Source organism: Arthrobacter ginkgonis (assembly GCF_039540195.1).
Taxonomy (GTDB): domain Bacteria; phylum Actinomycetota; class Actinomycetes; order Actinomycetales; family Micrococcaceae; genus Zafaria; species Zafaria ginkgonis.
Window position 1 is genome coordinate 1 of record NZ_BAABEO010000026.1, and the last position, 57374, is coordinate 57374.

Consider the following 57374-nt stretch of genomic DNA (forward strand, 5'->3'; position numbering starts at 1 on the left):
TCCATGATGACGCCGCCCTTGAGCATTTCGGCCATGCCGCGCTTCACGCGCGAGCTGCCGGTGGTCGGGTGGATAACGGGTGGTGCTTCGGCAGTCATTGTTCTCGCTTTTCCTGCTTGCTTTGGGTGGGGGTGAAGAGGGCGTCGGCGCGGTAGGGCGCCTTCAACTCGGGACCTCGGTTCCGGCACCTCGCAGGGAGGGCCGGACCGAGGCCCCTTGGAGGGGCGGCCGTGTTAGCGGCCCGCCAGGGAGCGGCCCCAGGCGGCGGACTCGCCGGGAGTGCTCACCTTTTGCGGAATGCCCCAGGGATTGGCGGTTCGAAGCGGTTCGGGCAGCAGGTCCTCGGGGACGTTCTGGAATGCCACGGGCCGCAGGAACCGTTCCACCGCTGCGGTGCCGACGGCCGTGTGGAGCGGGTTCGTCGTCGCCGGGAAGGGACCGCCGTGGTGCTGTGCCGGTGTCACCGAGACGCCGGTGGGCCAGTCGTTGAAGAGCACGCGCCCGGCCTTGTCCTGGAGCAGGGCGACGAGGTCCCTGAGGTTCTCCGATTCCTCCTTTTCCGCGTGGACGACGGCGGTCAGGGAGCCTTCGAGGTGCCGGGCCGCTTCCAGCAGTTGCGCCGGATCCGTGTATTCGACGATGACGGCAAAAGGTCCGAAGACCTCGGTGCTGATGTTCTTGACGTTCTCCAGGAAGGTTGGAAAGTCCACTTTCATGACACCCGGCTGCGGGCAGCCTTGGATCTGGACGGTTTGGACAAGAACACGGCCGGGCAGATCGGCCTCCAGGCTCCGGGTCCGTTCCCCAAAGGATGAGGTAATCGAATCCGTCAACAGCTGGCCGGTGCGGATGCTTCGGCACTTTTCCACGAGCGTCTCGTCGAGGCCGTGCCCGGCGGGCAGGAAGAGCAGGCCCGGTTTCGTGCAGAACTGGCCGTTCCCCAGGGTGAACGACCCGGCGAAGCCCTCGATCACGTCCTTGCCCCGGGACGCGACGGCCGACTCGGTCACGAAGACCGGGTTGATGCTGCCGAGTTCCCCATAGAAGGGGATGGGGCGCGGCCTGTCCGCTGCGATGCCGGCCAGCAGCAGTCCTGCGCTGACGGAACCGGTGAAGCTGGCGGCGTCGACCCGGTCGTCCTTCAGAGCTTCGACGCCGGCTTCCCGTCCCGTGATCAGGGCAAAGGTGCCCTCGGGCGCTCCGGTGTCCTGGAGCGCATCGGACACGATGGCGGCGGTCATTTCCGAAAGCCTGGTGTGTCCCTGATGGGCTTTGACGATGACCGGGCAGCCGGCCGCCAGCGCCGAGGCCGTGTCGCCGCCGGCCACGGAGAAGGCGAAGGGAAAGTTGCTGGCGGAGAAGTTCAGCACCACTCCCAGGGGGGTTTTCATGCGGCGCAGGTCAGGGCGCGGTCCGGTGCCGAAATCGGGGTCGGGCTGGTCGATGCGGGCATCAACGAAATCACCGCGGAGCACTTCCTCGGCGAAGAGCCGAAGCTGAACCGTGGTGCGCTTCAGCTCTCCGCGGAGCCGGCCTTCGGGGAGGTGGGATTCCTCCATGGCCATGGCCACCAACGCGTCCGCCTCGGAGTCGAGGCGGTCGGCAATAGCGGCCAGCTGCGCGTACCGTGTGCGCGGTTCTTGGCGGCGGAAGGCTGTTTTCGCGTCGGAGGCGGCTTGGAGGATGGCGTCTAGGTCTTGGCCGGTGTTCATGGGTTTCCTCTCGGTGTCACTGGGACCGGTCTGTCTTAGCTGCGCCATTCCGGACGGCGGGCGGGCTGGCGGTGGGGAAGGTCGATGATTTTTGCGGAGCCGTCGGGGGAGGCCATGATGATTTCGGAGGCGATCCCGGTAAAGAGCCCGTTTTCCACGACTCCTGCCAGCCAGTTGAGGTTCGTGTCGAGCAGGGCCTTGTCCGTGATCTTGTCCAGCCGGACGTCGAGGATGAAATTCCCGCTGTCGGTGACGACGGGTTCGCCGTCCTTCTGTCGCTGGATGATGTCCTTGTCCTCGTAGCCGAGGTCCTTCAGCAGGGCGGAAATGGAGCGGCGGGTGGCTTTCCATCCGTAGGGGATGACTTCGATCGGCAGGGGGAAGTTGCCCAAGTGGTCGACAAGTTTGGTGTTGTCAGCAATGCAGACCATCTTGTGGGACGCCTCGGCGACCAGTCGCTCCCACAGCAGGCAGGCTCCGCCGCCCTTGATCATGTCGCCGTCCTTGTCCACCTCGTCCGGGCCGTCGATGGTGACGTCCAACGGCTCGGTGAGGTCGTTCAGGTCGATGAGCTTGATGTTGAGGGAGAGCGCCAGGTCGCGGGTGGAGTTCGAAGTGGGGACCCCCACCACGTCGAGTCCTTCCGCGACCTTTTCGCCGAGGGCGCGGACGAACCAGCCGGAGGTGGTTCCTGATCCGAGGCCGAGCCGGGCGCCGTCCTTCGCGTACCTTTCGACGGCTGCCTTTCCTGCCGCGTACTTGGCTGCGTCCTGGGGGCTGAGGTTGTCGTACATGGTTCTCCTGTTAGCGGATTTCGGTTTTAGATGAGGGAAAAGAGGTCGTCGAACGTCCGCACGTAGTATTGCGCCGGGACGGCTTCCTCGCCCCAGGCGACATGGACGTAGGCGATGCCGGCGGCCGACGCGGCGGTGCTGTCGATGATGGTGTCTCCCACGTACAGGACGCCGGAGGGGTGGACGCCCAATGCGGCGGCGGCCTGCAGCAGGTGCTGGGGACTGGGTTTGGGTGCTTCCGCCAGGTCCGATCCAACGACCGCGGCGATGTACTTGTTGATGCCGAGGGCTTCGAGGACGTCGCGGGCGATGGCGGTGCGCTTGTTGGTGCAGATGCCCACCTTGAGCCCGGCGTCGAACAGCTTGGCGATGCTCGTGGCCGCGGTGTCCAGCAGCAGCGTCTTGGACGCCGGGTTGGCACGGTAATACGCCGAGTAGTCGTCCAAGACGTCTTGGACCTGGTGTTCCGTCAGGCGGTCGCGGTGTGCGCCGAGGCACTTCTCCACCAGTATGCGGGGGCCACCGCCGAGGTAGGAGGCGACCTGTTCCGGGGTGACCGGAGCCGCCCCGACCTTGGATATTGCCTGGTTCATGGCGTCGCTGATGTCCGCGGAGCCGTCGACGAGCGTTCCGTCCAAGTCGAAGATCACGGCGGTAATGTCAGTCATTGTTCCTCGCTAACTCCACGTCTTTGTACACCTCTGTCAGGTCGGCGAAGAGCCGGCGGTGGGCCTCGAAGACCCGCAGGTACATCTCGTGGTTCCGGGGGTTGGGGTGGTAGGCCGAGTCCACCTGGAGGTGGGTGAAGGCCTGGTCGAAGGATTCCCAGTTTCCGACCCCGACCCCCGCCGTGATCGCTGCGCCGTAGGCGCCTCCCTCGGTGCAGCCGGTGAGGGTGACGACTTCGCGTCCGAAGACGTCGGCCATGGTTTGGAGCCAGAAGGGTTCGCGGGTGGCGCCTCCGGAGGCGACGATTCGTTCGCAGGCGATGCCGAGGTCCTGAAGCGTCTCGAGGATTTCGCGCATGTTCAGCACGGCGCCCTCGATGACGCTGCGGACCAGGTGTCCGAGGCGGTGCATTCGGGTGAGTCCGACCCAGCCCCCGCTCGCGGCCGGGGCGTAGTGGGGCGAGCGCTCACCGGCGAGGTAAGGGACGAACAGCAGTCCGTCCGCGCCGGGTGGAGTGTTCCGGGCCAGATCGATCAGTTTGGAAAACGACACTCCGGCTTCCGGGCCCAGTTCCGACAAGGTGTCGGCGAGCCACTGCAGGGCTCCGGCTGCCGTCAGCGAGACGCCCATGACATGCCAGTACCCGGGGCGGTTGTAGCAGGAGACCTGGACCTTGCCCTCCTTGTTTTCGGGACAGAAGTCCGAAGCCGCCGCCACGATTCCGGCGGTGCCCAAGGTGACTCCGATGTCTCCGGGGCGCGTGATGCCCATGGACAGGGTCTGGATCACGGCATCGCCGCCGCCTCCATAGACCTGCACGTCAGGGGAAAGGTTCCAGCCCTCGGCGACCTGCGGCAGCAGCGGTCCGGTGGGGTCCGTGGATTCGGCGACCCGGGGAAGCATTTGGGTGCTGATGCCGACGGCCCGAAGCATCGGTTCCGACCAGCAGCGGGCGGAAACGTCATAGAACCCGGTGCCGGAGGCATCGGAGACGTCCGTGGCGAACACCCCGCTCATGCGCAGGCGCAGGTAGTCCTTCGGATTGAGGATCCTGGCCATCCGGGCGAAGTTCTCCGGCTCGTGGTCCCTGAGCCAGCGGACCTTGCCGGCCGTGAAGCCGGTGATCAGGCGGTTGCCGGTCGCCTCGATGACCCGTTCGGCGCCGCCGACGGCTTCGGTGATGGCCGCGCATTCGGCGTCGCACCGCTGATCGTTCCAGAGGATTGACCGCCGGATGACGTTGTTGTCGCTGTCCAGGGCGACCAGCCCGTGCATCTGCCCGCTCAGGCCGATGGCGGTGACTTCGGCACCGCGGGCCGGCAGTGCCCGCGTGATCTGACGGACGCACAGATCCGTCGCGGCCCACCAGTCCTCCGGTGCCTGCTCGCTGTGCCCGTGGTGCGGCGTGTACAGGGGGTAGTCGGCGGTGGCCGTGGCCACGACCGCGCCGTCGGCGGCCACGGCCACGGCCTTGCAGGAGGAGGTGCCGATGTCGATCCCGAGCGTCACCGTATTCCCGGTCATCGCTTATGCCCCGTGCTGTATGCGGACGTGCTTGAGCTGCAGGTATCCGTGCAGGCCTTCCTTGCCGTGCTCGTAGCCGTAGCCGCTTCCCTTGCGGCCCCCGTAGGGGGCATTCATGATGCCGGCATCGACGTTGTTCACGGCGACGTTGCCGAAGTCCAGCCTCCGTCCGAGGTCGAAGGACTGGGCCAGGTCCTGGGTGTAGACGTACGCGGCCAGGCCGGCCTCGGTGCCGTTGGCCAGATCGATGGCTTCATCGAGATCGGCGTACGGCATGATGCCCACGACCGGGCCGAAGGTTTCCTCGTGCATGATGAGCATGGCCGGCGTGCAGTCGGAAATGACGGTGGGCTCGTAGAAGTTGCCCGGTGCCAGGGAAGCGACGCGGCCCCCTCCCGTGGTGACGACGGCGCCGTTGCCCACCGCGTCCTTGACGTGGGCCTCAACCTTGTCGACGCCGTCAGGGGTGGTCATGGGCCCAACGTCGGTGGCGGGGTCCATGCCGTTGCCGGTCTTCATGGCCGCGACGGCGGCGGTGAGGCCGTCGACGAAGTCCGCGTAGACGTCTTGGTGGACGTAGATCCTGTTGATGGCGATGCAGATCTGTCCTGCGTTGCGGAACCCGCGCCGTGCGGCGCCCTTCACGGCCATGGGCACGTCGGCCTTGTCCGTGACGATCATGGGGCAGCTGCCGCCCAGTTCCATCGAGAGGGGCTTGGCGGTGGGGATGTTCTTGGCGATGGCGGTGCCGGTGGCCGTGGATCCGGTGAAGGCCAGCTTGTCGATGCCGGGATGGGCAACCAGCATCGGCCCGGGACCGCGGCTGCCCAACACCAGGTTGGCGACGCCCGCGGGCAGGTCGGCGGAGTCGATGCATTCGAAAAGGGCCGCGGCCGAAACCGGCGAGTATTCCGACGGCTTGACCACGATCGTGCAGCCGGCGGCTAGCGACGCGCACAGCTTCCAGCCGATCAGTTCCAGCGGGTAGTTCCACGGGGTGATGGCACCGACCACTCCGATCGGCTCGTGGACGACCATGCTGGTGAAGCCGTCGGTGTCGTTCGGAATGATTTCGCCGTTCACCCGGGTGGCTTCTTCGGCGTAGTAGTGGAAGGCCGTGGCGAGTTTTTGGACCTCGCCGGTGGACTCCCCGATGGTCTTGCCCATCTCCAGGGTAATGGCCCGCGCCAGCTCTTGTTCCCGGGCGGCGACGGCGTCGCCGATGCGGTGGAGGTATCCGGCGCGGACGGTGGGGTTCAGTCGCTTCCAGGAACCGAATGCCTCTCGGGCGGCCTGCACGGCCGCGTCAATGTCGGCCTCGCTGGAGTCGGCGACATTGGCGATGGGTTCCTGGGTGGCGGGATTGCGGGGCTGGAACTGCCCGGCCGCCGGCTGCCAGCGGCCGTTGATGAAGTTCTTGATGTCGGGAAGGACCGTCATGGGTTTGACCTTTCGGTTAGGCGGAGGGGGCGTTGAGTGCGGGCCGGTTGACAAGGCACCGCAGGTTCTCGCCGCGTCCTGCCCGGATCGCCTCCTCCGAGGCGAGGCGCTGCAGGTTCTGCAGCGACTGCTCCGAGTAGAAGGCGGCGTGCGGGGTGAGGATGGCGTTGGGGTGCGTCCGGAGGCCGTGGTCGCGCGGCAGCGGTTCGGGATCGAACACGTCCAGGCCCACACCGGCCAGCTGGCCGGAACCGAGCGCCTCAAGGACGGCGTCCTGGTCGATGAGGGCGCCTCGGGCCGTATTGACGATGAAGGATCCGGGGCGCATCCGGTCGAGGTTTGCGGCGTTGATGATCTTGTGGGTTTCCGGCGTGGCGGGCGCGTGCAGGGAAATCAGGTTGGACTGGGCAAAGAGCTCGTCCAGCGACACAAGCTCGATGCCGTATTCCCCTACGTGTTCCTGGTTCGCAAAGGGGTCAAAGGCCAGGACCTTGAAGCCGAAAGGCTGAAGGCGGCGGGCCACCGCGAGGCCGATGCGCCCGGTTCCGAGCAGTCCGACGGTCGTCTGGCTCGAGGCGAGGATGGGCGCCAGGACGGGAGGCGAGATCCACTCGCCGGTCGCGAGGACCCTATCGAAGTGGATGATCTTGCGCATCAGCATGAGGGCGAGCGTCACCGCGTGGTCGGCGACGGTGTCGCCGCCGTAGTCGGGGACATTGCAGACGGCGATGCCGCGCGCATCGGCGGCCTCCAGGTCGACGTTGTCGTAGCCGATGCCGTAGCGCACGATCACCGCCCCGGGGGCCATGACTTCCAGTACGGCATCGGTGACCGGCGCGAAGTTGACGAGGGCGATGTTGGCCCCGCGCAGGGCCTCGATCGTCTCCGCTTCCGTGGCGACGTTGAACGTCTCCAGGGCGGCGCCCAGCGTGCGTGCGGCGGCGCGCTCGTGCTCGAGGTCGGCAAAGATGTGGTCCGTGACCACCATGCGGATCATCAGGCCCCCACCTTCCCGACCAGTCCCCGCTGGTGAAGGTTGCGGATGAAGCCGCGCAGGCCGAACTCCCACCGCGGCGCCTTTTCGGACTCGTTGACCCGGTTCACGAGCATGCCGAGCCGGGGGCTGGAGATGCGGACGATGTCGCCGAGATGGTGGGTGAAGCCCAGGCCCTGGCCCTCCCGGTCCTGCGTGGGCGAGAAAAGGGTGCCGGTGTACAGGAGGATGCCGTCGGGGTACTGGTGCGCGTCTCCGACGGTGTACGCGGCCAGATCGGCCGGGTCCCGGGAAATCTGGTCCATTCGGCTGACGCCGTCCATGACGAAGCCGTCGTCCTCGCCGAGAACCTCGAGCCGGACCTCGGAATTGCGGATGTCGTCGAGGGTGAAGTTCTCATCCAGGAGCCTGACGAAGGGGCCCGCGGCCGCGGAGGCGTTGTTGTCCTTGGCCTTGGGCAGCAGCAGGGCCGACCTGCCTTCGACGTCGCGAAGGTTCACGTCGTTGCCCAGGGTTGCGCCGACGATCCGTCCCGCGGAGGTGACCACCAGGGCCACCTCGGGTTCGGGGTTGTTCCAGGACGACACCGCGGCGACTCCGATCTGCTGTCCGCAGCCGACGGCCGACAACACCGGCGCCTTGGTGAAGACTTCCGGGTCCGGACCGAGTCCGACCTCCAGGTACTGCGACCAGAGCCCGCGCTTTTGCAGGTCGGCCTTGAGCAGTGCGGCCTCGGTGCTTCCCGGAACGATCGATCCCAGATCCGACCCGAGAATGGCCTCAAGCTCACCGCGGAGCTGGTCCGCCTTGGTCGGATCGCCCGCGGCACGCTCTTCGATCAGCCGTTCCATCAGCGAAGCCGCAAAGGTGACTCCCGCCGCCTTGAGCACCGACAGGTCGACCGGAGCCAGCAGGTACGGTCCCGCCGAATCCTCCGACAGGGAGTTCTGCAGGACCTCGTCCAGGCTCCAGCTGCGGGAAGACGGAGCCGACCGCACGGAGGAGACGGGATCGCTGGATTCGAAAAGGTCGGCGATGGAGGGAAACGACTCCGTGATGTCCTCCAGCCGGCGGCCCCGGACCGCAACCACGCACGGGCCGCCGGCCTCCGGGTCGAAGACCCTTCCAACGAGGGTGGCGACATCGGCATCTGCGGGCAAAACGTCATTGTTGTTGTTAACCAGGTGCATGGCGTCCTTCAAAAAAGTTGGGGGGGTCTGTGCCGCATTGGGTCGGCAAGACGTAGCCGAAGCAGTCAATTGAAGCTATCCTGTATTCAAGGATGGTCATAACATAATATGTTTGCTTGGCGCTGGCAAGGCCGAGAAGAGAGAAACAGGGGAGGGCCGCACATGGAGCCTGACACAAAGGGACGACCCCGCAGGTTGCCCGAAATCGTCGCGGAGCAGATGCAGGAATTCATTCTGGCAGGCAACCTGCAGCCCGGGGACAAGATGCCCACCGAGCCGGAGTTGGCCGAGAAATACGATGTCAGCCGACAGGTGGTCCGCGAGGCGGCCCGGCTGCTGGACCAGCGCGGCCTGGTTGAGATCCGGGCAGGCCGGGGAATGACGGTCTCGAAACTGGGCACCGAAGGGGTGGCGGACATCTACCGGCTCCTGCTGCGCTTCCAGCCGGAGAACTTCTCGGAACTGATGGAGGTCCGCAAGATCCTGGAACCGGGCATTGCCCGGCTGGCGGCCCAGCGCCGCACGGAGGAGGACATCAAGGAAATGAAAGCGATCCTCGACGAAGCCGCCTCCAGCCTCGATGACTTCGACAAGTGCCTGGCCCTTGATCTCGCCTTTCACCATAAGGTCTCCGAATGCACCAAGAACGGGCTGCTCTCGCGGCTTGCCGAGCCCGTGAACAGCGCGCTGCGGGAGGTCTACAGGGAGCAGTCTGCCTACTTGGCATCGCAGCCGCGCACCCAGGACGAGCACCGAAACATTCTGGAAGCCATCGAGCGCTCGGATCCGGAGGCAGCGGTGGCGGCCACAGATTGGCACCTGCTGCGGATTGTTGACGAGGGCGGGGAACTGGTTCCCGGCGACCCCTCGCATTCCCACTCGGCCCCGCTACCGTAGACGAGCTTCCGTAAACGAAGGGGGTCTTCCGGCGCATCTGGCCGGAAGACCCCCTTCTGGTGCCGTGCTGGCGCCAGCGCTGCCCGCGCAACCGCTTCAGCGCAGGCTGTAGCCGCCGTCCACGAGCAGCTCGCTCCCGCAAAAATAGGCCGCTTCATCGCTGAGCAGGAACGCGGCGGCGGAGGCGATTTCGGCCGGATCGCCCATCCGGTTCTGGGGCGTGTTGCCCAACCATTGCTCGAACTGGTGCTTCTTCTGGGACAGCAGCGGCGTGGCCACATATCCCGGCGCAATGGCATTGACCCTGACTCCCCGGCCGGCCCATTCGGAGGCCAGCGACTTCGTCAGGGCGGTGACGCCGGCCTTGGAGGCATTGTAGGCGCACTGATTCTGCGGAACGTTGACCACGTGATTGCCGCTCATCGACGAGATGTTGACAATGCTTCCGTGCCCCTGCCGAAGCATTTGGGTGCCGAATGCCTGGCAGGTGATGAAGACTCCCCGCAGGTTGACGCCCAAGGTCCGGTCCCAGATTTCCAGCGCCATGTCCTCGGCCGCGACGTCGTTTTCGACGACTCCGGCCGCGGCCACCACCCCGTCGACCTGTCCCTCGGCCTCCACGATGGTGGTGACGGCCGCGTCGATCGAGCCCTTGTCGGTCACGTCCACCACCAGGGAATGGCCGATGGCGGCCGGCCGGAAGTCCAACGAGTAGACCCGGGCACCCTCCTCAAGCAGACGCTGGCTGATTGCCTCGCCTATGCCTCCGGCGGCACCGGTAACAGCCATGACTTTTCCGTTCAGTCCACGCAATGCAACTCCTCTGCTTGTTCCTGGATCCGGATCGCTGACCGCAGGATGGTTTTGTCCGACTGTGCCCCGCCGAAGGCGGCAGCCGTTTCGTCAAGGGGGAACCTGGCCCCGATCAGCCCGTCGAGCCTGAGCTGACCGCTTCCCGCAAGCGCTATGGCCGCGGGGTAGGCGTTGGCGTAGCGGAAGGTGGTCAGCAGCGAGATCTCGTTAACGAGCATCCATCCCAGCGGCAACTCGCTGAGGTCCTGCTGTCCCATCCCGACCAGGACGGCGGAAGTCCCGGGGGCGAGCATTCCGATTCCGGCGACAAGGGCCGCATGGGCCCCGCTGCATTCGATGAAGCGGTCGAAGGACCCCCGCACGTCACCGGCGAGAACCGCATGCACGCCGAAGCCTGCGTTGGCCACGTCCACGCGTTTGCTGTCGGTATCCGCGACCACGACCTCGGCGGCCCCCATCGAGGCGGCAACCTGGGCGCAGAGCAACCCTATGGCTCCTGCCCCCGCGATGAGGACCCGTTCCCCGCCTTGGAGGTCGGCCCGCCGGCACGCCTGCACCGCAACCGCCAGCGGCTCGATCAGCGCTGCGTGTTCGAACGCCAGGTGCTCGGGTACCTCGTGGGCGAGGTAGGCGGGCAGCGCCACGTAGGCCTGCAATGCGCCGTCGTGGGGAGGCGTGGCGTAAAACGCCATGAAAGGGCAGAGGTTGTACCGGCCGTTGAGGCAGTAGCTGCAGGTGCGGCAGGAGATCCCGGGTTCGAGGGCCACCCTCTGGCCGAGCCGGGCCGGATCGACGCCGGCTCCCAGTCCCACGATGGTTCCCGAGGCCTCGTGTCCCAGCACGATCGGTCCGTCCACGACGAAGTCCGCGATCCGTCCGTGCTCGAAGTAGTGGATGTCGGACCCGCACAGCGTCACGGTGTGGATGCCGACGAGGACTTCGCCCGGGCCGGCCTCGGGCAGCGGGCGTTCCGTGACTTCAATGGCGCCGACGGTCGTCATAACCGCCGCGCGGTTGGTTGTCGCGTTGCTCATGTCAGCGTGTATCCTCCGTCCACCACAAGGACCGAACCGGTCATGAAGCTGGCCGCGTCGCTGGCCAGGAACACTGCCGCGCTGCTGATTTCCGCCGGATCGGCGGCTCTCCTGAGCGGGACGCGGTCGATCCATTCCTCCTTGTACTCGGGAGTTTCAAACATGTCCGACACCATGTCCGTGGCGATGTAGCCCGGTGCCAGTGCATTGACGCGTACCCCGGCAGGGGCCAGTTCCACCGCCAACGAGCGGGTGAGGTGGTGCACGGCGGCCTTGGAGGCGTTATAGGCCGCCTGCCACTGGGGCTTGTTGACGATCAGGCCGGAAATCGACCCAACATTGACGATGGTTCCGGCACCGCGTTCGGCCATTTTCCTGCCGACAACCTGGCTGCAGTTGAAGACACCTCCGGCATTGGTGTCGAGGACATGGTGCCAGCCGGCCTGCGGGTCGGCGTCCAGCGTCGGGCCCCAGTACGTGATTCCCGCATTGTTGACCCAGATGTCGATCGGGCCCAGATCTTCCTCGATCGAAACGACCGCGGCCTGGATGGATTCCGGATCCGTGACGTCGCACCGGGCGGTGGCGTGCAGGTATCCCGCCTCGGCCAGGGTGGCGGCCTGAGTTTCCAGGCTGGCGACGCTTCGCGCCGCCAGCCCTACGCAGGCCCCTGCCTCGGCCAGTGCGGTGGCGATGGAACGTCCCAGCCCGCGGTTGGCTCCGGTGACGACGGCGACTTTCCCGTCGAGCCTGAATTTGTCCAGGATCGTCGTGGTGCTTCCCCTGTTGGGCGGGGTTGCCCGGCTCTCCCGCATCACACGAGCTCCGGCTGCTTCGCCATGTTTTTCGGCCTGCGTCCGAGGTTGAGGACCTTCCGGGCACGTGAGTTGGAGGTGCCGAGCTTGGCCGCCAGGATGGCTCCGATCAGGACCACGCCGTTGAAGACCGGCTGGACCCATGGCTGGGCCCCCAGCATGAACAGGCCCGTGGTGCCGGCGGCCACAAGGAACACGGCTGTCATCGTGCCCCACACGTTGAAGAACCCCTTGCGGATCGACGTTTCCCCGAGGAAGCACGCGGCAATGGCAGGAAGCAGGAATTCGGATCCGCTTGTGGGCGCCGCCGAACCAACCTGGGCGACCTGGATGCAACCTCCGATTCCGGCGAGCACGGACGCGCCAACGAACGCGCCGACCACCATCGGGTCCACCTTGATGCCGGTCAGGCGCGCGGCGTCTTCGCTGCCTCCGATGGCGTAGAGCTTGCGTCCGATGGGGCGGAAGTACAGCACGTACCAGAGCACGAGTCCTGCGACGACAACGTAGAAGAAGGGCAGCGGGATGCCGAAGGGCCGGGACTGGCCCAGCGCGGTGAAACTCTCGGGGATGTTCTCATAGATGACCGCACCTTTGGAGTACAGCAGGATGGCCCCGAAGAGCACCGACTGCGTTCCCAAGGTGACGACCAAGGCGTTGAGCTTCACATACGCGACCAAGAGTCCATTGATCAGACCGACGACGACGGAGACGAGTACGACTACCAGTACGGCTAGGGGCCACTCTGAGATGGTTCCGCGGGACATCAGACCCGTGGCCAGGATGCCGCCGAAGCCGGCCATCGCGGCGATGGACAAATCGAAATGACCGGCGATCAGCGGCAACATCAGGCCAAAGGCGATGAAGACAATGGCTGAATTAGCCTGCAGGATCGATCCGAAGTTTCCGAGCGTGGGAAACGTCTGGGGACGGAGCGCGGAGAACAACACAATGATGGCCAGCAGGGCGATCAGGATGCCGTAGTTGCTGAAAATTCTGCGCACGATTCCCCGGGAAGCGTGCTCGTGGGGCTTTTTCACTTTTCCTCCAAAATGTCTGCCCCGGAGGCCGCCAGGCCTTGGGGCTGGACGGCGTAGCTTGCTGCGGCGATGTTGTCGACCGTGATGTCGTCGCCGCTGAGTTCCTTCGCTATTTGTCCCCGTCGCATGACCAAAACACGGTCTGCGTACTCGGCCACCAAATCGATATCTGAATCAAGGAGCAAGACGGACAGTCCGGTTGAGGCCACCCGCTCGAGGACACTGGCCAGGATGCTTGTCCGCGCTCCCACGTCGACACCATAGGTGGGCTCGTCGAGAATCAGGACGTCCAGGTCCAGCTGTAGCCACTTTCCGAGAATCACCTTTTGCTGATTGCCGCCAGAGAGCTCCCTCAGGGCGCGGTCGGGATCGTTCGGACGGACGTCAAGGTCCTTGATGGCCTGAAGTGTTGCGGTGCGCTGGCTGGCCTTGGAGAGAAATCCTGCCCGCATGTGCCGGTCCAGATCCGCCAAGCAAAGGTTTTCAGCCAGATTGAACCCCGGCACGGCCGCCTGCTTGCGGTCCTGGGGAACATATCCGATGCCCCGCCTGATGCTCAGTTCCGGCGTAATTTTCTGAAGTACCTGCCCGTTGTGGGTGACGGTGCCTGCGGTTACCCGCTGGGTGCCGTAGATGAGCCGGCCGAGCTCGCTCCGACCGGAGCCGATGAGGCCGGTGACGGCGAGGACTTCGCCGCGGTGGAGATCGAGGTCGATGTCGGTGACGAAGGTTCCGGATACGCCGCGGAGACTGATCTTTGCCTCGCTGCCGACAGCCCCCTTCCGCCGCGGGCCGCGGGCGGCGGGCACCGGGTCTTCCCCCGTCCGTCCTGTAATGATTCCGGTCAGGTGCTCCTCGTTGGTGGCTGCGATGGGATCATCGAATACCACCCGGCCGTCGCGGAGCACGGTCACCGTATCGGCCATGGCGAAGACCTCGTCCAACCGGTGCGACACATAGATCAGTGCCACACCCTGGTCGCGCAGCGACCGGCAGCGGCGAAGGAGTTCGTCCACCTGGGCATTCGGCAGGCGGGCGGTCGGCTCGTCCAGCACCAGCACGCCCCGCCCAGGCTCCAGTCCGCGGATGGCCCGGGCCATGGCCACCAGGGTCTGCTGCACGGGGCCGAGGTCCTTGACCGGCGTGGCCGGGTCGACGTCGTCCAGGCCTACTGCAGCAAGATCGCGCCTGGCCGCATCGCGCTGTTTGCGCCAACTGATGGTTTGGGCAGTCCGCTCGTACCCCAGGGCCAAGGCCAGGTTGTCGGCCACCGACATGGTCCCGACCAGGCCGAGGTCCTGGTGTACGAAGCGGACTCCCGCATCGTGCACTGCCCGTGGAGTTGCGGGCAAGGCCAGCTCCTCACCATGCAGCCTGATGGCTCCGGACGTGGGTGCATGGTATCCGGCAAGTATTTTGATGAGGGTCGACTTGCCGGAGCCATTGGCGCCCAGGAGGGCATGGATGGAGCCCGCGCGAAAACTCAGGTTGACGTTGTCGAGGACCCTGTTGACTCCGAAGTCCTTCGTCAATCCCATGAGCTGGACGCTCGGTTCGGACAATGCAGATGCGGTCATGGCAGTTTTCCTAATCCGTGTTCAGTCGGGGTCCTACTTCAGGCCCCAGAGCTCTTCGAACTTGGCGCGGAAATCGTAATTGCCCTGCCAGCCGAGTTCTTCCAGTTCCTTGCTCTTGTCGGCGGGAAGCTTTTCCAGGGTTTCCTTGTCGAACATGGCGATCGGAATGGACTTGGTGAAGTCAAAGGGCTGTTCACCGTTGGTCATCCGGTTGATGTTGTCCACGGCCGCGTAGGCGAGCCACTCCCTCGGGTCGGCGAAGCAGACCTTCTGGCTGCCGCCCTCACGGATGATGGCGATGTTCTCCGGGTTGCAGTCGAAGCCGGCGCCGGAAACCTTGTCCGAAAGACCCGCACGGTCCAAGGAATTTGTTACCCGGAACAGGCAGGAGTCGAAGCACGAAACCCAGTTCAGCGACGGGTCCGACTGAAGAGTGGCGACGGCCTGGGCGGCAGGTCCGGTGGTCGGGTCCTCGAAGCTCGCGAGACTCCACTCCTTGGTGACGATGTTGCAGCCCGGGCAGTTATCTTCCTGCTCGAGGTACTCCTGGCTGCCCTTGTACTGTCCGTTCACCGTGATGTAGAGGTCGGTGTTCTTCATCTGGAGGAGGTTCAGATCACCCTGGCTCTTCCACACCATGTACTGCGCAAGGGCCTCCCCTGAGCGAACCCAGTCAAAGGACACATCGGGTACCGTTTCGGGCGTATTCTTCAGCGATCCCAGCGTGACCACCGGAATGTTCGCCTCGATGGCCCGCTTCAAGGCCGACTGCACGCGCGTCGTGTCGACGAAGATGAGGATCACCGCGTCGGCCTTTTCGTCCACCGCGGTATTCAATGCGTTCAGCTGGACCTCGGGCTTACCCTGGCCGTCCGAGATCTTCGGGTTCCATCCGAGCTTCTTCGCTTCGGTCTCGATCGCCTGGGCGGGCCGGCTCGAACCGGTGGAAGCCATCTGCTCGGGAATGATCGTGACGTTCAGTCCCTGCTTGGGCACAGGACTTTCCGTGGGGCCCGTCCACTCGTTGTCCTGGGTGGCTGCATTGATCAGTTCCATGGCGCCGGTTTCCGCCTTCTGGACGGCTGCCTGACGCACTTGGGGGTCGACCTCGGCCGCGGACGATCCTCCGCCGCCACAGGCGGTCAACAGCAGCGATGCTCCGGCCAAGGCTGCGGCCAGTTTGTACCACGCGGGCTTGAATGGCTTCTTCGCCATGGCCCCTCCTTAGGTATGTGTGCTCGATAGTTGCTGATCCACTTCGGCCGGGATCAGAAGATTTTCAATGAAACCGTTCCGGCGCACGCTTCCCCTCCGGCCTTCATGCCGGTCGAGTGGGGAGTGAGACGTGCATCACCGAACGACCTCATCCTAGGCAGGAAAATCCGTCGGATCAAGTGATCATCAGATGTTTACGTTTGGCGGGTGGTTTCGGCCCCACATCCGGCCCGGGCGCCCCGGCCTCCGGAAGGGGACGTGGCGCTACCGAAGCAACCGGAGCAACAACCCCGCGTCGTGTGCTTCCGCGCAGTGATGACGGTGCGGGCGGGGCACGCTTGGTCCGGGTGGCGTTGGGCGTGCCGCAGGTAGCCCAGCGCACCGTCAGTCCCGGCAAACAGGCCGATCGACTTCTCCTCGACGGGCGGCCCGCCCAATATGCGGTTCGTGCATTCCCCGATCAAAGCGGTCCTGATGCAACTGCCAGAGCCAACCTCCTTTCAAGCGTGGTTGCCAGAAGATGGCGGACAGGGACCGAGGCGCTGATTGACGGGAGTGTCAGATTAACGGCTCTGGCGCACTTTCGGTGGTGGTTGGGTGGACGTCCGTCAGCCGAGGAGGATGCGGTGGCGGAGCAGGGTGAAGCCGGCCCGTCCGTACATCTGTCGTTTGAGCATCTTCGTGCCGCCCTCGGTTTTGCCGTTGTGGTGCGGCGTGGTGAGCGCGGCGAGGACGGCGTCACGGTCCTGTCCGAGTCCACGGACGAAGGCGTGCACGTGCGGCAGGTCGGCGGACCGGGCGACGCTGGTCCACTCCTCGAGGACGGCAGTGTTGGCCTCGTCGGGCTTCAGGAGGGCGGCAAACGCTCCGACCAGGCCGTGCAGGGCGGTCATCTCCGGGCATGAGGCGGCGACCGGGCGAGGAGCTCCTGCTGGCCGGCGGTGAGCCTGTCCGGCCTGCTCAGCAGCAGGCGGGCGGCTCGGCGGGGCGAGAGATGCGCGCGGTCCTCATCGGCGCGGCCTTGGTTCAGGTACCTGGTCAGCAGGTTCGCGCTGCCGGGATAGCCAAGCCCCCGAATCTCCTCCAGCAGCCGCGTGACCGGCACCCCGGGCTCTTCGGTCCGCCGGCGCCGCAGATAATCGCGATAGGGATCCACGAGCGTGGGCCGGTACTGCGGAACACGTCGAAGGCGTTCCGGTTCGCTCGCACGGGCGTAGCGCTTGACCGTGTTCAGGGACAGGTTCAGCCGCCGGCCGCAGTCCAGCAGCCCGATGCCCTTCTCGAGCAACCCGTGCACCTGGGCCCAGCACTCGGCCGTCCTGCAGACCGGTCGCTTCGGCCCAGCACGCCGAGTGGGCGGAGACCTCCTTGATGGCGGCCTCGGCCAGACCATGCCACAGGTGCCACCGGTCGGCAACCTGGACCGCTTGAGGCAGCGCGTCCCGCACGGCCTGGGCGTACGCGGCCGAGCCGTCCCGGCACACGGTCCGCACTCCCGGATGAGCGCGCAGCCACTCGGTGACGGCCGGGGCGCCCCTGCCCGGGAGCACGTCGATCCTCTGGCCGGTATCGGCATTGATCAGCACGGTGGCGTAGGCCCGGCAACGGCGCAGGGCGAAGTCGTCGATCCCCAGCACACGCGGGACCGGACGTTCCGGCAGCGCGATGCCCAGCAGCGTCCGCACCGCGGTGTCCCGCCCCGCGACGATCCCAAGGACCGGCAGCAGGCGGGCCGACGCACGGCGGGCAAGCTCGCGAACAACGCCGCGCAGCTGCCCGGTCAACCGGACCGTGCGCCGCTGATAGCGCTCCAGCAACCCCGGGACCTGCTCCCGGAACGTCTGCCGCGCACACCCGGATGACCGGCACCGCATCCGGCGCACCCGCACCCGCAGCAGCACGCGACGCCCATCGACCGGCACGTCCGCCGGCATCCGCTCATGGAAAAGGCATGGACCCTCCGAGTCGGCGTCCCACACGCCGGGCACTCCACCGCCCCACCACGCGTCGACGCGTGAACCACGATCACCTCGCCAGTGTCCTCGATCCCCTCGATCACAAGGGCCGACAACCCCGAGAACACCATCCCGACCAGCATTTTCGCATCTACCATGCCCCATCATGAGAAGCCCGGAAGCACGAACCAACCGTCGCCGCATCGCACCACCACCGAAAGTGCGCCAGAGCCGTTTATCGGACACTCCCCGGATACCTGAAGCCCGGGCGTGACCGAGACCGTGAAACCAGGACTTCGACATCCAAGGGAAGCGTCCTTGGAGAAGGGGTGTTTGATGGGAGCGGCGCCTTCATCGAACGGCTCACCCCTTCGGACCCGGGTGCGGCACGGTCCCCGGGCCGGTTTGTCCTTCGCAGTACCAGTGGCCCGGCATGGCTGGTCTGGGCATGCCGGCATTGCCCGCTGAATGCGTCGGGCTTCTTGACGCGAAGCACCGAGGAGCCGCTTCGACCGAAGCAAACGACCTTGAATTGCGTAAATGATCTGCGGACTGGGTCCAGCTGCTTTTTATCAGTGCCGCATCCAACCATTCTCGGGTCGCGGAAAGCGCGTCACTCCGCGTCGTAGGTGTTGGCAATGTATACGTCACACGGGGCGTTATGCGCCACGCTGTTAGCGATGCTGCCCAGGACGCGACCGATGCCCCGCATCCTGCGGTTTCCCACCACGATGATGCGTGCATCCATCCTGGCTGCTTCCTCGACGAGGACGGCGGCGGGCTTGCCGGGGACAGTGGAAGAAGTCACCGTGAGGCCCCGCCCCAGTGACTTTGCAGCAGTCTGGACGAGGTGTTCCGCAACGTCGGCGCCATTCATAACCAACTGGTCGCTGCCGTTGCCATGAACCTCGACATGGTCTTCGTCAAAGGCCGAGACCACGTGCAGTGAGGCCCCAAGAGCAACTGCCAGATCCCGCGCCGATTCTGCGGCCTTCATTGCGGTTCCGCTGCCGTCGACGCCTACAACGATTGTTCCGCTCATGTGTATCCTCCTGTGCTTTGGTATGTGAGATTGGGCAATGCTCTGAAGCATGCCCCATGAAGTGGTTCGGGTCCGATTAGTCGGTGGGGATGGCGGGGTCCTCGAGGAGGCCCTGGACGGTGATCAGGTGCCGGGTCCTGGACCGCTCCTTGCGACACCTTTGTGGGGCTGATTTCCGCTGGACACGGAGATGGAGTTGTGCGGTCATTGAGCCACAAGCCTGAGGTCTCCATCCGCGGGCGCCGTTTTCTCTGGGCGGACGCAAGGCAGACAGGCTAGGACCCCACGGAAGAATCCAGGACCGAGACCTGTTGACCTGGCGGCCCCTTTTGTGCGCGCCTCCGGCTAGTCGTATATGGACGTTGCGTGGGCACGCACGAAAGGGTCCGGAACGGGACTTCGCGAGTCAGATGCTTTGCTGGGCCGGGGCGGACGCGCGTTCCTCGCTTTTGAGGGTGGTTCCTACCGTCCACAGTTCCGGGTCGACTTCGTTGACCACCACGCGCACAGATGTCAGCGGCACGTCTAGGGTTTGGGAAGTGGTCTTCGCGACTTCGCGCAGGCATTCCTGGACCATGCTGCGGTCTCGGCCGGCGAGCATGTTGATGGTGACGAATGGCATTTTTGTCCGTTCTTCAGATTCTTGGAAGCAGGGGATGGGTGTCTGGAGCGGGTGGGGATCTCAGCCGGTGCCGGCGGTTGGGGCCGAGGTGCACAACGTTTGCGTGCGGGTCGCGGACTTCCTCCTGAGGGGCCCCGTCACCGCACCTCCAGGGCGTCCAGCACCTGAGGTCACCACTCGGGGCGGGGCCGTCGGTGACGGGTCGGAACTGTCCCGGTTCGTCCTCGCTGGAAGCTGATGCCCGCCCGTTTCGTGCTGTTGAGGGAGCGGGCGGGCATCGGATGCTGCGGTTGATGGCTGCGTTCTATTCGGCGGCGGGGGCGAGCACAATATCGAACCGGGTGCGGGCCCAGGTGTGGTCACCGAGGTCGCGTCCGTCGGGGGTGGGTGTTCCGCCGGGCTGTTGGACGAAGTCCTTGATGAGGGATTCCTTGACGCCGAAGACGGTGTCGTACTTCAGCAGTTCGTCGCCGCGCACGAAGATGTGCGTCACCAGCGTGCGGTGCTGCGGCGCGGTGACCATGAAGTGCAGGTGCGAGGCGCGCATGGGGGAGCGTCCGACGGCTTCGAGCATTTGGCCGACTGGGCCATCGTGCGGGATGGGGTACGGGGTGGGGGTCAGTCCCCAGAAACGGTAGTTGCCGTTCTCGTCGCTGAAGAGGTGGGCCCGGCCGGAGACGCGATCATCGGTGTACTGCACGTCGTAGAAGCCGTCTTCGTCGGCCTCCCACACCTCGATCCGGGCGTTGGGGATGGGGTTTCCCTCGGTGTCCTTCACGCTGCCTTCGACCCAGCAGGGCTGGCCGGGGGCGCCGCCGGCGATGTCCCCGCCGTTGTCGATCAGCGGCGCGTCCTCGACGAAGAACGGCCCGAACACGGTCGCCTCAGTGGCGTTGCCATAGGCCTCGTTGTTGACGTTGACGGTCTGCATCGAGGCGCCAAAGACGTCAGAGAGCAGGATGAACTCCTGGCGGCGGTCATCGGTGATGTGCCCGACGGCGGTGAGGAACTCGATGGCCTTGTTCCACTCGGCCTCGGTCAGGCGCACGTCGCGGATGAAGGCATGCAGGTGCTTGACCAGGGACTGCATCAGCTGCTTCAGCCGCGGGTCCTGGCATTCGTCGAAGGAGCGCAGCACGTTGCGCACCAGTTGCTCCTCGACGGCCTGCTGGGCCTCGGAGGGGTAGGCACCCTCGGGAAGGGCTTCGGTTTCGGGGACGCGGGTCTGCTCGAGCATGGTGGTTTCCTCGCTATGGCTTGCGGTGTCGAGTATTCGGGTGGGGTCACGGCTGGGACGCGTCGTCGAGCAGCCGAAGCTCGGCCTCATCAAGCTCGAGGTGCATCGATTCCAGCAGCGGGCCGAGCTGCGCGGTGGTCCGGGCGCTGGCGATGGGAGCGACGACTCCCTCCTGGGCGGCCAGCCAAGCCAGCGCGATGGAGGCCGGCTGGGCGGAACGGGCCTCCGCCACATGCCGCACGGCATCCAGCACCTTCCGGCCCTGAGGCGTGAGGTACTGGGCGGCGTCGCTGGCGCGCGGGCTGTCGATCTCCTCGTCACCGGTGTATTTGCCGGTCAGGAAGCCGTGAGCCAGGGAGTAGAAGGGCACGACGGCCAGGCCACGGGCGCGAGCCAGGGGCAGGATATCGGCTTCGATACCCCGTTCCACTAGGTTGTACAGGGGTTCGACGGCGACGGGGGCGTGGAATCCCTCGCGGTCGGTGATCCGCAGCCATTCCTCGATTCGATCCGCGGTGTAGTTCGAGACGCCGATCGAGCGCACCTTGCCCTGATCGATGAGTTCGGACATCGTCGCGATGCTCTCCACGAGGGGAGTGTCGACGTCGTCGAAGTGTGCGTAGTAGATGTCGATGACGTCGATGCCGAGGCGGCCCAGGGAGGCGTCGACGGCCTTGCGGATGGTGGAGGGCGCCAGGCCCGCAAACTGCGGGTGGTGGCTGACCTTGGTGGCGATGACCAGATCGTCCCGGTCGCTGCGTCCGGCAAGCCATTTGCCGATGATGGTTTCCGATTCACCTCCGGAGTTCCCCTCGCCCCAGAACGAATAGGAATCGGCGGTGTCCAGGAAGTTGCCGCCGCCTTCGACGTAGCCATCGAGGATCGCGTGCGACGTCTCGGCGTCGGCCGTCCAGCCGAAGACGTTGGTGCCGAGCGCTAGTGGGGATACGGCGATTCCTGGGGCGATGGTCCGCTTGGCGGGCAAGGTCTACCTCCTAGATGGTCTGCGAGAGAGGGGATGCGTGGATGGCTGTGGGGCGGATGAGGAGGATCTTCGGCGGGCCAGCCGACTGATCGGACCGGCCGAAGATCCTCTCCCCGCGTCGTTTCCCGGAGGGCGTTCTCGCCGGGAAACGGGGTCCCCGTCCGGGGCGTGGTGGCCCCGGACGGGTGTCAGACGGCGGGGTTGGCGGTGGGCGGCTTGCCGGCCCAGGCGGCGTGCAGGATGCCCCGGACGTCGTCGTAGGTGATGGGCCGCGGGTTGCCGTAGGAGCGGCTGGTCGTCTCTTCGGCGATGCGGTCGATGTCCTCTTCCTTCATGCCCAGCTCGGCGAGGGAACGCGGGGCGTCGAGGTCACCGGCGATCTCCCACAACCGCTGGGCCGGGTCGGTCGCGCCACCCAGGGCACGGGAGAGGGCCGCGACCGCAGCGGGGGCGGCGGGCTGGTTGAACGCCAGCGCGTGGGGCAGGACCACGGTGTGGGTCTCAGCGTGCGGCAGGTTCAGCGTGCCGCCCAAGGCGTGGCAGAGCTTGTGGTGCAGGGACATCGTGGTCGCACCGAGCGTGGCACCGCACAGCCAGGCCCCATAGAGGGCGTCCGAGCGGGCCTCCGCGTCGGCCGGATCCTTGACGATGGGCGGCAGTGCGTTGATCAGGGCGCGGGTGCCTTCCTCGGCCATGAGGGAAATGATCGGGGATGCGTCCGGGGCGTAGAGGGCCTCCACGGCGTGGGCGATGGCGTTGAAGCCGCTGGTGACCGACATGCCCACCGGCAGGGTCAGAGTCAGCTCGGGGTCGTAGATGACGCTGGTGGGCAGCACCTTCGGGTCCCGGCCGGTCTTCTTCTGCCCGTCTTCGGTCAAGCCCCAGATGGGGGTCATTTCCGAGCCGGCGTAGGTGGTGGGCACCGCGATGATCGGTGCACCGAACTCCAGGGCGATGGCCTTGCCCAGGCCGGTGGTGGAGCCGCCGCCGACGGCGACGTAGCCGTCGGCGCCGGCGGCCTTGGCCACCTCGCGGGCGCGGTGCGCCGATTCGATCGGGACGTGCATCTCGGCTTCGGCGTGCACGCCGGCGCTGAGCTCCCCGAGCTGGTCCGAGACTTCCCGGGCCAGGTCCTTCTGGAAGGGGGTGGACAGGACCAGTACGCGCTTCAGGCCGAGGGAGCGGACTTCGTCGGGCAGGGACTTGAGCGATCCTGCACCAAATCGCACGCGCATGGGCAGGGCTTCATAGAGGAACGGGCGGGTCATCGGGCGGGCTCCTTCGAGGGGTTCTGTTTCGCTGGGCAGCTGGGTCATGGGGTGTGTCTCCGGGAGGGGCGTGGTGCCGAGGCTCTAGCGGGAGCCGGCGCGGCGCTTGTTGTAGATGTCGAAGGCGACCGCGAGGAGCAGGACGAGGCCCTTGATCACGGACTGCATCGACTGGTCGACGCCCATGAGCTGCATGCCGTTGCTCATGACGGCCATGATGAGGCCGCCGGTCACGGCTCCGATGACCTTGCCCACGCCGCCGCTGACGGCTGCGCCGCCGATGAAGGCCGCGGCGATCGCGTCGAGTTCGAACATGTTGCCGGCGCCGGGCTGGGCGCCGTTGGAGCGGGAGGAGAACACGACGCCGGCGACGGCCGCGAGGAAGCCCATGTTCACGAAGATCCAGAAGTTGATGGCCTGGACCTTGACGCCGGACAGCGCGGCGGCGGACAGGTTGCCGCCGATGGCGTAGACCTGGCGGCCGAAGACGCTGCGCTGCATCACGACGCTGTAGGCCATGATCAGGACGGCCAGTAGGATCAGCACGATCGGCAGGCCGCGGGCGGTGGCCAGCTGCCAGGCGAAGGCCATGAGCGCGACGGCGACGAGGGCGATCTTCAGGATGAACAGCGGGAACGACGAGACCATCTGGTTGTAGCTGATGCGGGCCTTGCGGGTGCGCCACTGGCTCACCGCGTAGCCGATGACGGCGATCGCGAAGACGACGAGGGTGAACACGTCGTAGCCCGGGCCGCCGAGCAGGCCGTTGAGGAAGCCGGAGGCGATCTGGCCGTACGCGCCGTCAGGGAACGGGGAGAGCGAGACGTTGCCCAGGATGACCAGGGTCAGGCCGCGGAACAGGAGCATGCCGGCCAGGGTCACGATGAAGGCGGGGATGCCGACGCGGGCGACCCAGAAGCCGTTCCAGGCGCCGATCAGCAGGCCGGTGGCGATCGCGGCGGCCACGCCGGCCCACCAGGGCATTCCTCCCTTGATCACGGTGACGGCCGAGACGGCGCCGGTGAAGGCGACGACCGATCCGACCGAGAGGTCGATGTGGCCGGCGATGATCACGATGACCATGCCGATGGCCAGGATCAGGATGTAGGAGTACTGCAGGACGATGTTGGTGATGTTGCCGGGGGAGAGCGAGGCGCCCCCGGTGAGGACGGCGAACAGCGCCACGAGCGCGATGAGGGCGACGTAGATGCCGCTGGTGCGCAGGTTGCGGGTGAACAGTTCCCGCAGTTCGCTGGTGCCGGCAGTGACGGCCGTGGCTGGGGGCACGGTCTTCTGGGATCCCCGGGGGGCTGTCACGGTCATGCGATGAGTTCCTTCTCTTTGGTCATGAGTGTCATGAGGCTTTCTTCGGTGGCCTCGGCCACCGGCAGCTCTCCGGTGATGCGGCCCGCGGAAAGCGCGTAAATGCGGTCGCACGTGCCGAGCAGTTCGAGCAGGTCGGAGGAGATGATCACGACCGCCTTCCCCGCCTCAACGAATCGGTTGATGAGTGTGTAGATCTCGTACTTGGCGCCGACGTCGATCCCTCGGGTCGGCTCGTCGAGGAACAAAACCTCGGGGTCGGTCAGCAGCCACTTGGACAGCACGACCTTCTGCTGGTTGCCGCCGGAGAGCTTCCCGACGATGGCCTTGACGGTGGGGGCCTTGATGTTCATCGACTTCATAGCCGATTCGGCCTCGTGGTTTTCCCGGTGGTCGTCGACGAAGCCCCAGGACGAAAGCTTGCCCAGCGCCGCGGCGGAGATGTTGCGGGAGATGTCGTCGATGAGGTTCAGCCCGTATGCCTTGCGGTCCTCGGTCGCGTAGGCGATCCGGGCATCGATGGCTTCGGCGACGGTGCGGGCCTTGATCTCCTTGCCGTGCATGTAGGCCCGGCCGGAGACGTAGCGGCCGTACGAACGGCCGAAGATGCTCATCGCCAGTTCGGTGCGGCCCGCGCCCATGAGGCCGGCGATGCCGATGACCTCGCCGGCGCGGACCTGGAAGCCGGCGCCGTCCACGACCAGGCGGTCCTGGCTCGGGTGCCTGACGGTCCAGTCCTCGACGCGGAGCACGACGTCGCCCGGGCGGGACTCGCGGGAGGGGTAGAACGATTCGAGGTCGCGTCCGACCATGCCGCGGATGATGCGGTCGACGTTCACTGCCGGGTCGGCCATGTCGAGCGTTTCGACGGTCTTCCCGTCGCGGATGACGGTGGTGTGGTCGGCGATCGCTTCGATCTCGTGGAGTTTGTGGGAAATGATGAGCGAGGTGATTCCGCGCTCACGCAGGCCCCGGACCAGGTCGAGCAGGTGGGCCGAATCGTTGTCGTTCAGCGCCGCGGTGGGCTCGTCGAGGATGAGGAGCTTGACGTCCTTGGCCAGAGCCTTCGCGATCTCGACGAGCTGCTGCTTGCCGACCCCGAGTTGTCCGACGGGGGTGGTGGGCTCCTCGTCCAGGCCGACCGAGCCGAGCAGCTTTGCGGCCTCGGCGTTCGTCCGGTGCCAGTCGATCAGTCCCGCGCGCCCGCGGCGTTCGTTGCCCAGGAAGATGTTCTCGGCGATCGACAGGTGGGGCACCAGGGCCAGTTCCTGGTGGATGATCACGATGCCGGCGTGCTCGGAGTCTCGGATGCCGGAGAACGAGCAGGTCTTGCCTTCGTAGACGATCTCGCCGCCGTAGCTGCCGGCGGGGTAGACGCCGGAGAGAACCTTCATCAGGGTGGACTTTCCGGCGCCGTTCTCGCCGCAGATGGCGTGGACTTCGCCGCGCTCCGCGGACAGCGTGACGCCGGAGAGCGCCTTGACGCCGGGGAAGGTCTTGGTGATGGAGCGCATTTCCAGGATGTTGTCGGCCATGGGCCCGTCGTCCTATTCAGGGTCTTGGAGGTGAAGGGTGGTTCCGGACGGGCACCGGGGGAGCCGGTGCCCGTCCCGTGTGCCTACTGGAGGCGACCGGTCTTGACCTCTTCGGGGGTGTAGTAGCCGGATTCGACGAGGACGGATTCGATATTGTCCATGTAGATCGGCTGGATGGGAACCAGGAACGAGGGAACGACCATCGACCCGTTGTCGTAGGTCTGGGTGTCGTTGACCTCAGGTTCGGCGCCCGCCAGCAGGTCCTGTGCGCCCTCCACCGCCTGCTCGGCGAGAATGCGGGTGTCCTTGAAGACGGTGGAGTACTGCACGTTGTCATTGATCGACTTCACGGAGGCGATCTCGGCGTCCTGCCCGGTGGTGATGGGCATCGGCTTCGGGTCCGATTCCAGGGTGGGGCCGTAGCCGGCGTTCTGCAGCGCCGTGATGACGCCGCGGGCAATGCTGTCGTTCGGGGTCAGGGCGCCGTCCAGGATCGGCCCCCCGGTGTAGGTGGAGGTCAGCAGGTTGTCCATGCGTTCCTGCGCCTTGTCCTGGGAGTAGTTCTCGATGGTGATCTGGGCGAGCTCGTCCTGGCCGGACTTCACAACGATCGTGCCGTTGTCGATGTACTTCTGCAGCACCGACATGGCCCCCTTGTAGTAGAGGGTGGCGTTGTTGTCGTCCAGGGAGCCTCCGAACAGTTCGACGTTGAACGGACCCTTGGCGCCTGCTTCCGTGCCGTCCTTGTTCAGGATGCCCAGGCCCTCGAGCAGCGAGGTGGCCTGCTGTGCGCCGACCTTGAAGTTGTCGAAGGTGACGTACAGGTCCACGTCGGAGCTGTTTCGGATCAACCGGTCGTAGGACACGATCGGGATGTTGGCACCGGCGGCCGCCTGTAGCTGCGGAGCCAGCGCCGTTCCGTCCAGCGGGGCCAGGATCAACAGGTCCGCGCCCTTGGTGAGCATCTGGTCCAGCTGCTGCTGCTGGGTGGGGATGTCGTTGTTGGCGTACTGCATGTCCACCTGGTAGCCGATCTTCTCCAGCCCCTCCTTGATGGCCTTGCCATCGGAGATCCAGCGCTCCTCGTCCTGGCTGGGCAGGGAAACGCCGATCCGCAGGTCGCTGGGGGCCGCGGTCGCGCTGGCAGCGCCGGCTCCCGCGCCGCCGCCGGCGCCGCCGCCGGCGCAGCCTGCCAACACCAGCGAAGTAGCTGCAGCCGCAGCGATCAGGAAAATTCTCTTTTGCACCGTTTCTTCTCCTTTGGAGGTCGCGTAGCGCTTGTTGCGCCCGCTCTGCGCTGGCATGGCCGCGCTTGGTGATTCAGGTCTAGCCGTCCGCGGTTAGTGCCATACAATGGACAACATGTTCACACGGTACCACGTAATTGGTCTAGAGGTGAGCTGCATTACTTTCAGGCATGCATCCCCGTGAGAGGGGAGGCCAGCCTGGAAGCCAGGGACAGGGGCTTGGACGCCGCGTCCACAGCGCCCGTACGACGGGTCCAAGCAAGCGTTAGCAGCCTTTCGGGGTGCAGGGATGAGGCGTCAGTGAACACCATTCAGCTGTTGATGAAGGCCGGTCAGATAGCGGACGAGGTGGCCCGGACCGGGCCCTCGACGCCGGCGGAACTGGCCAAGGCCATTTCCGAACCCCGCTCCACGGTCTACCGGATCGTGGGCGCACTGGAATACGCGGGTCTGCTCCGGCAGGCCGGCGAGGGCCGGCTGGAACTGGGGACAACCATCCTCAGGCTGGGCGATGCCGCGGCCAATGCCCTCGTGGACCGGGCGGCCTTGCATGCCCAGCTGCGCCGGGTGCGGGGGCAGTTGGGGCTGAGCTCCTACTTCTGCGTTCCACGGGAGAACGGGGCGGTGTGCCTGGATCAGGTCGAGGGCTCCGACGTCGACCTGCTGGATCTCGCGCCCGGCCGAACGCTTCCGCTCCACGCGGGAGCCGCTTCCCAGATCCTGTTGGCGTTCGGATCCCCGGAGTTCCGGGCGGCCGCGCTCGAGACCGCCCCGTTCGAGCGGATCGCGTCGCGGACGCCCACCACCGCGGCTGCCCTGCAGGCGGAGCTCAAGCAGGCGGCCTCCCGCGGATGGAGCGTCGAGGACAGCGAGCTCATCGAGGGGGCCGCGTCCATTGCGGTGCCGGTTTTCCGGCAGGACGGAAGCCTGCTCGGTGCCATCGCCATTGCGGGATTGCGAACCAACATCCTGGGTCAGGAGGCGACGGGCCGGCAGGTCCTGACCGCCGCTGCACAGGCCATCACCGATTCCCTGTCGGGCGAAACCCCCGCCGGAGCCCAGGCCGCGCCGGCGGGGACGGCCGGGGAGGCGGCGAAGGGATCCCCCAAGACTTCCGCCGTCCTCGCCAAGGCCAGTGCCCTGATGGAAGCGCTGGCCCAGGAGCGGATCGCGACCTCGACTCGGCTGACGGAACTGCTCAACGAGCCGGTGACCTCGGTGTATCGCATGCTTGCCACGTTGGCGGAGGCGGGCTGGGTTGAGCAGATCGGACACCGCGGTGCCTATCGGGTCGGGAGCAAGATGCTGTCCCTGGCCGGCGAGCTGACCCGGCGGCTGGACATTCGGCGGGCCGCCGTTCCCGTTCTGCGGGACATCCACGAACAAACCGGTGAAACGACCTTCCTCTGCATCCGCAGCGGCACCCGCGCCGTGTGCATCGAACGCATCGACGGGACGCGGGTGAGCAGCCGAGTCCTGAAGCTGGGCGAATCCCTCCCGTTGCACGTCGGCGCGGCCCCTCGCGCCCTGTTGGCGTTCGAGAGCCGCGACGCTTGGGAGGAATACGCGTCCATCGTGGCCCACAGCGGGGAACCGTGGCGCGACGTGCGCTCAAGAACCGAATTCTTCGCCGGGCTCGAGGAGATCCAGGCGCAGGGCTTCGTCCGCAACGACAACAACGTCACGCCCGGCATCGCCGCCGTCGGGGCGCCGATCTTCAACCACCGCGGCGAGGTGGTTGCCTCCCTCTCCGCCAGCGGCCTGCGCGAGGGCATCCTCACCGAACCCGCGGAGGGTCCGTCGGTGACCGAACTTGTGCTGCGCGGAGCCCAAGCGCTCTCTGACTACCTCGGTTCCCCGGCCGGCCAGCCCAAGCGGCTCACCGAGGGCCCGGGAGAGTTCGACGTGTCGCGGGTCATAGTTTGACCCGAGGCCGCTGGCATGACATTCTTTGGACAGCTTGTCCATTAGGTGACACCGTAGAGCCAGAGGCTCCGCGATGGATTCGAGGCCCCTCGCCCGCAAGCCCCATACCAAGCACATACCCATTGAGCCTGAGGCTCTATCGACAGGAGACAACGCTGTGGAACCGATCGTCGTAGGACTTCTGGGAATCACCCACCCGCACGCCTCCGCGCGAGTGCGCGCCCTGCGCGAGATCGAAGGCGTCGAAGTGGTCGCTGCCGCGGATGACGACCCCCGCCTGACCTACTTCACCGACAAGTACGACGTGGAGGCCCGTGACATCGAGGATGTGCTCCAGGACGAGCGCATCAACGCGATCATGGTCCACTCCAAGAGCAAGGACATGGTCCCCCACGCGCTGCGCGCCCTGGCGGCCGGCAAGTCCGTGGTGGTCGAAAAGCCCGGCGGCGGGACCGTGGATGACCTGGTGCAGCTGGCCGAGGCCGAGGCCCAGGCCGCACCGGGACTGGTCGTCCAGGTCGGCTACAACGTGCGCCTGGCCCAGTCCATCACCGAAGCGAAGGGACTCATCGAGGCCGGGGTCATCGGGGACGTGGTCTCCGTCTCGGCCCGCGGCGCCGCGCTCGTGGGAGAGCACCTCACCGCGCACCTGAACCAGCCGGCGGACATGGGCGGGGCCCTGTGGATCATCGGGTGCCACATGCTTGACTCCCTGGTCAGCATCTTCGGGACCCCGGAGTCCGTCAACGCGCGCGTGCGCAAGTCCGCCAAGCTCTCCGACGAGTCCAGCCGCGAAGACTCCGCCGCGGTGCTGCTGAACTACCCGGACATGTCCGCCACGTTCAGCTTCGACGGCCACGACAACCTCGAATGGTTCGAAAGCTCCCGCATCAGCGTCTACGGCACTGCCGGGATGCTCGAGATCGGCGTGCTGCCCCAGAAGCTGCGCGTCTACGTGAACGAGGACCGGGCCGGATGGCGGGCCGGCTGGACCGAGTGGACCCAGAGCCACTTCACCCCGCCGTTCGCCCGCACCGAATCCAACAAGTTCTCCGAACTGCCCGAACTGGAGAACATCAGCAACTTCCACCCCGAAATGCGCGGATGGGTCGAGAGCATCCGCACCGGGGCCCCCGTGGTTGCCCCGGTCGCCGACGCCCTGGCCGTCGCCCGGATTGTCGAGGCCTGTTACCGCTCCGAGAAGGAGCAGGGCGCCCTGGTCGAGGTGGAGCCGGCATGAACGAGAACAAGGAAGTCATGACCCCCGAACTGATTGCGACCTGCTGGATCAGCGCCGGAGACGCAGCGCCCGGACGCCCCGACGAAACCAGCCCCGTCCCGATCGCCGAGCGCATCGCGCTGATCGCGCAGGCTGGATTCTCCGGCATCGGGCTCGTGCACGCGGACCTGCTGCAGGTCCGCCGCACCATCGGCTACGCCGAACTGTCCCGGATGATCCGCGGGGCGGGCCTTGAGCACGTCGAGGTCGAATTCCTGGAAGGCTGGTGGGCCACCGGCGCCGAGCGCGCCAAGTTCGAAGTCCAGCGGGCCGACCTGTTCGAGGCCGCCACCGCCCTCGGCGCCCGGCACATCAAGGTCGGGGCGGGCATGGCAGATGACCCGCTTCCCCTGTCCACGATGGCCAGCGCGTTCTCCGACTTGGCTGACTCGGCCGCCGAACAGGGGATTCGCCTCGCCCTTGAGGCGACCCCGTTCTCCCACCTGCGCACCACCCAGGAAGCGGTCGAGGTCGTCACGAAGTCCGACAGCCCTTCGGCCGGCCTGATGATCGACATCTGGCACACCTACCGGTCGGGCCTGTCCCACGACGACCTCTGGAACGTCGTGCCCATGGATCGCGTCGCCGCCGTGGAGATCGACGACGGCTACACGGACGTCGTCGGCACCATCTTCGAGGACACCATCAACAACCGCGCGTACTGCGGCGAAGGCGACTTCGACACCCGCACGTTCGTCCAGCGCACCCTTGACGCCGGCTACCAGGGCCCGTGGGGCGTCGAGATCATCTCGGCCGAACACCGCAGCCTGCCCGTCGCCGAAGGCCTCAAGCGTGCCTACGAAAGCGCCCTGAGCGTCTTCCCCGGCGCGGTCACCAAGCGCTAACCTCACCCCAAACCCCGGCGGTCCGGGACACCACACGTCACCGGCCCGCCCCCAGACACCCCTGAAAGGCAGTGCGCCATGTCCAACGACCGCCGCCTCCGCCTGGCCCTGTTCGGTTCCGGACGCATCGGGCAGGTCCACGCCCGCAACGTCGCCGCCCACCCGAACATCGACCTGGTCCTGATCGCCGACCCCTTCATCGACGGCGCCCGCCAGCTGGCGGAGGCCACCGGAGCCCGGGCCGTGCAGGATCCCGAGGAAGTCTTCGCCGAACCCGGCCTCGACGGCGTCATCATCGGCTCGCCCACCAGCACCCACGTCGACCTCATCTCCCGCTCGGCCGCCCATGGGCTGGCCGTGCTGTGCGAGAAGCCCATCGACCTGGACATGGACACCGTCCTGGCCTGCCAGGAGCAGATCAGCGGCCACACGGTGCCGATCATGCTCGGCTTCAACCGCCGCTTCGATCCGCATTTCGCCGACGTGCGCCGCCGGGTCGAGGCCGGGGAAATCGGCCGGCTCGAGCAGCTGACCATCACCAGCCGCGACCCGAAGCCCGCCCCGCGCGACTACATCGCCGGCTCGGGTGGGATCTTCCGCGACATGACCATCCACGACCTGGACATGGCCCGCTTCTTCGTCCCCGACATCGTCGAGGTCACCGCCGTGGGAGCCAACGTCTTCAGCGATGACATCGAAGAGCTGAACGACTACGACTCCGTGGTCGTCACCCTGCGCGGCAGCGGCGGCGAACTGGTCACGATCACCAACTCCCGCCACTGCGCCTTCGGGTACGACCAGCGCCTGGAGGCCTTCGGGTCCACGGGCATGCTGCTGGCCGGCAACGTGACCCCGACCACCGTGCGCAAGTTCGGCAGCGAAGGGACCGAGGAAGCCGGAGCGTACCTGCCGTTCTTCCTTGAGCGCTACGCCCAGGCCTACCAGGCCGAACTTGAGGCCTTTGCCCAGTCCATCCTCACCGGGGCCGCCCCTTCGCCCAGCTTCGAGGACGGGGTTTCCGCCCTGGCCCTGGCAGATGCCGCCGTGGAGTCCGCCGCCACGGGCAAGACCGTGGCCATCCGCAAGAACTGACACCATCCAACGGACGACCCCGGATCCCCTTGGCCCACATGGACCAGGACCCGGGGTCGTCCGCGTCTACGGGAGGAAGCCGAAGCATGGCGGGCACAGGGCGAGGCAGGGAAATCAAGGAGGACGACGTCGTCGTGGCCCTCGATGCGGACGGCGTGAAGATCAGTGGCACGGTGGTCCAGATCGCGGCCGAGCACGGGGCCTTCTGGATGGTAGAGGCCGGGATCGGCGAACGGCGCATGTTCCTGACCCGTGATCTCGTGGTCAGGGTACTGGACGCCGATGCCGGAACATACAACCGGAGCTGCACGCCCGGATTCGGCCGTCCACAGGCCAAGGATCCGGTAGCCGACGACGGGGAAGCGTAGTCACGACCAGGACATATCCCCCCGGAGAGTCAGCCAAAGCCGGGGGGAGTCCCGCCTTTTTGCGGAACGTAGGGCCAGGTGGAGCGCTAGTTGAGTGATTCCGGGGCACCAAAATAGGTTGAAAGCCGTCGTGCCCCATCGCGGGCCAAGTCGATGATGCTGGGTGAGGAATCCGGTGTGTGGAGGATGCCCTCCCGTAGGCCGCTGACCGACAGGGAAGCCATCACATGGCCGCGGTGGTCGAAAATCGGGACACTGACGGCGGCCATTCCCAAGGTGACTTCGTCATCGCTCAGCGCGAAGCCGGCATTGCGGATTTCTTTGAGCTTTCCATAGAATTCCGCTCGGGATCGCGCGCCGAGATTGAAGTCCGAGCTTTGGCCCATGACCGCAGCGTAGTCCTCCCAGGACTTAGGGGTGTCGAAAGCCAACAAGGCGCGGGGCGCGGCTCCGATGTGCAAGGGCAGCGAGCTTCCAAGGGCCAGGCGGCGACTGTTCACCCGCTTGCCGTCGATCCGCTCGATGCATACGGCACGGGTACCGCTCCTGATGCAAAGGAATACCGTTTCCCCGGTCGCGTCGTGGATTTCGCGAAGCACGGGAAGCGCAGCCCGCCGCAAGTCCAGTTGGTTCAACAGATTCCCCGCGAGAGAGATCATCTTGCTGCCGATTCGATAGGAACCGCGGTGGCCAAGCTGTTCTATCCAACCGGCCTCGATAAGGGTCCCCAACATGCGGTAGACGGAGCTGATGGGTTCCCCGATGAGCTCGGCGAGTCTCGCGGAGGTGGAGACGCGTTCGACGGCCAACGCATCCATGAGGGAGCTGGCCTTGGCCAAGACCGATCCGTTCGAGTCGGGGGCAGTGAACTCACGGCTGGTCGGGACCGGCTTGAAGTCCGCCATGAGGGCGGTCAGGGTCTGTGCGGCAGCCGCGAGAACGGTTTTGGCTTCTTCCTGCTGGTTGACGACTTGGTTGACCAGGCCCGCTGCAGTCAGCGCACCGAAGATGCTGCCGTCCGCGTTGAAGACGGGAAATCCCAGGGCCGCGATGCCGTCAACGACCTCATTGGATTCCATTCTCCAGCCGTCGCGTTTGGTGCCCGCAACCAGCTGACGGAGTGTCTCGGCGTCAGTGGGCGTCCTTGACGCCCACTGCGCATAGGGGGCCTGGGCAAGGAACTCGTCGAGTACTTCGGGGGATTCCCAAGCCAACAGCACATGGGATGCCGCACCGGCATGGAGGGGGAGGATCCGCCCGGATGAAAGCTCGTGGAGATCGACTTCCGTGGAGTCGACCTGCTCCAGGCAGACGGCGGTGCCGTTGCGTGGTATCCAAAATGCGGCCGTTAGACCAAGCTCGGACTGGATGCCCTCAAGCACGGTATTGAGGGCTTCATGATCGACGAGGGCGTCGGTTGCCGCCTCCGCCAACCGCAGGATTCCCGTGCCCAATTCAACGAGCCCGTCGGGGGAGCGGCGGAGAATCCCCGACTGCTCCAGGGCGCCGATGATCCGGTAGACCGAAGGGCGCGGTTCGTCGACAGCTTTCGCCAGGTCCGCCGGAGTCGAGGGGCCAAGGGCGGATGCTTCATCCACCACTTGTGTCGCCTTGAGCACCAGCTGAATCAGCTTGGCCGCTTGCTTCATGGTTGCACTCCTCGAATCGAACTGCCTCGCGCCACAAGCGATGTGAACCGAGGGAGCCGGGCAGGATGCCGTCTTTCTGGTTCTGCGCCTAGTGGAAAATTGTGGTTTGACGGGGCACTGTTCTGTGGCAGCGACACAGGCAAATTGTGTTCTATGAACAACCTGTCCAGTATATGCGACTCACTGTCTAGAGCCACCGCACTACGCCGATCTTGCCGCGGTCCTGGCTGCCCTTTTTGAGCGCTAAGCCCAGGCCTACCGGGCCGAGCTCAAGGCCCTTGTCCAGCACATCCTCACCGGAACCGCCCCATCGCCCAGCTTCTAGGAAGAGGTTTCCGATTGCATGCCAGAGTGTCTCGACAAACCGTCTTGCATCCCGTCGGTTGCGAGACGATCGCGCGCATGGAGTCATGCGGGGCGCGCATCGTCCATGGGCGTCGACCTTTTGTCGGCGTTCGCAATCTTCGTTGCGGCTCCGACGGTTATTTGCTGCGGCACGACGCTTTCCGTCACTTGGCTTCCGCTGTTCTCCGAACGAGGTCCGGGGTGCGTGTCTCAAGAAGCCGTTGTCTATGAGGCGTCTGTGCCATCAACTCTGCAATGGGTGGCATGCTGCTCGTCTTTTCCGCTTCGATGAGAATTGAGAATACTCGGCGAGTGGCGAGGAATGACTGTAGCTGCCACCTGATCTATTCAGGTCACTTACTCGAGGTGGTGCCTATTTCAGTGCAGGCGGCTTCCGCTTGGGCAGGTGCTCGTGGGGCGGGAGTGCGCACGTATACCTGACGCTGCCGGCCCAGGCACTCAATCTCGAGGTCGACGACGTCGCCGTCCTGCAAATAGGCGTAGCGGCCGGAGAGGGCCACGCCTTCCGGAGTGCCGGTAAGGATGACGTCCCCCGGTTCCAGCAGCATGTACTGGCTTACGTGGTGCACCACCGTGGGGACGTCGAAGATCAGGTCGGCGGTGGTCGAATCCTGACGATCTTCCCCGTTCACCCAGCTGCGCAGCCGAAGGTTTCCGGGGTCCACATCTTCGGCAGGGACCAGCCAGGGCCCCAACGGCGTGGACTTAGGCAGCGATTTGCCCTTCGTCCATTGCCCGGCAGCACCTGCAACCTGGTAAGCGCGCTCGGAGAGGTCATTGCCCACGAGGTAACCCGCGACAGCGGCCATCGCATCCACTGGATTGTCCAAGTAGCTAGCTTCTCTGCCGATAACGATGCCCAGCTCCACTTCCCAGTCGTAGTTGCGGCTGCCCGGCGGTATCGGGGCATCGTCGTAGGGGCCGGCAACGGTGTTGCTCGGTTTTAGGAATACCACCGGGGCCTCGGGCGCAGCGGCCCCGGACTCTGCAGCGTGGGCGGCATAGTTCATGCCGATGCAGACCACGTTTCCGGGTCGGGCGATAGGAGACCCTATGCGAAGATTCGCGGCATCGGGCAGGACCGGTAGGGTGCCTGCCGTGAGGGCAGAGCGTAGCCGTGCAACGCCGCCGGCAGCCAGAAACGCTCCGTCAATGTCTCCTGTGATGCTGCGTGCGTCATACGCCTCTTCTTCCCCGCCGTCCATCGCCGGAGCATAGACAACGGGTATTTCGCGCCCAACTGGTCCCAGCCGTGCGATTTTCATTTTTGTCATGTCTTTTGTTCGCCTTCCTCGGGGCACGCGGCCGCATCAACCGCGGAAGCGTCAGATTCGCGTCGGTGATTTTCAAGGGCGTCAGCCAGGCCCCGGTGCTTTATGGCTGCTGTGTGAGAGCACTTAGCTGAACACAATTCAGGCCGGCTCGTCGAGTTGGGGGAAGCCACCTTATCCATATGAAGCTATCGCAGTATTTCGGCCGACCAAGGTAGGCACAGTAGCTTCTTGCCACGTATCACGCTCGTAGGGGCCTGGTCTGATGTCCTCCGGGGCGGACCGGAATGGCCAAGACGCAATAGGCCGTTCCCTGGTAGCACACGCAGGCCACCCCATTCGGTGGCGCCCCTTGACCATCAGCTATTCGATTCCCTGGCGGGAATCGTGCTGAGGAATCGCGCGGGTTCTGCTTACTCGAGGACTTTGAGGAAGGCGTGGGTGGCGGGGCTGGGGTTGAAGTCATCCCAGGCGAGGTATTCAATCCGGGAGGGCCCATTGGCGATGGGAAGGGACACCAAGTCGGGATAGCGGAGCGCGTAGCGGGATGGCAGGAGTGTGACGGCGAGGTTCTGGCGGATCAGATTGATGGTGAAGTCGGTGGCCATGGTCTCGCATATCACCTCGCGCTGGACGCCCGCCTCGATGAATGCGGGGTCGCTTTCGGCACGCGCCAGTGACCCGGTGGGGAAGTCGACGAAGGTTTCCTGAGCCAGGTCGCTGAGTTCTATCTCACGATGGTCGGCCAGGGAATGCTCGTTGCTGACGACTGCGACCAGCCGATCGGTGCTCAAGTGCCGCCAAGCTACGCCGTGCGGCGGCCGGTTCTGGGGAAGTCCAAGTAGGGCGACGTCGAGGTCACCACGGGTGATCGCTGATTCCAGTTCATCGCTGCCCGCGACCCGGAGTGTGATGCGAACCTGCGGGTGCCTTTCGAGGAAGACCTTCAATGCGGCCGCCACGTTGATGGCGGTCACCGTGGGGATGACTCCTATGCTCAGGCGTCCCCGGACTTGGCCTGCTACCGCTGCGGCCTCGACGGCGGCTTGCTCGGCAGATTTGAGGCTCGCACGTGCCGCACTCAGGAACGCCTCTCCTGCGGCAGTGATCTCTACGCGTCTGCTGGTGCGGCTAAAGAGTTCGACTCCCAGCTCGTTCTCCAGGTTCTTGATCTGGTGGCTCAGTGCCGACTGCACCACGAAGCACTTGGCGGCGGCGCGGGTGAAGTTGCCCTCCTCGGCCAAGGCGATCACGTAGCGAAACTGCTGCAAATCCATTCATTCATGATGACAACAGATAGGTGGCATGACAAGTATGCGTTAGACACATAGTTAGTTCGATCACATCATGGATATAGCAACGCAAACGACCACCGGCGCATCTCCATCACAACACTTCCCACGTGCGCCGCGAGGGTTCTACCAGATGACTAGGAGATCAGTTTTGATCAGGCATATCTTTATGTGGCAGACCGCGGAATCAGCCGACAATTCGACTGTCCTCGACCTTCTTACTCAGCTTTCGGACCACCTGTCGATGATCCGCAGTTGGGAATTGGGGGGTCACTCGGGAGAGCCCAACGACAACGGTGACCCTTGGGATGGCGTGTTGATCACGGACTTCGCCACGTGGGATGACCTTGAGGCGTATTCGACCGACCCGTTCCACGAGAAGATCGTGCAGCAGCTGCTTCCCATGGTGCGCAGTCGCGCCGTCGTCGATTTCGTGCGAGAGGGTGAGCAGAATTGAAGATCGATGCGAACGTCGCAAGGGCCGACATCAAAGTCGGGACGAGCCCCTACGGAGCGCACGACGAGCTTGGCGCTTTGAATGCTCTTGCAGCGACCTCGCAGGCAAAGGTGCTGGAGCGCGCCAGCTCGTCGAAGGTTTATGACCTGAGCGTCGACTATTTCGTCGGTATGCCCAGCTTCCAGGGGGCGGGTGACCCCTCGTACCAGATTTTCATGAGCCACACGCCCGACGGAACAGTGGTCGACAACCTGAACGGTGCCGGCGAGCACGTCAATCGCCACGTGTGCTACTCGGGCGATGTGGTCTTCATGTACACCCACACCGGCACCCACATTGATTCCCTGAACCACTTTGGTGTCGACGGTCAGATCTACAACGGCTTCTCAGCCAAGGATCACTTGGGGAGTCGAAACTGGACCAAGGCCGGCGTGGACGTCATCCCTCCCATCATTGCCCGAACGGTGCTGCTGGATATCGCCAAGTTGAAGGGCGTCGAATGCCTTGAGGACTCCTACGCCATCACCGTGGCGGATATCGAGGAGGAATTGGAGCGAACGGGTCTTGCCATCGAAGAGGGCAATGCGGTCTTCGTCCGAACTGGACGGATGGCGTATTGGCCGGATGGTACCAAGACCATGGGAAACCCCCCCGGACTGAGCCTGGACGCGGCTCGCTGGCTTACCGCCCAAGGGATCAGCGTCATCGGCGCCGACCAGGAATGCGTGGAGGTCGGTCCCAGCCAGCATGAAGACAACTGGCTTCCAGGGCATGGTCACTTCCTCACGGAGTCGGGCGTACCCATGATCGAACTTCTGAACCTCGAAGAGCTTTCGGCCGACGGTGTCAGCGAGTTCTGTTTGATCGCAGCACCGATCCGTCTGAAGGGAGCGACGGGCGCCCCCATTCGCCCGTTGGCTCTGAAACTGAACTGATTCCGGGGGCACGAAGCGGGAAGGTCCGATGGTTTGGGGTCGTTAGGAGCCTGAACGGTCGAAATGCCCAGGGGCAGCCCACCGCGTCAATAACGAACGCAACGTTTATCGCCAAGGGAAGCAAAGCCTCCCGCGCGCTGCTTGCCAGCGCTGCCGAAGATCGGCAGCGCTGAGGACAGTTCTAGGTTTCAAGGGGAAACTTATGGATCTCAAGGGTACAAATAACACCGTCGAGGTTACCGACGCGCTGCACCGAGCTGGTTCCGATGAGGACCAGATGGGCAAATGGTCACTGCTGATGGCGTTCTACGGCATCGCCAGCGCCATGTTCATGCTCTATATCGGTGCGGCAATGGCGGTCGCATACGGTACGGCGAACGCCATTATCGGCCTGGTGCTGACCATCATCGCTTACAGCTTGATCAATCATGTGCTAACTAAGCATTCGATCAACAACCGCGCCACGGTGGCCAGGTTTTCCCGCACCATCCTGGGCAACGCCGGCACCGTCATCGCCAGCATCGTCCTGTCGCTGACGGCCATCTATTACGCGGTCTTCGAGGGCGCAATCGTGGTGTACGCCTTCCAGGCGGCCTTCGGCGGCGAACACTGGGTCTGGAGCCTCATCGTTGTGGCCTACTCCACGCCTCTGGTCCTGGGCGGGGTCCGGCGTTTCCTGGACAAACTCAACGGGTGGCTGCTGCCGTTGTACCTGCTTGGACTGGTCGTCATGGTGGTGTGGGCCGGGGTTAAGTACGGGTTCTCCGATGCCTGGCTGACCCAGGCGCCGGAACTCGCGCTTCCGCTCGCTTCCGGTGGCCCGGGCTGGCTTGCCACCTTCGCGGGGTACATGGGCGTGTGGGTGCTGATGATGTACGCCATGGACTACGCGGCCCTGGGCAAGCGCAAGGACATCGGCTTCCACACCAAACACACTTTCACGTGGTCATTTTGGACACTTACCTATGGTGTGAACGCCCTGGTCGGCATCTTCCTGACGTTCACGATTCCGGGTTTGGAAGTTTCGGAGTCCGGCCTGTCCGGCGGGCTGGTGGGGATGATGGGGCTCATTGGGCTTCTGCTCGTGCTCGTCTTCCAAACGCGAATCAATACCGCCAACTATTTCATCGCCGCGGCCAACCTGCAGGAGTTCGGGGAACGGCTGTTCCGGGTCAAGCTTCCGGCATTCTTCTGGGTGATTCTCTCCTCGGTGATCATCTTCTTGCTGATGCTGCTGCCGGTCATCCAGTACCTGCTGCTCGCCTTGGCCTGGCAAGGAGTTCTGGTAAGCGGCTGGGTCGCAATCGCCCTGACGCATATCCTGCTCAACCGGTCACGGAACGAGGAGCACGGTCTCCTTGGAGACGAGCACTACCGGCGGTTCAATGTCCCCGGCCTCATCGCGTGGGTTGTTGCCACCGCTGTCGGGCTTGTCCTCACCAGCGCGTTTGCCTGGGGTGCGACGTGGGGTCCGATCGCGACGGTGGTTGTCGCAAGCGGCCTTTACGCCGGGCTGAGGGGCGCATTGCGGCAACACACGGCTTTGCATTCCGCTTCCGAATCCACCCCCGTGCCGTAAGTGAAACTCGAGGGACCTGGCAGTCGATCCGAGAAAGACGAAGCTGCCGATCCCTAGGTGCCGTCCGGACGACACGCGCCCTGCAAGACACATACAACATGCCAACATGACAAGAGAAACTGGAGAATCAGCAATGAAACTCGGAGTATTCCTTCCGAACGGCCAAAACGGCTACATCATCTCGAACTCCGCGCCGCAGTACGAGCCAAGCTTCGACCACTGCCTGGAGATCACCCAAGAGGCGGAACGGCTGGGGCTGGACTTCATTCTGTCGATGATCAAGTACCGCGGATTTGGGGGCACTACCGGCTACTGGGATGGTTGCCTCGACTCAATTGCCTTGGCCTGTGGCCTGGCGGCAAAAACCAGCGAAATCGAAGTGTTTGCCACCCTCCCGATCCTGGCCATGCACCCGGCTGTCGCGGCCCGTCAGCTCGCAACATTCGATGAGATCGCCAATGGCCGAGGCGGCGTGAACCTCGTGACCGGATGGAACAAGCCAGAGTACGCTGACATGGGATTGTGGCCCGGAGACGACTACTACGACCGCCGCTACGACTATGCAAGCGAGTACGTCGAGATCATGCGGGCGATGTGGCGCGATGGGCGGGTCACGTACGACGGAGAGTTCTTCAAGCTCAACGACGCGACGTGCTACCCCTCATCGGGCCGCGAGCTCCCGATCATCACGGCCGGGCAGTCGCCGCGTGGCCAGATGTACACCGCGCACCATTCCGACTACAACTTCGTGTTTGCCGACCGGGAGCTGCTCCCGAAGATCGCTCAGCCGGTCATTGACCTGTCTCGGGAAATCGGACGGGAGGTGGGAACGATGGCCGTGTACACGATCATCGCCGATGAAACCGATGAGAAGGCCCGCGCCCGGATGGAGGATCTGGTGGAGAACGCGGATCACGAGGCACTGAAGAACATCATGGGCAGCGCCTCATTGGATCCGCAGACGGGCGGCACGAGTGAACACTTCATCAACGGTCTCACTGCTCCGCCTGAGGTTGGGAACCTGACCTTCATGAGCTTCCCGGTCCTGCACGGTTCCTACGAAACCGTGGCCGAGAAGATCGTCTCGATTGAGCGCGACTACAACATCCCCGGCATGCTGATGACATTCGTCGATTGGGTCCCCGATATCAAGATCTTCGGGGAAAAGGTCCTGCCTCTCGTTCGCGAGAAGTTCGCCGCTCTCCAGTCGGTCTGAGGCAGTCGTGGTCCCTTCCAGGCGGTTTGTGTTTGATGCGCACATGGCGTGCCTGATCATCCAGACCGTCTGGAAGGGCCGTTCGGCACCTGGCGCCCCGGGAAGCGAGCCGCGCCGTCGTCGTCGACTTCCGCTCTCACCGCAAGGACTTTTCGTCCCTGGATCAGGACGTCCGCGTTACGTGGACAAGAATCTGCCAATCAGGCTCGCAGCAGGAAGTCACGGGCCACAGCCGGGCATTCGCCGAGCGCCTCGTCACTTACACAACAGGTGGGAGTTCTTCCATGCGACTTGCAGTCGCCCAAATCGTCAGTAGTTCAGACCCGTCAGCCAACGTGGAGCTCATCCGGGACTACGCCACGCAGGCCAAGGCCGCCGGCGCAGAGCTTGTCGTTTTTCCCGAAGCGGCCATGCGCGCCTTCGGCGGTTCCCTGACGGACATCGCGGAGCCTCTTGAGGGCCCGTGGGCCGAAAAGGTCCGCGGCATTGCCAGGGAACTGGACATTGCGCTAGTTGCGGGGATGTTCACTCCGGCGAAGGACGGCCGGGTCCGTAATACCCTGCTGGTTACAGGACCGGGTATTGACACCTCCTACGACAAGGTGCACCTCTTCGACGCCTTCGGCTTTACCGAGTCGACGACAGTGGATGCGGGCGAAAGCCCCGTGACCTTCGAACTCAACGGCACGGTCTTCGGCTTGGCCACCTGCTACGACGTCCGTTTCCCGGCTCTGTTTACGGCCAACGCCAGGGCCGGCGCGCAGGTCAACATCGTGTGTGCGTCCTGGGGTGCCGGCGAGGGCAAGGCGGAACAGTGGGACCTGCTGGTCCGGGCCCGGGCCCTGGACAGCACCACCTTCGTGGTGGCCTGCGACCAAGGTGATCCCGAAACCATCGGGGCGGGACCGGCGGATGCTGCCCCCACCGGAATTGGCCATAGCGCCGTCATCTCTCCGTCGGGCTCAACCCTGGCGGCGCTGGGCGGAAAACCCGAACTCGCCGTCGTCGATATCGATCCTTCATGGGTGGATGAGGTGCGCACCACGCTTCCGGTGTTGGCCAACGCACGCCAGTTCTAATTTCCTGTCAACTGATATGAAGTGAGAAGCAAGCAATGGCATTGAAAGCAACGATCGTCGTCGGCAATCCCAAGCCGAAGTCACGCACCCTCAAGGTCGCCGAAACCCTGATCGAGAAACTTCTTGCCCCCGGTAGCTACGAGCTCGAGATCATCGATCTGGCCGACCACGCCGCCGAGATCTTCGCGTGGCCCTCGGAGAAGATGGCGGCACTGAATAACCGGGTCGCGGAGAGCGACCTTGCGGTGTTCGCCTCGCCCACCTACAAGGCCAGCTACACGGGCCTTCTCAAGGCCTTCCTCGACCGGTATCCGATGAACGGGCTCACGGGGGTGACAGCCATTCCGGTGCACACCGGGGGCGATCTCACCCACGCGATGGGTCCGACGGTCAACCTGGCACCGCTGCTGGTGGAGCTGGGAGCGGTCGTTCCCGGGCGCGGCTTCTACTTCGTGGCCGACCAGATGGACCGCCTTGACGAAGCCGTCGCACAGGCCGCCGCGGAATATACCGCCAACCTCACCCGCCTCGCCCAGGTCGCCACCGCGACCGCTTCTCTCTCAACACCGGTGGCGTAAAACAGCAATAGGAGTTGAAGGACATGACAATGGCACTTGACCGGAAAATCGTCCACGGGCCCGCGTTCGACCCTCGAGCCTTCCGTGACACGCTCGGGCACTATGCCTCGGGTATCACCATCATCAGCGGAATCGACAAGGACGGCCCAATCGGGTTCACCTGCCAGTCGTTCTACTCGGTCTCGACCGAGCCGCCGCTGGTGTCCTTCAGCGTGATGGCCAACTCCACCACCTACCCGCGACTGCGCGAGGCCGGCAAGTTCGTCGTCAACGTGCTCGCCCACGACCAGCACACGGTGTCGAACCAGTTCGCCCGCAAGGGCACCGACAAGTGGGCCGGAATCGAATGGTCGCCGACTGCCGCAGGCAACCCCGTCATTGCCGACACCCTGATGTGGCTCGATTGCGACATTTGGGCCGAACACGAGGCCGGAGACCACTACATCGTGATCGGGCGCGTCAACGAGATGAGCCCCGCCTCCTGGCACAAGGAGGAGCCTCTCCTCTACTTCAAGGGTATGTACCGTCACTTGCGCGAGCTCGACGTGCCCGCTGACTGAAATACGCCTTCGCTACGCTGATCGCGAGCACCTGGTCCCCCTCGGGGATCTGCGCGCGAAGAGAGGCCGATCCAATCCCATACCGGTTGGCTCACCCGGCAACGTTCCGGGACCGGGTTGGGCTTCATTCTTCCGATCACGTTCACCACTCGATCCCGGTCCTGCCCGGTGGATCGGGTTCGCTGGACCGGGCCCGCGAAACCCCTGGTGACCATGCTAGGAAGACAGTTGCTTCCGCATGTGGAATCAACCCGAAGCCCGCCAGGCACGGGCAGGAATTGGCGCCCGCCACCCCGTTTCGTTGATGCCGATGGAACCCGAACCGTGGCGAAGGTGCGCCGACTGAGGTGGTCTTGGACCAGGGGGAACGCGTCCGTTGCCACGTGCTGATCCCAAGCTGTGCACGGTCGCTGGCAGCGCGAGGTAGCGTGCGCATGGGAGGTGTGCTGGCGGCCGGGTGGGAAGGGGAATTCAACGCGAGACGGCTTAGTTGAGCACGCGCACGAGTGTCTCGACACAACGTCTGGCATCCCCTCAATTGCAAGACGTCCGCAGACGCTTCGGAATCTACTACTTGAGCTTCCGAAAGGTGTTCCGGATGCCGAGTACCTCGCGCTCGAGCAATTTCTCGACGGGGCCCGATTCAACCCAGATGATCTTCAGGTCCTGGAGCACCTCGGGTAGATATGCGGATCCCGAGAAGGACTCCGTGACTCCACGGTCCTCGAGCCCGAACGCCGCGAATGCGCCCGTATCCGCAGCGAATGGCACCACCGCCGGGGCCGCCGTGACACGGCGGCAGCGTGAAACACCGCGAACCTATCCGGTCGCCGCACTAGGTTCGTTCGCGTGCGAGCCGGCTGCGGCGCTCCTCCTCGCGCTTTGAGTACGCGGCCGCGCGGATCGCTTCGTCCGATTCCAGGCCCGTGCCGAGGGCGCCGCCGACGGTCGCGGCCGACGCGACGAACCAGGTGAGCATAAACAGGTCGCCGTAGCCGAGGGATGCGTGGAGGTATCCGCCCATCACGGCGGGGTCAAGGACAAACAGCGCCCAGAGAAGGTTCACGACGTAGAGCGCGAGATAGCAGATGAGCACCCCGATGCTCAGGGTCACCAGCGTCGAGGTGTTGTAGAGGCGGGACCTTTCCCTAGCCTCGGCGGAGTTGTCGTCGGGGCGGTCCCATAGTTCGCCGTCGATCACGAGCCAGGCGACGACGAGTGCGATGGAAGCGATCGTCGCGACCAGGAGGCGCCACCAAGAGAGGGAGCCGGCCAGTAGCCAAACCGTGGAGTTGATCGTGGCGACGGCGCCGGTTGCCAGTGCCGCGACGAGGGCGGACTTGAGCCCGGGCACGAGGAGCCACGGACGGTTGGCGAGCACCATGCCCAAGAGCAACCGCCAGCGGCCACTGAGGCGGGGGAGCGGCACGCGGTGCTCGTCCTGCGAGGTGGTCTCGGCCATGCCGCTGACGAGTTCGCGCACTGCGTGGCGGGCGCGCGCATGCATGCGAAGGCCGCCGAGCGCCGGTAGCGACAGCACGGCCGTGCGTCGCTGCGGGTCGGTCTGGGCCAGCAGGTACCGGCCGTCGTCGTCGCGAAGCGGAAGCTCGGTCAGTCCGATGACGAGGTCCCATTCGTGCTGGCGCGCCTGGTCCCGGAGCCGCGCCAACGCGGTGTCGACGTCTTCGGAACCCAGGGTGAAGGGCTCGCTGACGACCTCGATGTCCCAGGCGTCGCGATCCTCGCCGCCCGGCGGGTCGAGGTCGCTCATCCGGTGCGCGATCTCGGTGGGCGACGCCGGGTCGGCCACGAGGCCGACGTGGAGCGGCTTCATCCCGCCAGCCCGACAGCGCTCGGACGGAAACGGCGGGAGTGGCGACCGGTTGGGCGCGCCCTCAAGGCGCCGGCCGCGAACGGACCGGCCTGCACGAGCAGGATTCCGGGCGCGGTGACCCTCAGATGCGCCTTATGCATGCGTCGAGTATCACTTGGCCATTACCTGAGATCAATCGATGGGGCTTGAGTAGCACCCTGGTAGATCGTCGCCGCTAATGTTCTGGGTATAGGTGGCGGAGTCTGGTGCGGGCGTCGCTGGTCGTGAAGTGCCAGTTCACCTGCCTCTGGTCGGCGTGGGTGGCCTGCTGCCAGGCAGCCAGTTCGCGGTGGAGCACTTCGAGGTCGTCGATGCGCCGGTCCAGACACCGGCGGGTGGGCGCGGAGAGCTCGGTCTCGGCGATGTTCAGCCATGATCGGTGCTTGGGGTGTGGTGGATCTCAAGCCGTTCGGCGAGGCTGGGCGCCACCGGCCACGACTTCGCCCCAGACATCACGGCCTCGATCCCGGCGGGCGGGGAAGAACCCCGCCAGGAACGTCATCCCCCAACTCGGCACATTAGCCACGACGAGCTACTAGCCAGGCTGCCATCGGCGCTCCTCGGCAATACCGCTGACGCCGAGACGCGATTTCCACATGCTCTCCACCCATTAAATATTCACTCCGCGTTCTCCCTGCGCAGCCGGTGCAGGTCCGCGGCCACGTCGCTCCTCACCCCCGGCCGCTCACCGGCGTCGACCTCCGCCCGACGCGTCCCCGTGCTCAACGTGTCATCGGGCATCCCGACGATCTTGGCCACGTGCCGGATCCCCGCGGCCTTGGACTCCTGCTGGTGCTCCGCCGCCGCTCCGCGTACAGGCACACGGCCGGTCCTGGAACTCCCGTTCCTACTTGATTCCACTGGTCACGATTCATTCTTCGTTGAGGAAAGCCTCTACCGGACCCGGAGAGGTTCAGTCCCTGTGGCCACCTTCCCCCAACATGGTGCACTCACGGGAGGCGCCGTCACCCGGCCCCTGGCCCGGAACGGCGTGCCGACGCCGGCCGACTGCGAGCCGTTCACCGGGACCCGCGTCCGCGCCTCCCGGGTCATGGTCCGCCGCTACGAACGCGACCGCCCCGGGGAACTGTTCCATTTGGACGTAACGAAAACTCGGGAGAATTCCCGACGACGACGGCGGAGGAGTTCGGGACAGTGTCCCACTCAGCCGGCGTCCGGCGCTTCGCCCACGTTGGGCGGAACCGGTCCTCCGGCCTGAACGATGTTGGTGAGCCGAACCATGTCATCGCGGAGTTGCGCGGCTTGCTCCCGGGTCAGGGAGAGCTTTTGGAGCATGGTCTCGGGCACGCCCAGCGCCCGGGTGCGCAGCGCGGTTCCCGCGGGCGTCAGCCCGACAACCAAGGTCCGTTCGTCCACCTTCTCCCGTCGGCGCGTGATGTATCCAGCACCCTCGAGGCGCTTGAGCAGCGGGGACAGCGTCGCGGGAGCAAGCATGAGCATTTCCCCGATCTCCTTGACCGAACGCGGGGACTTCTCCCACAGTGCAAGCATCACGAGGTACTGCGGGTGCGTGAGGTTCATTTCCTGCAGGACGGGTTTGTATGCGCTGATGACGGTGCGGGAGGCCGCGGCCAGAGCGAAGCAAAACTGTCGCTCAAGCAGAAGATCGTCGTCGTCCCCGGTGGAAGAACTCATGGGGTCACTTTACCGTCGCGCGGTTCACCACCCGGCGGGCTTCTAATTCGTGGGCGAATGATTCGTGGACGAAAGTAGTGTAGCTTTTTACCTGTCTCTTCCAGCCTCCCCCCAAGGGCTGGAAGAAGCCGATCCCGGCCCCAGCGGTGGGATCAAAATCGCGCCATCCCGTCCACCCCCCAATGGGCGGGATGGCGCCCCCGGGACTTCGCTCGAGCTATCGCAGCGCTGCTCTCCGCCGTCGATGTCGAAACCGAGGCGCAACGCTCAACCGTCGCTGACCTCGGCCTGGTCTCCGGCCAGGGCTTCCGCTAGGGGGGACAACGGTCTCCCCGACCCAAGGGGAAAAACGGGAAAGCACGTGACGCCACTGGCCTCAGGGGAACGAAGGGCCCTCCAGTCGGACACCGGTCGCCAGCCTCGTGGCTGACGCCAACAGCGTCCTTCTGGCCGCCGATGACTTGACCGCGGCCAAGGCTTGACGTCCGGTGGAGCAACCAGGAGGGCGTCGTTTCCAATGCTCTGGGTATAAGTGGCGGAGCCGAATGCGGGCGTGGCTGGTCGTGAAGTGCCAGTTCACGTGCCGCTGGTCGGCGTTGGTGGCCTGCTGCCAGGCACAGCATGGCGACGAGGTGGGCTGCGGCGGCCGGGATGGCCTGGCGGTGCCGGCTCGGCCTTGGTGCCGTGCCGCCAGGTGGTTCGGTGACCGCGGACCGTAAGCCGTTCGCCACCCGGGCAGAACCGGTCTCAGCCTGCGCGGTGCTTTCGCAGGGTCCTGAGTGCGACGGCGGCAAGTCCGCCGGCCGCCAGCGCCCAGGGGGCGCCGACGATGATCGGATCCATCCACTGGTGCTTCAGGTCCGCGCGCTTTTTGCCGAAACGGGAGGAGATCCCGTGGCCGGAGAACTCGCTCAGTACGCCGGTTTCCGTCACGGGATTGTCGGGGCGCAGGGAGAGGAAGGAGAGCAGGTGGCTTTCCCAGGCGTCGACCCGGTCGGCTCCGAGCAGGATCAGCCAGTGCGCCGCGCGCCCCTCGCTGTACTTGGCGTAGGCGTGCTTACGCATCACTCCCGACAGGCCCTTCGGCGGGCAGGAGGTGCCGAACACCGGCGTGAGGAACTTGTGCTCGAGGGACCTCTCGCGCGGCCACTTCTCCTCCTGACGCTCGGGAAAGTCCCAGTGGGCGCCGGTCGCACCCGGATCGAAACGCTCCCGGGGAACCGCGGGACGGTCCTTCGGGTCCAGGTCCGCCCCCCACCCGGGAATGCGGGCCCGCAGCTCTTGGGCCGGGGGAGTCCGCGGTGCCTCTGCGGTGTAGGCCATGGTCGTGCTCCTTCCTCAGCCGCCGGGGACGACAATCGGCTTGATGCAGTTGTCCAGCTTGGCCGAGAAGATGTGGTAACCCTCGGCGATGTGCTCCAGCGGGATCCGGTGGGTGATGATGTCGCTGGGCTTGAGGTAGCCGTTGCGGATGTGCTCGAACAGCCGCGGCCACTGGCGCTTGACCGGGCACTGGTTCATCCGCAGCGTCAGGCCCTTGTTCATCGCGTCGCCGAACTTCACCGCGCTGAAGATCGGGCCGTAGGCGCCCATCACCGAGACGGTCCCGCCCTTGCGGACCGAGTCGATCGCCCAGTTCAGCGCCACCGGGGAACCGCCCTGCAGCTTGAACTTCGCGGCCGTGATGTGCTGGGTGAGGTTGCCGTCGGCCTCGGCCCCCACCGCGTCGATGGCCACGTCGGCCCCGAGGTAGTCCGTGATCTTCTTCATGTGCACCACGATGTCGTCGTACTCGGTGAAGTTGTAGGTCTCCGCGTGCGCGAACGAACGGGCCTTCTCGAGCCGGTACTCCAGATGGTCGATGACGATGACCCGGCCGGCGCCCATCAGCCAGGAGGACTTGGCGGCGAACAACCCCACCGGGCCGGCCCCGAAGACCACCACCGTGTCGCCCTCGGAAATGTCGCCCAGCTGGGCCCCGAAATAGCCGGTGGGCAGGGCATCGGTGAGCAGCACCGCGTCCTCGTCGTCCATCCAGTCCGGAATCAGGCCCGGCCCGACGTCGGCGAAGGGCACCCGCACATACTCGGACTGGCCGCCGTCGTAGCCGCCGCAGGTGTGCGAATACCCGTAGATGCCGCCGACGGCGGTGGCGTTGGGGTTCACGTTGTGGCAGTTCGAGTACAGCCCGCGCGCGCAGAAGTAGCAGGACCCGCAGTAGATGTTGAACGGCACCATCACCCGATCCCCGGGCTTGAGCCGCTCCACCGACGGGCCGACCTGCTCCACCACGCCGATGAACTCGTGGCCGAACGTCATGCCCACCCGGGTGTCCGGCATCATCCCGTGGTACAGGTGCAGGTCAGACCCGCAGATCGCCGCCCGGCTCACCCGCACAATCGCGTCATTGGGGTGCTCGATCGGGGGCATGTCCTTTTCCTCCACGCGCACCTTGTAGGGGCCGCGGTACACCATCGCCCGCATCAGGACCGCCTCGGCAAGAATTCTTGTTCCGGCATCGGAATTCTCCTGTCCGGGCGCTCTCAGGCGCCGGCCGGGTGGAGGACGACTTTGGTCCAGCCATCTTCGCGGCTGTCGAAGTTCCTGTAGCCCTCGGCGGCCTGATCCAGCGGCAGCTCGTGGCTGACGATGAAGGAGGGGCTGGCCTTTCCGCCGGCGATGAGGTCGCGTAGGGCCCGGTTGTACTTCTTGACCGGGCACTGGCCCGAGCCCATCGTCTGTCCTTTGAACCAGTAGTTTCCGTAGTCGAAGGCTACTTGGCCCTGCTGGGCGAGTTTGTCGGGGGCCCCGGGGTCCTGGGGCAGGAACACGCCCACCACGCCTAGGCCGCCGACGAACCGGACGGAGTCCACCAGCCGGTTCAGGGTCAGGTTGGGCTGTTCGTTCCCGTCCGGGTCGTGGGCCTGGTAGCCGACGCATTCGCAACCGCGGTCGGCCCCGAATCCCATGGTCTGGTCCTTGACGAACTCGACAGGGTCCGTTGCGGAATCATCCACCGGGATGGCGCCGATCTGTTCGGCCAGCTTCAGGCGGTCGCTGTGGCGGTCCACGACCATGACTTTGCCGGCGCCTTTGATAATGGCCGAGTAGGCGGCCATGAGTCCCACGGGTCCCGCACCGTAAATGACGACGGAGTCGCCCGGGTACACCCCGGCCAGCTCGGTGGCATGCCAGCCGGTGGGGAAAATGTCGGCGAGCATGACGTAGTCGAGCTCCTTCTCCACGGAGTCCTCGCCCAGGCGCAGGCAGTTGAAGTCCCCGTACGGCACGCGCAGGTACTCGGCCTGTCCGCCCTGGTACGGACCCATGTCCGCGAACCCGTAGGCTGCGCCGGCGAGCTTGGGCTCGGGCTGCATGGTCAGGCAGTAGTTGGTGAAGCCGCGTTCGCAGTTTTTGCAGAATCCACAGGCGATGTTGAACGGCACCACGACGCGTTCGCCCACCTTCACCTTGCTCACCGCCGGGCCGGTCTCGATCACTTCCCCCAGGTTCTCGTGCCCGAAGGCGCGTCCGGGTTCGAAGCTGGTGCGGCCCTCGTACATGTGCAGGTCCGAGCCGCAGATGTTCGCCGAGGTGATCCGCACCAGCACGTCGGCGGGGTGCTCAATTTTGGCATCCGGTACGTCCTCGACGCGGACGTCGTTCGGCCCTTTATAAATTACAGCCTTCATTTTTCCGCTCTTTTCTCTATCCCATTCCGTCTGGGACCAAGTAGTTGCAGCTTCCGGGGCGTTGCAAACCCAGAAGGTTGCAGGGCGTCCCCGGAAAAGGCGGCGCGGACGTCACCCGGCCACGCGTAATTAGGGCAGGCGAGGAATGGAGGAATCAGGATTGTGGCCTGTGAAGTCCCGCCGAACGGGTGGGAGACCATAGGTTTTCAGACGCCGGGCAGGCGGGGGAAATCCCAAAAGTCCGGGTCTGTACGCAAACGAGAATCTGGTCGAGCCTCCATGCTAGGTGTGCCTGGCAGAGGTGTCGAGGGGGCGCGTTGACCCAATAGAAGACCCCTGCGTAACTGCAGTCGCTGCCTCAGAGCCATGTCTTCGCGGACGCCGGTTCGTTGCCTCACGGCAAAAACCTGCGCGGCCGGCGTGGCAGCCCTACCGTCATCCCTGCGGCGGTTATGCCCGTTTTCATGGAGCTGACGATGGTGCAGAGACGAGCCCTGACGCAGAAGAAGGCCTTAGGCCTATCGGAACGTGGACCCGGCGGGCGGGTTCGATCCGCTCGACGAGGATCTCGTGTCCCCCTCGGGGTCAGTGGGGCATTGCGGTGGCCACGGGCGGTACAGCTGGACATGAAGACCTCTAGGGTCCGGCTGTGTGTCGTAACCACCAACCCAAAAGGTCTCCACCCTTTCCCGACGTGCAACCATCCTCCTGGCCAAGCACACCCTTCCTCGCCAGACAGCTCGCGCAGGACCGGAGTGCCGCCGGGTAATGGCCAGTTAAGGCACGGTCGGCCGTCCACCAGCAGTGGTTGCGTGTCGACCTCGACAAGCCCACATTGGTGGTTCCGCACGATGAACGCAGCGATCCAGAACAGGGCGGCCACCGTGCCGGTCAACCACGCCGTTGCGTCCAGGAAGGCGCGCATTCGCCGTGCTCCCAAGGGGTATCGCGCCGTGTCCGGTTGCCACCACGAGCCTGTCCGGTCGCGCAGCGGTCGGGACCGTTGTGCGGGGCCGCGTGCCTGCTCACTCCAGGGTGTGGGCCACCAGCAGGTCGGCGGCGAGGGCCCAGGACGCGTCCGGGACGAGGCGGCAATGCTGGACGCGGACATGGCCCACCTCATCAATGCGGCGCAGTTGGACCATCCCGAAGCGGATGGAACCGCACGGGTTGGGAGTCCCGGATAGGCGGCCGCCTGCAACACCCGCCGGCGCGATCCCCCGGCGGGCGTTGCGCGGTTCTTTCCGTGCAGCCTTGTTCTCGTGCATCCGCCGGCCGGCTTCGTACAGCAGCCGGTTAACCGTGGAGCTCCTGGTAACGCGGGTGAAGCCGATGGCCGCTTTGCCCGCAATCTCGTGACCGTCGATGAGGAACGAGTCTTCGAATGCGCCGCTGATTCGTTCGGCAGTTTACTCCTGCCCCCGGAGGGTCTCAGGCCTCGCTGAGACCTTCGACAACCGTCATGAATCTGGTGTCGGCGGCAGCGTGCCGCAATGGCAGCACGCGCTGGTATTCGGGCGACTCATACCACTGCCGCGCCTGTGCGGACGATTGGAAGCGCAGCATCACGATGCGTCCCGAGGGAGCGACCCCCTCGATCGTGTCCAGCTCATCGGAGGCGGCGAGCACCTCCACGTTGTACTTGGCAAAGCTCGCGGCCACATTGGCCACGTACTCGCCGAACTTCTCTTCGTCGTTGACGTCAAGGGCAACCACGACAAAAGCAGACATCATGCACCTTTCGATATCGGAGCTTATGGATCGGAGGAGGAGCCGGGGCGCCTATTTCGGCCCGTAGACGATGAGGGTGTTGCCCCACGGATCGGAGACGACGGCCCGTAGTTCGTGGGGTCCTGCGGTCGGGGGCTGCACCACCGATCCACCGGCTGCCTTAATCGCATCCAGGGCCGTCTGCACGTCGTCTACTTTGAACGAGGCAGCGACGGCCCCGTCGGTCAGGTCTTCTTCCGGGCCGGCGAGGGCCAGGGTTGTGCCTCCGGCATCCAGGGCTGCGTAGCGCTGTCCGTCCACGAACTTTGGTTTCAGGTCGAATGCGGACATGTAAAAGGCCAGCGCCGTTGCCAGGTCGGTGACGGGGTAATGAATATTGCCAAGGCGAGACACCTTAACTCCAATCTCTCGTAACTGTGAATCCCTTACCGCTAATGTGCGTTCGATTAGCGGTACTAAACTGTTGGTGGTTTCAAATTCCTGCCCGGCCTTCAGTGCGTCTGGCGGTGCTCCTGTTGCCGGAGAGGCGCCAGCCTGTGCTGGGCAAACGCACACCCTGTGCCCGCCGGCGGAAGCGGAACGCTGCTGCGCCTGTCATGCCGGCTGCCGGGACGACTCCTCGCGGGGTACGCGCAGTAGTTGAAATCCGGACGGTGCAAAGTTCTGCACGTCATCTGCTGCGGCCTGCCCTTCCGGTGAGCCGAAGGATTTTTCCGCTTCTGCTGCAGATTGAAACGTCATGCGTGCAATGAGGTAGGTCTCGGACTCCTCATCCTCGACCTTGCCCCAGGCGAATTCCTTCAGCAGCGGCATTTTTTCGACCAGGGGCACATGCACCTGTTCGTAATGACTGTCGAAGGCAGCCGGGTTGCTGGGGGTTCGGTAAGTGGCAAATACGTCGTACATATGTTTCCTTTCAGGACCTACCGGCCGTATCCGGCTCAAGTTGCATCGGCGCGTTTCCTGGCCCAGATTTCGTATTCGCCGGCTTCGATCAGTTTGCGCAGCCCGGTTTCCTGCTCGAAGATCCATAAGACGTTCAGGGCCGGCACGGCCTCCTCCGCAGGTCCGCGGTGATGCATTTTTCCGCCGCGGCGGGCCTCGACCAGGTCACCGGGGTCGACCTGGCTGACGTCGAAAACCCGTATGGGTGTGGTGAGGCTCGTGTTCATGGTCCGTCTTTCGTTCGAACTTGTAGGCATCGAAAGCGGCGGTGCGGGTGCTCTTTGGGGTGGCCCGCGGGCGCAGGATGGAAAGTTGATTCCCAGGGAGCTGCCCGGTCTGGCTCCGGCCGGGGCGGCTAACCTTGTGCCGTGCGCACGGCAAGGCAGCGGCGGACAAGTCTCTTGCTCACCCCGGCCATCCGGGCCAATGAGGCCAGGTCTGTGGTCTGTCTTCCGGCCCGGCGCTCGGCCTCCAGCGCAGAGGCCACGCGCTGCAGGGCCCATCCCGGGACCCGTTCCCCGCTCACGGGAGGATTCCCCGGCTGCCCGGCGTCGTGGGTGCCGGGAACGAGGGATAGTGCTCGGCAGCCCACGCGCGCGTTGCCCGCACGTCCCGTCGAAGCTGCGCTGTGAGGTCTTCAACCGACGCGAAGCTTCGCTGGGTGCGGAGTTTCGCATGCAGCGCGACCCGCAGCGGCTGGCCGTAGATGTCCCGGTCGAAATCCAGAAGGTGGGCCTCGAGCAGGCGTTCACCGCCTCCGGCGTAGAAGGTTCTGCGCCGGCCGATCGATACCGCGGCGATCAGGGATTGGCCCGGCGCAACTTCCGCAACGGCTGCCCACACACCGTCACGGACCTGCATGTCATGCAGCGGAAGGTTGGCGGTGGGGAACCCCAGCTGCCTTCCTCTCGCGTCGCCGTGCTCGACGATGCCTTCCACGATCGGCACGGCTCCATCGGCGGGGGCGGCGGCGAGGACGCGCCTGGCCGCGGGGAACTTGATCAAAGGTTGAACGCCCATCGGTGCTCCTCTCCGGGCTACCGGGTCAGCGGCTTGACCCGGACCAGCTTCTTGTTGACGAACTCCTCCATGCCGTACTTGCCCAGTTCGCGGCCGAAGCCGGATCGCTTGACACCGCCGAAGGGCAGCTCGGCGGCCGTCCCGGAGGGCTCGTTGATGTAGACCATGCCGGTGTCGAGCCGGTCGGCGATCCGCCGGGCGCGTTCCTCGTCGTCGCACTCCACGGCGGCGCTGAGCCCGTAATCGGTGTCGTTGGCCAAGGCAACGGCCTCGTCCTCGTTGGCGACCTTGTAGATCACCGCAGCGGGGCCGAACAGTTCTTCGGAATAGGCCCGCATGCCCGGGGTGACGCCCGTGAGTACGGTCGGAGCGTACCAGGCCCCGTCGCGGTCGAGCCGTTTGCCGCCGGCGAGGACGGTGGCGCCCTGGGCGACGGCGTCCTCGATTTGCGCGGCGAGGTTCTCCACTGCCTGGGGTGATGAGAGAGGTCCCATGTAGGTTCCGGGGTTGGCAGGGTCTCCCGGTTCGATGGCCTTGACCCGAGCGGTAAATTTCTCCACGAAGGCTTCGTAGTGCTCTTCGGTGACGATGATCCGCTTGGCCGCGTTGCAGGCCTGTCCGGCGTTGAAGAAGCGGCCCATGGAAGCATCCTTCACGGCCCTGTCCAGGTCGACGGGGCCGAGCACCAGGAACGGGTCGGAGCCGCCCAGCTCGAGAACCACCTTCTTGAGGTTCCGGCCGGCGATCTCGGCCACGGCGGCGCCGGCGCGTTCGGAACCCGTGAGGGAAACGCCCTGGACCCGGGGGTCGGCGATGATGTTGGCCACCTGCTCGTTGGAGGCGAAGAGGTTGATGTAGGCGCCGGCGGGCAGACCCGCATCGGCGAAGATCTGCTCCATGGCCAGGGCCGATTCAGGGCACTGGGGGGCGGGTTTGAGCAGGATTGTGTTGCCCAGCGCCAGATTCGGCGCCGAGAAGCGGGCGACCTGGTAGTAGGGGAAGTTCCAGGGCATGATGCCCAGCAGCGAACCCATGGCCTCCTTGCGGATGACGGCGGTGCCGCCGGCTACGACGTCGAGCTCTTCGTCCTGCAGGAGCCCGGGAGCCATGTCGGCGTAGAAGCGGTAGATGGTGGTCACCAGATCCACCTCGATCAGGGCCTGGGAGATCGGCTTGCCCATTTCCCGGGTGACCAGCGTGGCAAGCTCGTTCCGGCGCTCCTCGTGAAGGTTGGCAACCCGGCGCAGCATCGCCGTCCGGTCTTCGATCCGGCTGCGGCGCCAGGAGGTGAATGCGGCCTGGCTGCGGGCCAGCGCGTCAGCGATCTCTACATCTGAAGCCTGTTTGAATTCCTTCTCGACCTTCCCTGTGGCCGGGTTGAAGACGGCGTACTCGCTGGTGGCGGTCTGTGCAGTGCTCATAAGGTTTCCCTCTCTACGGGCGTGCAGTGTCAAAGGAGCTGGGTGCTGGGAAGATGACTGGGCCGGGCTGTCCTTCGCGGCTGCGAGAGGGATCCGGCCCGTGCAGATTCCTGCCTTCCACCTCAGCGTTCGGGTGTTCCGGTGGTGATCTGTGAGCTGCATCTCAAACTAGTATTGTTGACGGGTTGGCACCGTCACTAGATGCGTTTGCCACGGACTTTCGCTTGATTAGAGCTCTTGGAGTATGCAGTTGCACAACATTGTCTATATCCCGGAGAGCATGCAAGGCAGGTGGGCCGAGCTCGTTGAACAGGCCCGTGCTGACATTGGAGCCCTCGCCGACAAGTTCGTCGGATATGTCGGGGAGCTTGACGTGTATCGGGACGGCGCCGTGTCGATGGCCCAGGTCAGGCTGGACGCCTTGTCGTCGTTCGGCTTCCTCCTGGGCCAGATAGCCGGCAACGACGAGTTTAAATCGGACGTCATCTGGACGGCACGGCGGCTCGGCCGGGACCGGGCACGGATCGGGATACCCCTCAACGACCTGTTGGCAGCGGTGCGGCTCGACTTCAAGGTTCTGTGGGAGGTGTTCCGCTCCTACGCGGGCCCGGCCGACCGGGAGCTTCTCGTGGCCGGGGTGGAAAAAATCTGGGCGGCCATCGAACGGTATTCCATCGAGGTCCAGAACGGGTACATCGAAGAAGCGTCCCGAATGGCCGATAAGCGGCTCAGTGAACGGGCCCGGCTCATGACAGCCATCCTGAACAGCGACATCCCTGCCGACGAAGACCTCCAGAGTCTGGCCACCGCGCTTGAGGTGGACCCGGACGGCAACTTCATCGTGGTCGCTACCGCAGTGCAGGGGGACCATGACCTGCGTAAAGCGGCGGAACGGCTTACCGCGTCCGGTCATATTGCCCACATCCACTCCACCGGGCACTACAGCCTGCTCATCTCGGACTGGAAGGGCGAAGACACGCAGCCAGTCAGGAAACTGCTCTCCGGCTCGGTCTGCGGACTGGCTCCGGTAATCCACGGGTTTTCAAGCCTGGCCCGGGCTTGTCGTCTTGCCATCGAAATCGTTGAACTGAACGCGACCGGGGCACACGGCCCCGCCGAACTCAAGGATCTCTGGCTGCCGTTCCTGGCATCCAGGCTGCGCGATGCCGCGCCCGAGCTGGTGCATTCCGTGCTGGCCGGATTCGACACCGTCTCGGAGGCCGAACAGCAACGCCTGACCGAAGTGGCGTGGGCATTTGCACGCTCGGGATCGATCTCCAAGACAGCCGCACAGTTGTACTGCCACCGCAACACTGTCCTGAACCGACTTCGCCGGCTCGAGGAGCTCACCGGGCACGACATCACCGTTCCGGCCGACGCCGCGCTCCTCCTGCTGGCCTTCCTCACGTCCAGACCCGAGGCCAGCAGCAACTGAATTTTGGCGCCCGCCTGGGAAACATTTCCCGGACAGGTGCTGCACCCTTCCTGTCCCGGTCCGGTGGCCGCCATGCAGCTGTGCTCCCTGTTGCTGGCTGCCGCACGTGCAGGACCTTCCTCCCGCTATCCGGGTCGGCCCATTCTGATGACAGGCTATGTGCAAATGCATACGGGCAGCC

Annotated in this window: 50 protein-coding genes and 4 pseudogenes; 16 read left to right on the plus strand and 38 right to left on the minus strand. The window is 65.1% G+C overall.

The window, feature by feature from the left end:
• From ABD912_RS19480 to ABD912_RS19515, 8 genes and pseudogenes are all read right to left on the minus strand, one after another.
• Positions 1–98, minus strand: a pseudogene (locus tag ABD912_RS19480) (pyridoxal 5'-phosphate synthase lyase subunit PdxS); the annotation flags it as partial.
• A gap of 135 nt (positions 99–233) precedes the next feature.
• Complete coding sequence (locus ABD912_RS19485; protein WP_345153505.1) at positions 234–1712, minus strand: aldehyde dehydrogenase (NADP(+)); 1479 nt, start codon at positions 1710–1712, stop codon at positions 234–236.
• A 35-nt stretch (positions 1713–1747) separates the two neighbouring features.
• Positions 1748–2506: a ribose-5-phosphate isomerase RpiA gene (rpiA, locus tag ABD912_RS19490; RefSeq protein ID WP_345153506.1), complete on the minus strand. Its 759-nt coding sequence runs from the start codon at positions 2504–2506 to the stop codon at positions 1748–1750.
• 26 nt (positions 2507–2532) lie between these two features.
• Positions 2533–3174, minus strand: a complete 642-nt coding sequence (locus ABD912_RS19495) for an HAD family hydrolase (RefSeq protein ID WP_345153508.1) — start codon at positions 3172–3174, stop codon at positions 2533–2535.
• Positions 3167–4699 (minus strand): xylulokinase, encoded by a 1533-nt coding sequence (xylB, locus tag ABD912_RS19500; RefSeq protein WP_345153510.1) that lies wholly within the window; start codon positions 4697–4699, stop codon positions 3167–3169. Before xylB ends, ABD912_RS19495 begins: the two co-directional genes overlap by 8 nt.
• 3 nt (positions 4700–4702) lie before the next feature.
• Positions 4703–6139, minus strand: coding sequence for an aldehyde dehydrogenase family protein (locus ABD912_RS19505; RefSeq protein WP_345153512.1), 1437 nt, complete (start codon positions 6137–6139; stop codon positions 4703–4705).
• A gap of 16 nt (positions 6140–6155) precedes the next feature.
• Positions 6156–7136: a C-terminal binding protein gene (locus ABD912_RS19510; protein ID WP_345153514.1), complete on the minus strand. Its 981-nt coding sequence runs from the start codon at positions 7134–7136 to the stop codon at positions 6156–6158.
• Complete coding sequence (locus ABD912_RS19515; protein ID WP_345153515.1) at positions 7136–8293, minus strand: fumarylacetoacetate hydrolase family protein; 1158 nt, start codon at positions 8291–8293, stop codon at positions 7136–7138. The genes ABD912_RS19510 and ABD912_RS19515 overlap by 1 nt, the downstream gene beginning before the upstream one ends.
• A gap of 192 nt (positions 8294–8485) precedes the next feature.
• Between ABD912_RS19515 and ABD912_RS19520 the strand changes: the two genes are divergently transcribed.
• Complete coding sequence (locus ABD912_RS19520) at positions 8486–9220, plus strand: FadR/GntR family transcriptional regulator (protein ID WP_345153517.1); 735 nt, start codon at positions 8486–8488, stop codon at positions 9218–9220.
• Positions 9221–9316: 96 nt separating this feature from the next.
• On the opposite strand, the gene ABD912_RS19525 is transcribed toward ABD912_RS19520, so the two are convergent.
• The 8 genes and pseudogenes from ABD912_RS19525 to ABD912_RS19560 all read right to left on the minus strand — a co-directional run bounded on the left by ABD912_RS19525 (position 9317) and on the right by ABD912_RS19560 (position 18711).
• Entirely contained in the window at positions 9317–10009 is a 693-nt protein-coding gene (locus tag ABD912_RS19525) for an SDR family NAD(P)-dependent oxidoreductase (RefSeq protein ID WP_345153519.1), read from the minus strand.
• A gap of 11 nt (positions 10010–10020) precedes the next feature.
• A complete protein-coding gene (locus ABD912_RS19530) occupies positions 10021–11067 on the minus strand; it encodes an NAD(P)-dependent alcohol dehydrogenase (protein ID WP_345153522.1) in 1047 nt (348 codons plus the stop codon).
• On the minus strand, positions 11064–11882 hold the full coding sequence (locus ABD912_RS19535) for an SDR family NAD(P)-dependent oxidoreductase (protein ID WP_345153524.1): 819 nt from the start codon (positions 11880–11882) through the stop codon (positions 11064–11066). The genes ABD912_RS19530 and ABD912_RS19535 overlap by 4 nt, the downstream gene beginning before the upstream one ends.
• Positions 11882–12922: an ABC transporter permease gene (locus tag ABD912_RS19540; RefSeq protein WP_345153526.1), complete on the minus strand. Its 1041-nt coding sequence runs from the start codon at positions 12920–12922 to the stop codon at positions 11882–11884. The genes ABD912_RS19535 and ABD912_RS19540 overlap by 1 nt, the downstream gene beginning before the upstream one ends.
• Positions 12919–14499 (minus strand): sugar ABC transporter ATP-binding protein, encoded by a 1581-nt coding sequence (locus tag ABD912_RS19545; protein ID WP_345153527.1) that lies wholly within the window; start codon positions 14497–14499, stop codon positions 12919–12921. Before ABD912_RS19545 ends, ABD912_RS19540 begins: the two co-directional genes overlap by 4 nt.
• A 33-nt stretch (positions 14500–14532) precedes the next feature.
• Positions 14533–15714, minus strand: a complete 1182-nt coding sequence (locus tag ABD912_RS19550) for a sugar ABC transporter substrate-binding protein (RefSeq protein ID WP_345153528.1) — start codon at positions 15712–15714, stop codon at positions 14533–14535.
• Between the two features lie 608 nt (positions 15715–16322).
• Positions 16323–17827 (minus strand): annotated as a pseudogene (locus tag ABD912_RS19555) (ISL3 family transposase).
• Between the two features lie 455 nt (positions 17828–18282).
• Positions 18283–18711 (minus strand): universal stress protein, encoded by a 429-nt coding sequence (locus tag ABD912_RS19560; protein WP_345153530.1) that lies wholly within the window; start codon positions 18709–18711, stop codon positions 18283–18285.
• A gap of 144 nt (positions 18712–18855) precedes the next feature.
• Between ABD912_RS19560 and ABD912_RS23605 the strand changes: the two are divergent.
• Positions 18856–18990: pseudogene (locus tag ABD912_RS23605) on the plus strand (hypothetical protein); the annotation flags it as partial.
• 127 nt (positions 18991–19117) lie between these two features.
• On the opposite strand, the gene ABD912_RS19565 reads toward ABD912_RS23605, so the two are convergent.
• The 7 genes from ABD912_RS19565 to ABD912_RS19595 form a co-directional block, all read right to left on the minus strand.
• On the minus strand, positions 19118–19333 hold the full coding sequence (locus tag ABD912_RS19565) for a tautomerase family protein (RefSeq protein ID WP_345153532.1): 216 nt from the start codon (positions 19331–19333) through the stop codon (positions 19118–19120).
• Between the two features lie 304 nt (positions 19334–19637).
• Positions 19638–20570, minus strand: a complete 933-nt coding sequence (locus ABD912_RS19570) for an intradiol ring-cleavage dioxygenase (protein ID WP_345153534.1) — start codon at positions 20568–20570, stop codon at positions 19638–19640.
• A 46-nt stretch (positions 20571–20616) separates the two neighbouring features.
• Positions 20617–21555 (minus strand): aldo/keto reductase, encoded by a 939-nt coding sequence (locus tag ABD912_RS19575; protein ID WP_345153536.1) that lies wholly within the window; start codon positions 21553–21555, stop codon positions 20617–20619.
• Positions 21556–21743: 188 nt separating this feature from the next.
• The gene (locus ABD912_RS19580) at positions 21744–22871 is read right to left on the minus strand and encodes a maleylacetate reductase (protein WP_345153537.1); all 1128 of its coding nucleotides are present in this window, start codon (positions 22869–22871) and stop codon (positions 21744–21746) included.
• Between the two features lie 36 nt (positions 22872–22907).
• Positions 22908–24146, minus strand: coding sequence for a multiple monosaccharide ABC transporter permease (mmsB, locus tag ABD912_RS19585; protein ID WP_345153540.1), 1239 nt, complete (start codon positions 24144–24146; stop codon positions 22908–22910).
• The gene (gene mmsA / locus ABD912_RS19590; RefSeq protein WP_345153541.1) at positions 24143–25681 is read right to left on the minus strand and encodes a multiple monosaccharide ABC transporter ATP-binding protein; all 1539 of its coding nucleotides are present in this window, start codon (positions 25679–25681) and stop codon (positions 24143–24145) included. The genes mmsB and mmsA overlap by 4 nt, the downstream gene beginning before the upstream one ends.
• Positions 25682–25764: 83 nt before the next feature.
• A complete protein-coding gene (locus tag ABD912_RS19595) occupies positions 25765–26928 on the minus strand; it encodes a sugar-binding protein (protein WP_345153543.1) in 1164 nt (387 codons plus the stop codon).
• Positions 26929–27228: 300 nt separating this feature from the next.
• Here ABD912_RS19595 and ABD912_RS19600 point away from each other — a divergent pair, with 300 nt between their 5' ends.
• The 5 genes from ABD912_RS19600 to ABD912_RS19620 all read left to right on the plus strand — a co-directional run bounded on the left by ABD912_RS19600 (position 27229) and on the right by ABD912_RS19620 (position 32438).
• Positions 27229–28854, plus strand: a complete 1626-nt coding sequence (locus tag ABD912_RS19600; RefSeq protein ID WP_345153545.1) for an IclR family transcriptional regulator — start codon at positions 27229–27231, stop codon at positions 28852–28854.
• Between the two features lie 157 nt (positions 28855–29011).
• Complete coding sequence (locus tag ABD912_RS19605; RefSeq protein WP_345153547.1) at positions 29012–30094, plus strand: Gfo/Idh/MocA family protein; 1083 nt, start codon at positions 29012–29014, stop codon at positions 30092–30094.
• Positions 30091–30978 carry a sugar phosphate isomerase/epimerase family protein gene (locus ABD912_RS19610; protein WP_345153549.1) on the plus strand — a complete coding sequence of 296 codons (888 nt, stop codon included), beginning with the start codon at positions 30091–30093 and terminating at the stop codon, positions 30976–30978. Before ABD912_RS19605 ends, ABD912_RS19610 begins: the two co-directional genes overlap by 4 nt.
• 78 nt (positions 30979–31056) lie before the next feature.
• Positions 31057–32070, plus strand: coding sequence for an inositol 2-dehydrogenase (iolG, locus tag ABD912_RS19615; RefSeq protein ID WP_345153551.1), 1014 nt, complete (start codon positions 31057–31059; stop codon positions 32068–32070).
• Positions 32071–32156: 86 nt separating this feature from the next.
• Positions 32157–32438 (plus strand): hypothetical protein, encoded by a 282-nt coding sequence (locus ABD912_RS19620; RefSeq protein ID WP_345153553.1) that lies wholly within the window; start codon positions 32157–32159, stop codon positions 32436–32438.
• Positions 32439–32524: 86 nt separating this feature from the next.
• Here the strand turns inward: ABD912_RS19620 and ABD912_RS19625 are convergent, their stop codons facing one another.
• From ABD912_RS19625 to ABD912_RS19635, 3 genes are all read right to left on the minus strand, one after another.
• Complete coding sequence (locus tag ABD912_RS19625) at positions 32525–34087, minus strand: IclR family transcriptional regulator (RefSeq protein ID WP_345153555.1); 1563 nt, start codon at positions 34085–34087, stop codon at positions 32525–32527.
• A gap of 698 nt (positions 34088–34785) precedes the next feature.
• On the minus strand, positions 34786–35718 hold the full coding sequence (locus ABD912_RS19630; protein ID WP_425548114.1) for a fumarylacetoacetate hydrolase family protein: 933 nt from the start codon (positions 35716–35718) through the stop codon (positions 34786–34788).
• Positions 35719–36137: 419 nt separating this feature from the next.
• A complete protein-coding gene (locus ABD912_RS19635) occupies positions 36138–37001 on the minus strand; it encodes a LysR family transcriptional regulator (RefSeq protein ID WP_345153559.1) in 864 nt (287 codons plus the stop codon).
• A gap of 148 nt (positions 37002–37149) precedes the next feature.
• Between ABD912_RS19635 and ABD912_RS19640 the strand changes: the two genes are divergently transcribed.
• From ABD912_RS19640 to ABD912_RS19670, 7 genes are all read left to right on the plus strand, one after another.
• Positions 37150–37473: a Dabb family protein gene (locus tag ABD912_RS19640; protein WP_345153800.1), complete on the plus strand. Its 324-nt coding sequence runs from the start codon at positions 37150–37152 to the stop codon at positions 37471–37473.
• Entirely contained in the window at positions 37470–38408 is a 939-nt protein-coding gene (locus ABD912_RS19645; RefSeq protein ID WP_345153561.1) for a cyclase family protein, read from the plus strand. Before ABD912_RS19640 ends, ABD912_RS19645 begins: the two co-directional genes overlap by 4 nt.
• A 202-nt stretch (positions 38409–38610) precedes the next feature.
• On the plus strand, positions 38611–39987 hold the full coding sequence (locus tag ABD912_RS19650; protein WP_345153564.1) for a purine-cytosine permease family protein: 1377 nt from the start codon (positions 38611–38613) through the stop codon (positions 39985–39987).
• 133 nt (positions 39988–40120) lie between these two features.
• A complete protein-coding gene (locus ABD912_RS19655; protein WP_345153565.1) occupies positions 40121–41203 on the plus strand; it encodes an LLM class flavin-dependent oxidoreductase in 1083 nt (360 codons plus the stop codon).
• A 284-nt stretch (positions 41204–41487) separates the two neighbouring features.
• On the plus strand, positions 41488–42282 hold the full coding sequence (locus ABD912_RS19660) for a carbon-nitrogen hydrolase family protein (protein ID WP_345153566.1): 795 nt from the start codon (positions 41488–41490) through the stop codon (positions 42280–42282).
• Positions 42283–42317: 35 nt separating this feature from the next.
• Complete coding sequence (locus ABD912_RS19665; RefSeq protein ID WP_345153568.1) at positions 42318–42860, plus strand: NADPH-dependent FMN reductase; 543 nt, start codon at positions 42318–42320, stop codon at positions 42858–42860.
• A 23-nt stretch (positions 42861–42883) separates the two neighbouring features.
• A complete protein-coding gene (locus ABD912_RS19670; RefSeq protein ID WP_345153570.1) occupies positions 42884–43420 on the plus strand; it encodes a flavin reductase family protein in 537 nt (178 codons plus the stop codon).
• Between the two features lie 835 nt (positions 43421–44255).
• Here the strand turns inward: ABD912_RS19670 and ABD912_RS19675 are convergent.
• Together ABD912_RS19675 and ABD912_RS19680 are read right to left on the minus strand one after the other, a co-directional pair.
• Complete coding sequence (locus ABD912_RS19675) at positions 44256–45254, minus strand: hypothetical protein (protein ID WP_345153572.1); 999 nt, start codon at positions 45252–45254, stop codon at positions 44256–44258.
• Between the two features lie 657 nt (positions 45255–45911).
• Entirely contained in the window at positions 45912–46115 is a 204-nt protein-coding gene (locus ABD912_RS19680; RefSeq protein WP_345153573.1) for a hypothetical protein, read from the minus strand.
• A 142-nt stretch (positions 46116–46257) separates the two neighbouring features.
• Here ABD912_RS19680 and ABD912_RS23610 point away from each other — a divergent pair.
• Positions 46258–46444: pseudogene (locus ABD912_RS23610) on the plus strand (IS481 family transposase); the annotation flags it as partial.
• 13 nt (positions 46445–46457) lie between these two features.
• On the opposite strand, the gene ABD912_RS19685 reads toward ABD912_RS23610, so the two are convergent.
• From ABD912_RS19685 to ABD912_RS19730, 10 genes are all read right to left on the minus strand, one after another.
• Complete coding sequence (locus ABD912_RS19685; RefSeq protein ID WP_345153576.1) at positions 46458–46949, minus strand: MarR family winged helix-turn-helix transcriptional regulator; 492 nt, start codon at positions 46947–46949, stop codon at positions 46458–46460.
• Positions 46950–47696: 747 nt separating this feature from the next.
• Positions 47697–48272, minus strand: coding sequence for a hypothetical protein (locus ABD912_RS19690; protein ID WP_345153579.1), 576 nt, complete (start codon positions 48270–48272; stop codon positions 47697–47699).
• A 15-nt stretch (positions 48273–48287) separates the two neighbouring features.
• Positions 48288–49433, minus strand: coding sequence for a zinc-dependent alcohol dehydrogenase (locus ABD912_RS19695; RefSeq protein WP_345153581.1), 1146 nt, complete (start codon positions 49431–49433; stop codon positions 48288–48290).
• A gap of 59 nt (positions 49434–49492) precedes the next feature.
• A complete protein-coding gene (locus ABD912_RS19700) occupies positions 49493–50641 on the minus strand; it encodes a glutathione-independent formaldehyde dehydrogenase (protein WP_345153583.1) in 1149 nt (382 codons plus the stop codon).
• Positions 50642–52072: 1431 nt separating this feature from the next.
• Entirely contained in the window at positions 52073–52372 is a 300-nt protein-coding gene (locus ABD912_RS19705) for a DUF1330 domain-containing protein (RefSeq protein WP_345153585.1), read from the minus strand.
• 51 nt (positions 52373–52423) lie between these two features.
• Positions 52424–52765 carry a VOC family protein gene (locus ABD912_RS19710; protein WP_345153586.1) on the minus strand — a complete coding sequence of 114 codons (342 nt, stop codon included), beginning with the start codon at positions 52763–52765 and terminating at the stop codon, positions 52424–52426.
• A 201-nt stretch (positions 52766–52966) separates the two neighbouring features.
• A complete protein-coding gene (locus ABD912_RS19715; protein WP_345153587.1) occupies positions 52967–53278 on the minus strand; it encodes an EthD family reductase in 312 nt (103 codons plus the stop codon).
• Between the two features lie 35 nt (positions 53279–53313).
• Positions 53314–53544 (minus strand): hypothetical protein, encoded by a 231-nt coding sequence (locus ABD912_RS19720; protein WP_345153588.1) that lies wholly within the window; start codon positions 53542–53544, stop codon positions 53314–53316.
• Positions 53545–53839: 295 nt separating this feature from the next.
• On the minus strand, positions 53840–54337 hold the full coding sequence (locus ABD912_RS19725; protein WP_345153589.1) for a riboflavin kinase: 498 nt from the start codon (positions 54335–54337) through the stop codon (positions 53840–53842).
• Between the two features lie 17 nt (positions 54338–54354).
• Complete coding sequence (locus tag ABD912_RS19730) at positions 54355–55758, minus strand: NAD-dependent succinate-semialdehyde dehydrogenase (protein WP_345153590.1); 1404 nt, start codon at positions 55756–55758, stop codon at positions 54355–54357.
• 244 nt (positions 55759–56002) lie between these two features.
• Between ABD912_RS19730 and ABD912_RS19735 the strand changes: the two genes are divergently transcribed.
• Positions 56003–57193, plus strand: coding sequence for a PucR family transcriptional regulator (locus ABD912_RS19735; RefSeq protein ID WP_345153591.1), 1191 nt, complete (start codon positions 56003–56005; stop codon positions 57191–57193).
• Positions 57194–57374 lie beyond the last annotated feature (181 nt).

What these genes read in the sequence shown, in the direction of transcription:
- ABD912_RS19485 (WP_345153505.1), bottom strand. Translation starts at nt 1,712, where the DNA reads ATGAACACCGGCCAAGACCTAGACGCCATCCTCCAAGCCGCCTCCGAC.
- rpiA (WP_345153506.1), bottom strand. Translation starts at nt 2,506, where the DNA reads ATGTACGACAACCTCAGCCCCCAGGACGCAGCCAAGTACGCGGCAGGA.
- ABD912_RS19495 (WP_345153508.1), bottom strand. Translation starts at nt 3,174, where the DNA reads ATGACTGACATTACCGCCGTGATCTTCGACTTGGACGGAACGCTCGTC.
- xylB (WP_345153510.1), bottom strand. Translation starts at nt 4,699, where the DNA reads ATGACCGGGAATACGGTGACGCTCGGGATCGACATCGGCACCTCCTCC.
- ABD912_RS19505 (WP_345153512.1), bottom strand. Translation starts at nt 6,139, where the DNA reads ATGACGGTCCTTCCCGACATCAAGAACTTCATCAACGGCCGCTGGCAG.
- ABD912_RS19510 (WP_345153514.1), bottom strand. Translation starts at nt 7,136, where the DNA reads ATGATCCGCATGGTGGTCACGGACCACATCTTTGCCGACCTCGAGCAC.
- ABD912_RS19520 (WP_345153517.1), top strand. Translation starts at nt 8,486, where the DNA reads ATGGAGCCTGACACAAAGGGACGACCCCGCAGGTTGCCCGAAATCGTC.
- ABD912_RS19525 (WP_345153519.1), bottom strand. Translation starts at nt 10,009, where the DNA reads ATGGCTGTTACCGGTGCCGCCGGAGGCATAGGCGAGGCAATCAGCCAG.
- ABD912_RS19530 (WP_345153522.1), bottom strand. Translation starts at nt 11,067, where the DNA reads ATGAGCAACGCGACAACCAACCGCGCGGCGGTTATGACGACCGTCGGC.
- ABD912_RS19535 (WP_345153524.1), bottom strand. Translation starts at nt 11,882, where the DNA reads ATGCGGGAGAGCCGGGCAACCCCGCCCAACAGGGGAAGCACCACGACG.
- ABD912_RS19545 (WP_345153527.1), bottom strand. Translation starts at nt 14,499, where the DNA reads ATGACCGCATCTGCATTGTCCGAACCGAGCGTCCAGCTCATGGGATTG.
- ABD912_RS19550 (WP_345153528.1), bottom strand. Translation starts at nt 15,714, where the DNA reads ATGGCGAAGAAGCCATTCAAGCCCGCGTGGTACAAACTGGCCGCAGCC.
- ABD912_RS19560 (WP_345153530.1), bottom strand. Translation starts at nt 18,711, where the DNA reads ATGAGCGGAACAATCGTTGTAGGCGTCGACGGCAGCGGAACCGCAATG.
- ABD912_RS19565 (WP_345153532.1), bottom strand. Translation starts at nt 19,333, where the DNA reads ATGCCATTCGTCACCATCAACATGCTCGCCGGCCGAGACCGCAGCATG.
- ABD912_RS19570 (WP_345153534.1), bottom strand. Translation starts at nt 20,570, where the DNA reads ATGCTCGAGCAGACCCGCGTCCCCGAAACCGAAGCCCTTCCCGAGGGT.
- ABD912_RS19580 (WP_345153537.1), bottom strand. Translation starts at nt 22,871, where the DNA reads ATGACCCAGCTGCCCAGCGAAACAGAACCCCTCGAAGGAGCCCGCCCG.
- mmsB (WP_345153540.1), bottom strand. Translation starts at nt 24,146, where the DNA reads ATGACCGTGACAGCCCCCCGGGGATCCCAGAAGACCGTGCCCCCAGCC.
- mmsA (WP_345153541.1), bottom strand. Translation starts at nt 25,681, where the DNA reads ATGGCCGACAACATCCTGGAAATGCGCTCCATCACCAAGACCTTCCCC.
- ABD912_RS19610 (WP_345153549.1), top strand. Translation starts at nt 30,091, where the DNA reads ATGAACGAGAACAAGGAAGTCATGACCCCCGAACTGATTGCGACCTGC.
- iolG (WP_345153551.1), top strand. Translation starts at nt 31,057, where the DNA reads ATGTCCAACGACCGCCGCCTCCGCCTGGCCCTGTTCGGTTCCGGACGC.
- ABD912_RS19620 (WP_345153553.1), top strand. Translation starts at nt 32,157, where the DNA reads ATGGCGGGCACAGGGCGAGGCAGGGAAATCAAGGAGGACGACGTCGTC.
- ABD912_RS19625 (WP_345153555.1), bottom strand. Translation starts at nt 34,087, where the DNA reads ATGAAGCAAGCGGCCAAGCTGATTCAGCTGGTGCTCAAGGCGACACAA.
- ABD912_RS19630 (WP_425548114.1), bottom strand. Translation starts at nt 35,718, where the DNA reads ATGAAAATCGCACGGCTGGGACCAGTTGGGCGCGAAATACCCGTTGTC.
- ABD912_RS19635 (WP_345153559.1), bottom strand. Translation starts at nt 37,001, where the DNA reads ATGGATTTGCAGCAGTTTCGCTACGTGATCGCCTTGGCCGAGGAGGGC.
- ABD912_RS19640 (WP_345153800.1), top strand. Translation starts at nt 37,150, where the DNA reads ATGACTAGGAGATCAGTTTTGATCAGGCATATCTTTATGTGGCAGACC.
- ABD912_RS19650 (WP_345153564.1), top strand. Translation starts at nt 38,611, where the DNA reads ATGGATCTCAAGGGTACAAATAACACCGTCGAGGTTACCGACGCGCTG.
- ABD912_RS19655 (WP_345153565.1), top strand. Translation starts at nt 40,121, where the DNA reads ATGAAACTCGGAGTATTCCTTCCGAACGGCCAAAACGGCTACATCATC.
- ABD912_RS19660 (WP_345153566.1), top strand. Translation starts at nt 41,488, where the DNA reads ATGCGACTTGCAGTCGCCCAAATCGTCAGTAGTTCAGACCCGTCAGCC.
- ABD912_RS19665 (WP_345153568.1), top strand. Translation starts at nt 42,318, where the DNA reads ATGGCATTGAAAGCAACGATCGTCGTCGGCAATCCCAAGCCGAAGTCA.
- ABD912_RS19670 (WP_345153570.1), top strand. Translation starts at nt 42,884, where the DNA reads ATGACAATGGCACTTGACCGGAAAATCGTCCACGGGCCCGCGTTCGAC.
- ABD912_RS19675 (WP_345153572.1), bottom strand. Translation starts at nt 45,254, where the DNA reads ATGAAGCCGCTCCACGTCGGCCTCGTGGCCGACCCGGCGTCGCCCACC.
- ABD912_RS19685 (WP_345153576.1), bottom strand. Translation starts at nt 46,949, where the DNA reads ATGAGTTCTTCCACCGGGGACGACGACGATCTTCTGCTTGAGCGACAG.
- ABD912_RS19690 (WP_345153579.1), bottom strand. Translation starts at nt 48,272, where the DNA reads ATGGCCTACACCGCAGAGGCACCGCGGACTCCCCCGGCCCAAGAGCTG.
- ABD912_RS19695 (WP_345153581.1), bottom strand. Translation starts at nt 49,433, where the DNA reads ATGCGGGCGATGGTGTACCGCGGCCCCTACAAGGTGCGCGTGGAGGAA.
- ABD912_RS19700 (WP_345153583.1), bottom strand. Translation starts at nt 50,641, where the DNA reads ATGAAGGCTGTAATTTATAAAGGGCCGAACGACGTCCGCGTCGAGGAC.
- ABD912_RS19705 (WP_345153585.1), bottom strand. Translation starts at nt 52,372, where the DNA reads ATGTCTGCTTTTGTCGTGGTTGCCCTTGACGTCAACGACGAAGAGAAG.
- ABD912_RS19715 (WP_345153587.1), bottom strand. Translation starts at nt 53,278, where the DNA reads ATGTACGACGTATTTGCCACTTACCGAACCCCCAGCAACCCGGCTGCC.
- ABD912_RS19720 (WP_345153588.1), bottom strand. Translation starts at nt 53,544, where the DNA reads ATGAACACGAGCCTCACCACACCCATACGGGTTTTCGACGTCAGCCAG.
- ABD912_RS19725 (WP_345153589.1), bottom strand. Translation starts at nt 54,337, where the DNA reads ATGGGCGTTCAACCTTTGATCAAGTTCCCCGCGGCCAGGCGCGTCCTC.
- ABD912_RS19730 (WP_345153590.1), bottom strand. Translation starts at nt 55,758, where the DNA reads ATGAGCACTGCACAGACCGCCACCAGCGAGTACGCCGTCTTCAACCCG.
- ABD912_RS19735 (WP_345153591.1), top strand. Translation starts at nt 56,003, where the DNA reads ATGCAGTTGCACAACATTGTCTATATCCCGGAGAGCATGCAAGGCAGG.